Here is a 53885-nt window from a genome sequence, read left to right as displayed (position 1 = left end):
CCGTGGCTTGCTGGTCACCGAGTTGATGGGCCATGGCCTGAATATGGTCACGGGTGATTACTCCCGTGGTGCGGCGGGTTTCTGGGTGGAAAACGGCGAAATCCAGTTCGCCGTGCAGGAAGTGACCATCGCGGGCAACATGCGTGACATGTTCAAGCAGATTGTCGCGGTGGGTAATGACCTGGAACTGCGCAGCAACATCCGCACCGGTTCGGTGTTGATCGAAAAGATGACCGTCGCCGGCAGCTAATCCGCCGACAGACGCCATAAAGAAGGCGCGCCACCCATTGGGTGGCGCGCCTTTTTTTGTGCCTGGAATTCCGGGTGATTCCCTCAGGCTCTTGTTTTGATTCTCAATATCATTTAATAATAAATATCATTACCGAATGAGTGTGGATCATGAGTTCTGTCCTGCATGAGGATCCCTACCTGGAAAGCTGGCGTTGGATGAGTCGTCAGATTCGTTGCGGCCTTGCTCCCGACGAGCCCCGCCTGATCGAACATTACCTGGCCGAAGGCCGGTACCTCGCCTGTTGCACTGCGACCCACCCGTGGACCATCGGCGAAACCTCATTCCGCCTGCTGCTGGACACCGCCTCCGACATCGCCTTGCCCTGGCACTGGCGGTCCATGTGCCTGGACCAGGCCTGGCGCCCGTTGCGCGACCTGGAAAAACTTTCCCACTGTGCCTGCCGCCTCAAGCGCTGGCAGACCTTTGCCTGGCAATTGGCGACCTGCGAATTGCTGCCATCGATTTCTCACTCCGACCTGGTGCAAGGATCTTCCGATGAGTAACACCCGTATCGAACGCGACAGCATGGGCGAACTGCAAGTGCCCGCCGAGGCCCTGTATGGCGCACAAACCCAGCGTGCGGTGAACAACTTTCCCATCAGCCACCAGCGCATGCCGGCGCAGTTCATTCGTGCGTTGATCCTGGCCAAGGCTGCCGCCGCTAAAGCCAACGTCGAGCTGAAACAACTGAGCGAAGCCCAGGGCAAGGCCATCGTTGATGCCGCCCAAGGCTTGCTGGAAGGCGATTTCATGCAGCATTTCCCGGTGGATATCTTCCAGACCGGTTCCGGCACCAGCTCCAACATGAACGCCAACGAAGTGATTGCGACCCTCGCCAGCCGCTTGCTGGGCGAGCCGGTCAACCCTAACGATCACGTCAACTGCGGCCAGAGCAGCAATGACATCATCCCGACCACCATTCACGTCAGCGCGGCACTGGTGCTGCACGAACAGACCCTGCCGGCGCTGCTGCACCTGGTCCAGGTGATCGAGCACAAGGCCGAGGAGGTGCACCGTTTCGTCAAGACCGGTCGGACGCATCTGATGGACGCCATGCCGGTGCGCATGAGCCAGGTGCTCAATGGCTGGGCGCAGCAGCTCAAGGCCAATATCGGCCATCTGCAAGACCTGCTGCCGAGTTTGCAGGCGCTGGCCCAGGGTGGCACTGCAGTCGGCACCGGGATCAATGCGCATCCGGAGTTTGCAGCGCGCTTCAGCCAGCAACTGAGCAGCCTGACCCACGTCCAGTTCACCCCAGGCAAGAACCTGTTCGCGCTGATCGGTTCCCAGGACACGGCCGTCGCGGTCTCCGGGCAGCTCAAGACCACCGCCGTGTCCCTGATGAAAATCGCCAACGACCTGCGCTGGATGAACTCCGGCCCATTGGCGGGCCTAGGTGAAATCGAGCTGGAAGGCCTGCAGCCGGGATCTTCGATCATGCCCGGCAAGGTCAACCCGGTGATCCCGGAAGCCACCGCCATGGTTGCCGCACAAGTCATCGGCAACGACACGGTGATTACCATCGCCGGCCAGTCCGGCAACTTCGAACTCAACGTGATGCTGCCGATCATTGCCCAGAACCTGCTCGGCAGCCTGGAGTTGCTGGCCAACTCCAGCCGACTGCTGGCCGACAAGGCCATAGCCAGCTTCAAGGTCAACGAAGCCAAGCTCAAGGAAGCGCTGTCGCGCAATCCGATCCTGGTGACCGCACTCAACCCGATCATCGGTTACCAAAAGGCCGCCGAAATCGCCAAGAAGGCCTATCAACAAGGCCGTCCGGTGATTGATGTGGCGCTCGAACATACCGACTTGCCCCGCAGCCAACTGGAAATCCTGCTGGATCCGGAAAAGCTCACGGCTGGCGGCGTGTAATCACCGACCCTGCTTTGGAGGCTCACCATGGAGCACTGGAAACGCACGATCGAACGGGCCAATCGCTGCTTTATGGCGGGCGAGCTGGTAGATGCCCGCGAGGCCTACCTGCAAGCCCTGGCCCTGGCTCAAGTGTTGTTTGAGCGCTGGGCGGATGCCGACGAAGCGGTGGCGGCTTGCGTCATTTCCCATCACAACCTGGCCGACCTGCACTTGCGCTTGAACCAGCCGGAAGAAAGCGCGGAATACCTCTGCGCCATTCACCAGCGCCTGTTGCAGACCATGCAAGACACCCGTCTTAACCCGCTATTGCGGGAAGCGGCCCTGCGTCAGAGCAGCAAGACCTACGTCGAACTGCTGAATTTCATCAGCGATCACGGTGAGTACCCACGTACCCACCGCCTGCTGGGCAGCAACGTGGCGCCATCGGATGCGTCGACCCGCAACAGCCCTTTTTATGGAGCTCATTGATATGTCCTACACCTTGCCGGCCTTGCCTTACGCCTACGATGCCCTTGAACCGCATATCGACGCGCAAACCATGGAGATCCACTACACCAAGCACCACCAGACCTACATCAACAACCTCAACGCAGCCGTCGAAGGCACCGAGTTTGCCGCTTGGCCGGTGGAGAAACTGGTGTCCAGCGTCCAGCAACTGCCGGAAAAACTCCGGGCGGCGGTGATCAACCAGGGCGGCGGCCACGCCAACCACTCGTTGTTCTGGGCTGTCATGTCGCCCAAGGGCGGCGGCAAGCCAGACGGCGCGCTGGGTGACGCCATCGACGAGCAGTTGGGCGGTTTCGACGCCTTCAAAGAGGCCTTCACCAAAGCTGCCTTGACCCGTTTCGGCAGCGGCTGGGCGTGGTTGAGCGTGACGCCGCAAAAGACCCTGGTGGTGGAAAGCAGCGGCAACCAGGACAGCCCGTTGATGAACGGCAATACGCCAATCCTCGGCCTGGACGTCTGGGAACACGCTTATTACCTGCTGTACCAGAACCGTCGTCCGGAATACATCAATGCGTTCTACAGCGTCATCAACTGGCCGGAAGTTGCCGGCCGCTACCAGGCTGCGCTGGGCTGAAACTCCTCTATAACAAGATCTAAGGCCGACTATGGGCACTGAAACACTGGCGATCAGCAGCGTGCGAATGTTTCGTTATGCGTTTGGCTCGCTGCTGCTATTGGCAGGAACTGCATTGCTGGTGGCCCAAGGGCTGGCCTGGCTTGACCTGGAACCGCGCATCCTGCGTGCCTTGCAGGGCGGGGCCATCTGCGCGCTCGGCACCGCCCTGGGTGCCGTGCCGGTACTGGTGATCCGCCGGATGCCATTGGCGGTGAGCGACACGCTGCTCGGCTTCGGTGCCGGGGTGATGTTGGCCGCTACGGCGTTTTCGCTGATCGTGCCGGGTATTGCGGCTGCCCAAAGCCTGGGGCTGACGCCATGGGCTGCCAGTGGATTGATCAGTTTCGGCATCATGCTGGGTGCGTTCGGGCTGTATCTGGTGGATCGCAAGGTCTCCGGCGCCACCCCGGAAATGCTGGTGGGCAGTCCGGAACATCCGGTGATACCGCCGCGTATCTGGCTGTTTGTGTTCGCCATCATTGCCCACAACATTCCCGAAGGCATGGCCGTGGGTGTCTCGGCAGGCGGCGGCATGCCGGATGCCGACAGCCTCGCCATGGGTATTGCCTTGCAGGATGTGCCGGAGGGACTGGTGATTGCGTTGGTGCTGGCCGGGGCAGGGATGTCGCGGGTCAAGGCGTTCCTGATCGGCGCAGCGTCAGGGTTGGTGGAGCCGGTGTTTGCGGTGCTGTGTGCCTGGCTGGTGAGCCTGGCTCAGGTGCTGTTGCCGCTGGGGCTGGCGCTGGCGGCCGGGGCCATGCTGCTGGTGGTGACTCACGAAGTCATTCCCGAGTCGCGGCGCAATGGCCATGACAAGCTCGCCAGCCTGGGGCTGTGTATCGGGTTTTGCTTGATGATGGTGATGGATACGGCGTTGGGCTGAGGCTGTCGCGCTTCTACAAGAAGCGCTTGCGGTAGTCGCTGGGGGTAACGCCCAGGCGGCGAACGAAGGCGCGCCGGAACCCATCAACATTGGCATAGCCGACCTGATCGGCCAGGCGTTTGAGCGAGACATTCGACCCTTCGATCAGCCGCCGTGCCTGGTCGATACGTGCCAGCTCCACGAACTCGGCAGGGGTGAATCCACCCTCGGCCTTGAATACCCGGGCAAAGTTGCGTTCGCTCATGTCAGCGCGCTGGGCCAGCAATGCCACGCTCAGGTCTGCGGCCAGGTTGTCGACGATATAGGTCTGTATCTGGCGAATGTTCGTGCGCTCTGCGGTCTGTGCCGCCAGTTGGGCGCTGAACTGTGACTGGCCGCCCGGCCGTTTGAAGTACATCACCATTTCCCTGGCCACACTGAGCGCCAAATCCCGGCCGTGGTCCTCCTCGACTAACGCGAGCGCCAGATCCATACCGGCCGTCACACCGGCGGAGGTGTACAGGTTACCGTCGCGGATAAAAATGCTGTCCGGTTCGACCACGGCATCGGGGTATTGCCTGGCCAGCAATGCACTGGAATTCCAGTGCGTGGTGACGCGTCGCCCGACCAGCAAGCCAGCAGCCCCCAGCACAAAAGCGCCACTGCAAACCGAGCCTATCCGCCGCACGCGCGTGGCCTGGTAGCGCACCCAGTCCCGCAGGTGGGCGTCGTGTGCCACGTCATTCACGCTGGGGCTTCCAGCGATCAGCAGCGTATCGATAGCCCCCTTGAACGTCTCGATGGAGTCATCCGTGGCCAGGCGAAGCCCATTGGTTCCCTTGATCTGCCCGGCGACGGTACCGATGACCGAGATCCTGTATGCACGGGAATTACCCAATTGCCTGGCCGCTTCAGCGAACACATCGGCAGGGCCGACGACATCCAGCATTTGCACGCGGGGAAATGCCAGGAGGGCAATTCGCATGGTGTCGGTCTCCGTAGTGGAAATGGCTGAAATCGTCGTTAAGCGACACTATAGGACAGAGGGGAGGTAGGCGACACTGTCCGTCACGTGCTTTATCGTCAACCGGAGACCCGCATGAGCATCTGTAACGCGCCACTTCCCCCTTTCGCTGTCGAATCGAGCGAGCGGTCGGGGTCCATCAAGAATCTTCCCATCAATTTGTTTGGCGCCGTGATGGGGTTGGCCGGCCTGAGCCTGGCCTGGCAGTCCGCCAGTGAATATGTGGCTTACGCGCAAATGATCGGAGCGGTCATTGGTGGGTTTGCCATTCTGGTGTTTATCGCACTGGTGGCGGGGTATCTCACCAAATGGGTTAAATACCCTGCGGCGGTCAAAGCCGAGTTCAATCACCCGATATCAGGAAATTTCTTTGGCACGGTGACGATCGCGTTGCTGCTGCTGTCGGCAGTCGTAGGTTCAGCTAGCACCCTGATCAGCCAGGGGCTTTGGATGTTGGGTAGCCTGCTGACCATGATCCTGGCGGCAATTGTGCTCTCGCGACTGTTGTCCGGTAATCAGGAGTCGCAATATGCGGTGCCTGCCTGGCTGATCCCGGGGGTGGCGGCGCTCGACATCGCGGTGACAGGTGCCCACATGCCCATGGCGTGGGCATACGAGTTCAATCTGTTCGCGATGGCGGTAGGGAGTGTGATTGCGCTGGTGTTCTTCACGCGAATTTTTTCACGTCTGGTTCACGAGCCGGTGATGGCCAAAGGTATGACACCTTCGCTGATGATACTTATCGCCCCCTTTGAAGTCGGCTTTCTGGCTTACACCAACTTCTTTGGCAGCGTCGACTACTTTGCCAGCGTGCTCTTCTACTTTGGCCTGTTCCTGTTTGGGGTGCTGGCATTCAAAGTATTCCGTCAGGCCGCGCCTTTTTCTCCTGCCTGGTGGGCAATCAGCTTTCCGATTGCGGCATTGAGCAACGCTGCGTTGAAATATGCCGATGCCAAAGGAAGCGTGATCCTGGAAGCGATTGCCTATCTGATCCTGGCTTTCCTGACGATCGCCCTGGCCGTACTGACGGTCAAGACGTTGAAGATTCTGTTCAACGGCAAACTGCTGTCCAACTGACGCAGGGGAGGGCGATTACCTACTCGCCCTCATCAAAGAAATTATTGATCAACGCTACCAGGGCATCCATCGCTTCCTGCTCTTGCTCGCCTTCGGTCTTCAAATGAATCTTCGTGCCCTTGCCCGCAGCCAGCATCATCATGGCCATGATGCTTTTGCCGTCGACCATGGATTCCGGGGTGCGCCCGGCGCGGATCTGGCAAGGGAACTGCCCGGCGACGCCGACGAACTTGGCCGAGGCCCGGGCGTGCAGGCCCAGCTTGTTGATGATTTCAATTTCCAGAGCGGGCATCGCGGGGGTGTTCCTTTCAGCTGAGGTCGCGGTGGCGAACCTGGACGTTCTTGAGGGTTTGTTGCAGCACCTTGCCCAGGCGTTCGGTCAGGTAGACGGATCGGTGGTGGCCGCCGGTGCAGCCAATGGCGATGGTGACATAAGCCCGATTGCTGGCCGCAAAACGCGGCAGCCATTTGAGCAGATAGCTGGAGATGTCCTGGTACATTTCCTCGACATCCGGTTGCGCCGCCAGGTACTCGGCCACAGGTTGGTCCAGCCCCGACTGATCGCGCAGTTCCGGCTTCCAGTATGGGTTGGGCAGGCAGCGCACATCGAACACCAGGTCGGCATCTACCGGCATGCCGCGCTTGAAACCGAACGACTCGACAAGGAACGCCGTGCCTGGCTCCGGCTGGTTCAGCAGACGCAGCTTGATCGCATCCCGCAGTTGATACAGGTTCAGGCTGGTGGTGTTGATCTTGAGGTCGGCCAGGTCAATGATCGGCCCCAGCAGTTTGGTCTCGTCCTCGATGGCTTCGGCCAGGGAGCGATGAGGGCTGCTCAACGGGTGGCGGCGACGGGTTTCGGAGAAGCGCTTGAGCAGGGTCTCTTCGTCGGCGTCCAGGTACAGCACATCGCAATGGATATGCTTGGCCCGCACTTCTTCGAGCAGTTCAGGAAAGCGTGTGAGGTGGCTGGGCAGGTTGCGGGCGTCGATCGACACGGCGACCAGCGGTTGCGCCAGCTCGGTATGAATCAACGCGCGTTCCGCCAGTTCCGGTAGCAGGCCGGCGGGCAGGTTGTCGATGCAATAGAAGCCGTTGTCCTCAAGAACATTGAGGGCCGTGCTTTTACCTGAGCCGGAACGGCCGCTGACGATGATCAAACGCATGATTAATGCCCGTTTTGTTCATCCAGGACAACCTGGTAGAGCGCCTCATTGCTTGAGGCACTACGCAGTTTGTCGCGTACGTCCTTGCGGTCGAGCATGCTGGCGATCTGCCGAAGCAGTTCCAGGTGCGCATCGGTGGCAGCTTGCGGGACCAGCAGCACGAACAGCAGGTCGACCGGCGCGCCGTCGATGGCGTCGAAATCGATAGGGGCGTCCAGGTGCAGCAGGGCGCTGACTGGAGACTCACAGCCTTGCAGGCGGCAGTGAGGAATGGCGATGCCGTTGCCAAAGCCGGTGGAGCCGAGCTTTTCACGGGCGATCAGGGCCTCGTACACAGCTTGCGTATCCAGTTCGGGCACTTCGCGGCCGATCAGGTTGGCAATTTGTTCGAGGGCGCGCTTTTTACTGCCGCCCGGCACGTTCACGAGGGAACGGCCGGGGGTCAGGATGGTTTCAAGTCGGATCATGGGTGGGGAGTGTTAGCGGCCAGTGCCTTGAAGAAGGCTCTGCTGCTTTTCCTTATGCTTTTTAAGTTGGCGGTCAAGCTTGTCTGTGAGCAAGTCGATTGATGCATACATGTCTTCATGTTCGGCATTGGCGACCACTTCGCCACCGGGTATCTGAAGTGTCGCTTCGATTTTCTGCTGAAGCTTGTCGACCTTCATGATGACCTGCACGTTGGTGATCTTGTCGAAATGGCCCTCAAGCTTCTTCAGCTTCAGCTCGACGTATTCGCGCAATGGAGGGGTGACTTCTACATGGTGTCCACTGATGTTGACTTGCATACAGCTTCTCCTTCGTTGCCAGTGCATAAAGCGGCGGGTAGGAATACCCGCCACTGGAACGCTATGGCCCGCCCGTCACATCAAACGCTTACGCTCGCTGGAAGGCGCGATCCCAAGGGACTCGCGGTACTTGGCGACGGTTCGACGGGCGACCTGAATGCCTTGTGCCTCCAGTAAACCAGCGATCTTGCTGTCACTCAACGGCTTTTTCTGATTTTCCGCGGCAACCAGTTTTTTGATGATCGCGCGGATCGCCGTGGACGAGCATTCGCCGCCTTCGGAGGTGCTGACGTGGCTGGAGAAAAAGTATTTCAGCTCATATATACCCCGTGGGGTATGCATGAATTTTTGCGTGGTCACCCGGGAAATCGTTGATTCGTGCATGCCCACCGCCTCGGCGATGTCGTGCAGTACCAGCGGCTTCATCGCTTCATCGCCGTATTCCAGGAAGCCGCGCTGGTGCTCGACGATCTGGGTGGCGACTTTCATCAGGGTTTCGTTGCGGCTTTGCAGGCTCTTGATGAACCAGCGGGCTTCCTGCAGTTGGTTACGCATGAAGGTGTTATCGGCGCTGGTGTCGGCGCGGCGCACAAAACCTGCGTATTGCGGATTGACCCGCAGGCGCGGCACCGATTCCTGGTTCAGCTCCACCAGCCACCGCTCATTGTCCTTGCGCACAATCACGTCGGGCACGACATATTCGGCTTCGCTGGACTCGATCTGCGAGCCCGGGCGTGGGTTGAGGCTCTGCACCAGCTCGATGATCTGGCGCAGGTCATCTTCCTTGAGCTTCATGCGGCGCATCAGCTGGCTGTAGTCGCGGCTGCCCAGCAGGTCGATGTAGTCGGTGACCAGGCGCTGCGCTTCGCTCAGCCAAGGCGTCTTGGCCGGCAATTGGCGCAGTTGCAGCAGCAGGCACTCGCTGAGGTTGCGGGCGCCGATGCCGGCCGGCTCGAATTGCTGGATGCGGTGCAGGACGGCTTCGATTTCGTCCAGTTCGATGTCCAGTTCCGGGTCGAACGCCTCGAGGATCTCCTCAAGGGTCTCGTCCAGGTAGCCCTGGTTGTTGATGCAATCGATCAGGGTCACGGCGATCAGGCGATCGGTATCGGACATCGGTGCCAGGTTCAGCTGCCAGAGCAAATGGCTTTGCAGGCTCTCGCCGGCTGATGTGCGGGTGGTGAAGTCCCACTCGTCGTCATCGTTGCTGGGCAGGCTGCTGGCGCTGGTCTGGTAGACGTCTTCCCAGGCGGTATCCACGGGAAGTTCGTTGGGAATGCGTTCGTTCCATTCGCCTTCCTCAAGGTTATCCACCGTGGGGGCGGTTTCCTGGTAGGAGGGTTCCTGTACGTCGGGGTTGGGCTTTTGCTCGATGTTGTCGGCCAGCGGGTCTGCATTATCGAAGTCGTCGCCTTCTTCCTGGCGTTCGAGCATCGGATTGGACTCCAGGGCCTCCTGGATTTCCTGTTGCAGGTCCAGGGTCGACAATTGGAGCAGGCGGATGGCCTGTTGCAGCTGCGGTGTCATCGTCAGCTGCTGGCCCATTCTCAGGACTAGCGATGGTTTCATGGCAGGGGCTTAACACCTTATTCGCCGGCGCAATGCGCCATCCACGACAGGGCGCGTGAGCGCCAAACATAAGCAAATTATATGCCTGATATCGGGGGCTTTGCCTAGAGCGCGGTAACAATAAAAATACTGAGGTTTTTATTGACTACCGCGCTCCATGGCGAATGGCCTGATACCACCGTGTTTACAGGCGGAACTCGTGACCCAGATACACTTCCTTGACCAGTTCGTTGGCCAGGATAGTGGCAGAGTCACCTTCGGCAATCAGCTGTCCATCGTTGACGATGTAGGCGGTTTCGCAGATATCGAGTGTCTCACGGACGTTGTGGTCGGTGATCAACACACCGATGCCCTTGGCCTTGAGATGATGGATGATCTGCTTGATGTCGCCGACCGAGATCGGGTCGACACCGGCGAAAGGTTCGTCCAGCAGGATGAACTTGGGCGCCGTGGCCAGCGCACGGGCGATTTCCACACGACGACGCTCGCCGCCGGAAAGGCTCATGCCGAGGTTGTCGCGAATGTGGTTGATGTGGAATTCCTGCAGCAGGCTTTCCAGCTCTTTCTTGCGCCCGGCGCGGTCGAGTTCCTTGCGGGTCTCGAGGATGGCCATGATGTTGTCGGAAACCGACAGTTTGCGGAAGATCGATGCTTCCTGGGGAAGATAGCCGATACCCGCCTGCGCACGGCCGTGCATAGGCTGGTGGCTTACGTCCAGGTCGTCGATCAGGACGCGGCCTTGATCGGCCTGCACCAGGCCGACGATCATGTAGAAGCAGGTGGTCTTGCCGGCACCGTTGGGACCGAGCAAACCGACGATCTGGCCGCTGTCGATCGACAGGCTGACGTCACGCACGACCTGACGGCTTTTATAAGCCTTGGCCAGATGCTGGGCTTTCAGGGTTGCCATTAATTCGCCTTCTTCGCGTCGGGTTTCGGCGCCGGCTGGGCTGCGCCCGGTTTCTGCTTCGGCTGGATAACCATGTCGATACGCGGCTTCGGCGTGCTGATTTTCGAACCGGTAGCACGGCCGGCCTGGGCAACCTGCTTCACCGTGTCGTAGACGATTTTTTCGCCGTCGGTGGTGTTGCCGTCATTGATGACCCGGGCCTGGTCGATCAGCACGATGCGGTTTTGCTGGGCGTGGTACTGGATCGTCTTGCCATAGCCTTTGACCGGCGTAGGGTCGCCCACTTTCTGCAGTTGTTCGAAATACGCCAGGTTGCCCACCGAAGTGACCACGTCGATATCGCCTGCCGGGGTACGAGTCAGTGTCACGGTGTTACCCGTCACTTTCATCGAGCCCTGGGTGATGATCACGCTGCCCGTGTAGGTCGCGATACCTTGCTTGTCATCCAGCTGCGCATCGTCAGCCTGAATGTGGATCGGTTGCTGGCTATCGTTCGGCAGAGCCCAGGCGCTCACGCTTCCCAGTGCTGCGCCCAGGCCGAGCAAAATAGGGAGGGTTTTAACGAGCCTCATACTGTCCTCTTACGTTCGATAGCAGGTGTATCCTGCTTTCTTTCAAATACGCTTTCATTCCCTTGCCAGTCGATACACCGCCAGCGCCGTCAATTCTAACGTCTTGCTCGGTCTGCGCATATTGCTTCTGTGGGAATACGGTCATGCGACTGCTGGTAATAATGGTGTCGCGGTTCTTGGCGTCAGTGCGGGCTACCCGCACCGAGTCAATCAGTTCCACTTGGGTGCCGTCCGGGTTGACCTCGCCACGCTCGCTGGTGACGTGCCATGGAAATTCGGCGCCGCGGTACAGGTTCATGTCCGGCTTGGTCAGCAAAGTGACCTCGGATGCCTTCAAGTGTTCGACCTTGTCGGAGGTCATTTCATACTGGACCTTGCCATCGGGCAGGTACTGGATGCTGTGGGCGTTGATGGCGTAATAGTCGATAGCACTCTCGTCAACCTGTGCAACCGGCTTGTCGAGGAAGCGCTCCGGGCTGATATTCCAGTAGCCGACCGCGAGGAAAACCGCGGCGATGACTGCAAGTATCAGGAAATTGCGAATCTTTTTACTCAGCATAAAACGCTCTATAGGTAGGCGGCGTGGGCCGCTTCAAGGCTGCCTTGGGCGCGCAGAATCAACTCGCAGAACTCGCGGGCGGCGCCTTCGCCGCCGCGGGCGGTGGTTACACCATGGGCGTGTTCGCGAACGAACGCCGCCGCATTGGCCACGGCCATGCCCAGGCCGACCCGGCGAATCACCGGCAGGTCGGGTAAATCGTCACCCAGGTACGCAACCTGCTCATAGCTTAGGTTGAGTTGGCCAAGAAGCTCGTCCAGAACCACCAGTTTATCCTCGCGGCCCTGATACAGGTGAGGAATCCCCAGGTTTTGTGCGCGGCGTTCCACAACTGGCGTCTTGCGACCGCTGATGATGCCGGTTTGCACGCCGGCCGCCATCAGCATCTTGATGCCCTGGCCGTCGAGGGTGTTGAACGTCTTGAATTCGCTGCCGTCTTCCAGAAAGTACAGGCGGCCATCCGTCAGCACACCGTCGACGTCGAAAATCGCCAGCTTGATGTGCTTGCCCCGTTGCAACAGGTCGGTGGTCATTTACATCACTCCCGCACGCAGCAAGTCGTGCATGTTCAGGGCGCCAACCGGACGGTCGTCGCTGTCGACCACCACCAGCGCCAGGATCTTGTGGTCTTCCATGATCTTCAGTGCTTCGGCCGCGAGCATGTCAGGGCGTGCGGTCTTGCCGTGAGGCGTCATGACTTCGTCGATGGTGGCGGTCTGGATGTCGAGGTTGCGGTCCAGGGTGCGGCGCAGGTCGCCGTCGGTGAAGACCCCGGCCAGCCGCCCGTCGGACTCCAGGATTACGGTCATGCCCAGGCGCTTGAGGGTCATTTCCATCAAGGCATCTTTCAGCAAGGTGCCGCGTGGCACTTGTGGCAGCTCGTCGCCGGCGTGCATGACGTTTTCCACTTTCAGCAGCAGGCGACGGCCAAGGGCGCCGCCCGGGTGGGAAAACGCGAAGTCTTCGGCGGTAAACCCGCGGGCTTCCAGCAATGCCACGGCCAGCGCATCGCCCATGACCAGGGCGGCGGTGGTGGAGGAGGTCGGTGCCAGGTTCAGCGGGCAGGCCTCGTGGGCAACGTGCACGTTCAAATTCACTTCGGCGGCTTTTGCCAGCGTCGAGTCCGGGTTGCCGGTCACGCTGATCAGCTGGATACCCAGGCGCTTGATCAGCGGCAGCAGGGTCACGATTTCGTTGGTGGTGCCGGAGTTGGACAGTGCCAGGATGATGTCGTCCCGGGTGATCATGCCCATGTCGCCGTGGCTGGCTTCGGCCGGATGCACGAAGAACGCGGTGGTCCCGGTGCTCGCCAGGGTGGCGGCGATCTTGTTGCCGACATGCCCGGATTTGCCCATGCCGACCACCACTACGCGGCCCTTGCTGGCCAGAATCATCTCGCAGGCGCGTACGAAATCCGCGTCGATATGGGCCAGCAAGCCTTCTACGGCTTCAAGCTCGAGGCGGATGGTGCGTTGTGCGGATTGAATAAGGTCGCTGGATTGGCTCATGTCTGAAATCGTATAGCCTGACGAAAAGTCGGCGATTATAACGGTAATGATCAATTCCCTCACACAAGTTCGTCAGGCTTTATTCAATCCACCTGTGGTTGAGATTGAACCTCAGCCAGGATTTTTTAGCTGTCCTGTTTCTGAACAAGCTCTGTTCCGGCCTTGGGGGCGCTGTACCAGCAGTGATATAGTTCGCGGCCAGTTCGGTCCGCACGGCCTTTTTGTCTATTCGGCGCAAGCATTTGTCGAAAACAAAGTGTCTGAGTGAAAGGCTGCATCCCAAGGAGTTTAGATGAGTGCCGATAACGCCTACGCGGTCGAGCTGAAGGGCCTTTCCTTCAAGCGCGGTACGCGCAGCATCTTCAATAATGTGGATATTCGCATTCCCCGCGGCAAAGTCACGGGCATCATGGGGCCTTCCGGCTGCGGCAAGACTACGCTGCTGCGCCTGATGGGCATGCAATTGCGCCCCTCCGCCGGTGAAGTCTGGGTCAATGGCCAGAACTTGCCGACCCTTTCGCGCAGTGACCTGTTCGATGCCCGCAAACACATGGGCGTCCTGTTCCAGAGCGGCGCGTTGTTTACCGATCTCGATGTTTTCGAAAACGTGGCGTTCCCGCTGCGGGTGCATACACAGCTGTCCGATGAAATGATTCGTGACATTGTGTTGCTGAAATTGCAGGCCGTCGGGCTGCGCGGTGCTATCGATTTGATGCCCGACGAGTTGTCCGGAGGCATGAAGCGTCGTGTCGCCCTGGCGCGTGCCATCGCCCTCGACCCGCAGATTCTCATGTACGACGAGCCTTTCGTTGGCCAGGACCCGATTGCCATGGGGGTGCTGGTACGCCTGATCCGCCTGCTCAATGATGCGTTGGGTATCACCAGTATCGTGGTTTCCCACGACCTGGCCGAGACCGCGAGCATTGCCGACTACCTATATGTAGTGGGCGATGGCCAGGTGCTGGGGCAGGGCACGCCTGAAGAATTGATGAACGCAGACAACCCGCGCATTCGCCAATTCATGACCGGCGATCCCGATGGCCCGGTGCCTTTTCACTTTCCGGCAGCGGACTACCGCTCAGATCTTCTGGGGAAGCGCTGATGCGCAAGACATCATTACTCGAAAAGGTTCGCCTTTTCGGTCGCTCCGGCATCGATATCATCGGTGTGCTGGGGCGTTCGACGATTTTCCTGTTTCATGCCTTGCTCGGCCGCGGCGGTATTGGCGGCGGTTTCGGCCTGCTGATCAAGCAACTGCACTCCGTGGGCGTGATGTCCCTGGTGATCATCGTGGTCTCCGGGGTGTTCATCGGCATGGTGCTGGCGCTGCAAGGCTTCAATATCCTCTCCAGCTATGGGTCCGAGCAGGCTGTTGGGCAGATGGTTGCCCTGACGCTGTTGCGTGAGTTGGGCCCGGTGGTGACCGCTCTCCTGTTTGCCGGGCGTGCCGGTTCGGCACTGACGGCCGAAATCGGCAACATGAAGGCCACCGAACAGCTGTCCAGCCTGGAAATGATCGGTGTCGATCCGCTCAAGTACATTGTTGCCCCGCGTCTGTGGGCCGGCTTCATTTCCCTGCCACTGCTGGCGATGGTGTTCAGCGTGGTGGGAATCTGGGGCGGTTCCTGGGTCGCGGTTGACTGGCTGGGGGTCTACGACGGCTCCTACTGGGGCAACATGCAAAACAGCGTGACCTTCAGCGGCGACGTGCTCAATGGCATCATTAAAAGCATCGTCTTCGCCTTTGTAGTGACCTGGATCGCCGTATTCCAAGGCTATGACTGTGAGCCCACCTCAGAAGGGATCAGTCGCGCCACCACCAAGACCGTTGTGTACGCCTCGCTGGCGGTACTGGGCCTTGACTTCATTTTGACCGCCTTGATGTTTGGAGATTTCTGATGCAAAACCGCACTGTGGAAATCGGTGTCGGCCTTTTCTTGCTGGCTGGCATCCTGGCTTTACTGTTGCTCGCCCTGCGAGTCAGCGGCCTATCGGCCAGCCCCACCGCCGATACTTATAAACTTTACGCCTACTTCGACAATATCGCCGGTTTGACTGTCAGAGCTAAAGTGACCATGGCGGGTGTAACCATCGGCAAGGTCACGGCAATCGATCTGGACCGCGACAGCTTCACCGGCCGTGTGACCATGCAGGTGGACAAGAAGGTAGATAACCTGCCGACTGACTCCACTGCGTCTATCCTCACCGCTGGCCTGCTGGGCGAGAAGTACATCGGCATCAGCGTCGGGGGGGAATCTGCCCTGCTCAAGGATGGTTCGACCATTCATGACACACAGTCGTCGTTGGTGCTGGAGGACTTGATCGGTAAATTCCTGCTCAATACCGTCAATAAAGACGCCAAATGAGGAATGTGTTCATGATCTCTACTTTGCGACGTGGCCTGTTGGTACTGCTCGCGGCACTGCCGTTGATGGCTAACGCCGCTGCCGGCGGTTCTGCGCATGACCTGGTGCAGGACACCACCAACAAGATGTTGGCTGACCTGAGTGCCAACAAGGAAAAGTACAAGCAGGACCCGAGTCAGTTCTATAACGCGCTGAACACGATTGTCGGGCCTGTTGTTGATGCTGAAGGTATTTCCAAAAGCATCATGACCGTCAAATACTCGCGCAAGGCTACGCCTGCGCAGATGCAGACATTCCAGGAAAACTTCAAGAAGGGCTTGTTCCAGTTCTACGGCAACGCCCTGCTGGAGTACAACAACCAGGGGATTACCGTCGCCCCTGCCGGGGATGAGTCGGGTGACCGCACCAGCGTCAACATGAGCGTCAAGGGCAACAACGGCGCGGTCTACCCTGTGCAGTACACGCTCGAGAAGGTCAATGGCGAGTGGAAACTGCGTAACGTGATCATCAACGGCATCAACATTGGCAAGCTGTTCCGTGACCAGTTCGCGGATGCCATGCAGCGCAATGGCAACGACCTGGACAAAACCATCAACGGTTGGGCCGGTGAAGTGGCCAAGGCCAAGGAAGAAACCGACAAAGCTGCCGGGAAGCCTGCCCAATGACCGAGTCGGCCATTCGCCTTGGCGAGTCCGGTGAGCTGTTGCTCAGCGGCGTGCTGGATTACAGCACTGGACCCGCCCTGCGCAAGCAGGGCCAGGCGCTGATCAATGCCAGTACCGCTCCTGCGCTGGTGCTGGATTGCTCGGCGGTGGTGAAGTCCAGCAGCGTCGGCTTGTCGTTGCTGCTGTGTTTCATGCGCGATGCGCAGGCCGTCAAAAAGCCGGTGAGCATTCGTGCATTGCCCGAAGACATGCGTGAAATCGCTGAGGTTTCCGGTCTGACCGAGCTGTTGGCGCATCCTTAATACACATTATTAAAGAAGCCCCCCGTCAGAGTCCTGCTATGCGGGGTTCGCAGGCGCGGGGCTTTTTTGTATGATGTGCGACCCGCGCGCACTGGGCGCCCATAGAGGTTGATCATGCAGGCCCTAGAAGTTAAAAGCTTCCTTGAAGGAAAGCTGCCCGAAACTAATGTTGAAGTTGAGGGCGAAGGCTGCAATTTCCAGCTGAACGTGATTAGCGATGAACTGGCGGCATTGAGCCCGGTCAAGCGTCAGCAGCAGATCTATGCCCATTTGAACCCGTGGATCACCGATGGCAGCATCCATGCGGTCACTATGAAATTTTTCAGCCGCGCGGCCTGGGCCGAGCGCACCTGAGCCCCCAAGGCGTCGAGATTCTTATGGATAAATTGATTATTACCGGCGGTGCTCGTCTTGATGGCGAGATCCGTATTTCCGGGGCGAAGAACTCCGCCCTGCCGATCCTGGCAGCGACCTTGCTGTGCGATGGCCCGGTTACCGTGGCCAACCTGCCGCACCTGCATGACATCACCACCATGATCGAGTTGTTCGGTCGCATGGGCATCGAGCCGGTGATCGACGAGAAACTCAGCGTCGAAATCGACCCGCGCACCATCAAGACCCTGATCGCACCGTACGAGCTGGTGAAAACCATGCGCGCCTCGATCCTGGTACTGGGCCCGATGGTTGCCCGGTTCGGCGAAGCCGAAGTCGCACTGCCTGGCGGTTGCGCCATCGGTTCGCGTCCGGTGGACCTGCACATCCGTGGCCTCGAAGCCATGGGTGCAACCATTGACGTCGAAGGCGGCTACATCAAGGCCAAGGCGCCGGAAGGCGGCCTGCGTGGCGCAAACTTCTTCTTTGATACCGTCAGTGTGACCGGTACCGAGAACATCATGATGGCCGCTGCCCTGGCCAATGGCCGCAGCGTGCTGCAAAACGCCGCGCGCGAGCCGGAAGTGGTCGACCTGGCCAACTTCCTGATCGCCATGGGTGCCAACATCACCGGCGCCGGCACCGACACCATCACCATTGATGGCGTGAAACGCCTGCATTCGGCTACCTACAAGGTGATGCCGGACCGCATCGAGACCGGTACCTATCTGGTCGCGGCTGCCGTCACCGGTGGCCGTGTCAAGGTCAAGGACACTGATCCGACCATCCTCGAAGCCGTCCTGGAAAAACTCAAGGAAGCCGGCGCCGAGATCACCACCGGTGAAGACTGGATCGAGCTGAACATGCATGGCAAGCGGCCAAAAGCCGTTAACGTGCGTACCGCTCCGTACCCGGCGTTCCCGACCGACATGCAGGCGCAGTTCATTTCCCTGAACGCGATTGCCGAAGGCACCGGTGCCGTGATCGAGACCATCTTCGAAAACCGCTTCATGCACGTGTACGAGCTGCACCGCATGGGCGCCAAGATCCAGGTCGAAGGCAACACCGCCATCGTGACCGGCATCGAGAAGCTCAAGGGCGCGCCAGTGATGGCTACCGACCTGCGTGCCTCCGCCAGCCTGGTGATCTCGGCGTTGTGCGCTGACGGCGACACCCTCATCGACCGCATCTACCACATAGACCGTGGTTACGAGTGCATCGAAGAGAAGCTGCAGATGCTCGGCGCGAAAATCCGCCGCGTACCGGGCTAGTTCCAGGAACTGCAAACACGTTCATTGTGGCGAGGGAGCTTGCTCCCGCTGGACTGCGCAGCAGTCCCAGTCTTTTTAAACAAAGATCAGGGCCGCTTCGCGCCCCAGCGGGAGCAAGCTCCCTCGCCACACGACGATGTATGCTGTTAGCTGATTTGTTTCAAGTCGAGGCTGTAATGGCCTCGATCTGTGTCTGGCGCCGATTGCGACCGGACAGCAATAGCCTGATGAAGGACTGACGTTTCCCATGTTGACCATCGCACTGTCCAAGGGCCGCATCCTTGACGACACTTTGCCGCTTCTGGCTGAAGCGGGCATCGTGCCGACCGAGAATCCGGACAAGAGCCGCAAGCTGATCATCCCCACGACCCAGGACGACGTTCGCCTGCTGATCGTGCGTGCCACCGATGTGCCAACTTACGTTGAACATGGCGCGGCCGACCTCGGCGTCGCTGGCAAAGACGTGTTGATGGAATATGGCGGCCAGGGCCTGTACGAGCCGCTGGACCTGCGTATTGCCCTGTGCAAGCTGATGACCGCCGGCCGTGTCGGTGACGTCGAGCCTAAAGGCCGCCTGCGGGTGGCGACCAAGTTCGTCAACGTTGCCAAGCGTTACTACGCCGAGCAAGGCCGCCAGGTCGATATCATCAAGCTTTACGGCTCGATGGAGCTGGCACCGCTGATCGGCCTGGCCGACAAGATCATCGACGTGGTCGACACCGGTAACACCCTGCGCGCCAACGGCCTGGAGCCCCAGGACTTTATCGCCGACATCAGCTCCCGGCTGATCGTCAACAAAGCTTCGATGAAAATGCAGCACGCCCGTATCCAGGCGTTGATCGACACCCTGCGCAAGGCAGTGGAGTCTCGACACCGCGGTTGACTCACCCGCGCGGCCCCAAGCCGCGCCCGTCTATCCGCCTCATAGCCAGAATTCTCAGGTGCCCAAGCGGATCGACTGCTAACTTTCGGCGCCTGAGCATTTTTGCCATTCCTATGAGGCCCTCGCTATGACCACGTCCACTGCAATTGCCCGACTCAACGCTGCCGACCCGGATTTCGCCCATCATCTGGATCATCTGCTGAGCTGGGAAAGCGTGTCCGACGATTCGGTCAACCAGCGGGTGCTCGACATCATCAAGGCCGTGCGCGAGCGCGGTGACGCGGCGCTGGTTGATTTTACCCGGCAGTTCGATGGCCTGGATGTCGCCTCCATGGCCGACCTGATCCTGCCCCGCGAACGCCTGGAGCTGGCGCTGACCCGCATCACCGCGCCCCAGCGCGAAGCCCTGGAAGTGGCGGCCGCGCGGGTGCGCAGCTACCACGAGAAACAGAAACAGGATTCCTGGAGCTACACCGAGGCCGACGGCACCGTACTGGGCCAGAAGGTCACGCCGCTGGACCGTGCTGGCCTGTACGTGCCGGGCGGCAAAGCGTCGTACCCGTCCTCGGTACTGATGAACGCGATTCCGGCCAAGGTGGCCGGCGTGACCGAAGTGGTCATGGTGGTGCCTACCCCGCGCGGCGAAATCAACGAACTGGTGCTGGCAGCGGCCTGCATCGCGGGCGTTGATCGCGTGTTCACCATCGGTGGCGCCCAAGCGGTAGCGGCCCTGGCCTACGGCACCGAAAGCGTGCCGAAGGTCGACAAGGTGGTTGGCCCGGGCAACATCTACGTGGCCACGGCCAAGCGCCATGTATTTGGCCAGGTCGGCATCGACATGATCGCCGGCCCTTCGGAAATCCTCGTGGTGTGTGACGGCCAGACCGACCCGGACTGGATCGCCATGGACCTGTTCTCCCAGGCCGAGCACGACGAAGACGCCCAGGCGATCCTCGTCAGCCCGGACGCCGAATTCCTGGACAAGGTCGCCGCCAGCATCGCCAAGCTGCTGCCGACCATGGAGCGCGCCGAGATCATCGAGAAGTCGATCAATGGCCGTGGCGCCCTGATCCTGGTCCGCGACATGGAGCAAGCCATCGAAGTGGCCAACCGCATCGCCCCGGAACACCTGGAGTTGTCCGTCGCCGACCCACAAGCCTGGCTGCCGCTGATTCGCCACGCCGGCGCGATCTTCATGGGCCGCCACACCAGCGAAGCCCTGGGCGACTACTGCGCAGGTCCCAACCACGTGCTGCCCACGTCGGGCACTGCGCGGTTCTCCTCGCCGCTGGGCGTATATGACTTCCAGAAGCGCTCGTCGATCATCTTCTGCTCGCCAGAGGGCGCGTCGGAGTTGGGCAAGACCGCTTCCGTGCTGGCCCGTGGCGAGTCGCTGACCGCCCACGCCCGCAGCGCCGAATACCGCATCGTTGACGATAAGCAGGGGAACTGAAACATGAGCAAATTCTGGAGCCCGCTCGTCAAGGATCTCGTGCCTTACGTGCCCGGTGAGCAACCGAAGCTGACCAAGCTGGTAAAACTCAACACCAATGAAAACCCCTACGGCCCATCGCCCAAGGCGCTGGCTGCCATGCAGGCCGAGCTGAACGACAATCTGCGTTTGTACCCGGACCCCAACAGCGACCTGCTCAAGCAGGCGGTGGCCAAGTACTACGGGATCGACGCGGGCAAGGTGTTCCTCGGCAACGGCTCCGATGAAGTCCTGGCGCACATCTTCCACGGTTTGTTCCAGCACGACCTGCCGCTGCTGTTCCCGGACATCAGCTACAGCTTCTACCCGGTGTACTGCGGCCTGTACCGCATTGCCTTCGACGCAGTGCCGCTGGATGAACAGTTCCAGATCCGCGTGTCGGACTACGCCAGGCCCAACGGCGGGATCATCTTCCCGAACCCGAACGCGCCGACCGGTTGCGTGATGGCGCTGGACGCCGTCGAGCAAATCCTCAAGGCCAGCCCGGACTCGGTGGTGGTGGTCGATGAAGCCTATATCGACTTCGGCGGCGAGACCGCCATCAGCCTGGTGGACCGTTACCCGAACCTGCTGGTGACCCAGACCCTCTCCAAGTCGCGCTCCCTGGCCGGTTTGCGGGTGGGCCTGGCCGTGGGCCACCCGGATCTGATCGAGGCGCTGGAGCGGGTCAAGAACAGCTTCAACTCCTACCCGCTGGACCGTCTGGCGATTGTCGGCGCGGCCGCCGCTTTTGAAGACCGCGAATACTTCCGGAACACCTGCAAGTTGGTGATCGATAGCCGTGAAAAGCTGGTGGCGCAACTGCAGGCCAAGGGGTTTGAAGTACTGCCGTCGGCGGCCAACTTCATCTTTGCCCGGCATCCAGGGCACGACGCTGCCGGGCTGGCGGCCAAGGTGCGGGAGCAGGGGGTGATTGTGCGGCACTTCAAGCAGGAGCGGATTGCCCAGTTCCTGCGGATCAGTATTGGCACGCCGGAGCAGAACCAGGCGCTGATCGATGCGTTGGGTGAGCTGTAAGCCACACTGAAACTCAAAAAATGTGGGAGCGGGCTTGCTCGCGAATGCGGTGGTTCAGTCACTGATGTGCTGAATGACACACTGCATTCGCGAGCAAGCCCGCTCCCACATTGGTTTTGCGTTGGCAGTTAGATCAGCGGCTCATCCGGCTTCCTGTTCTTCCAGCCGTCATTGCCCGGCAGCAGCAGATTCAACGCAATCGCTACCACCGCACACAGGGCGATGCCCTTCAGGCCAAAGTCATCCGGGCCAGTGCCGGTGCCTACCAGCACACCGCCAATTCCGAACACCAGGGTCACCGACACAATCACCAGGTTGCGCGCTTCGCCAAGGTCGATCTTGTGGCGGATCAGGGTGTTCATCCCCACTGCGGCAATCGAGCCGAACAGCAGGCACAGAATCCCGCCCATTACCGGGACTGGAATGCTCTGCAGCAGCGCGCCGAACTTGCCGATAAACGCCAGGCTGATGGCAAATACCGCCGCCCAGGTCATGATCTTCGGGTTGTAGTTCTTGGTCAGCATCACCGCGCCCGTCACTTCCGCGTAGGTCGTGTTGGGCGGGCCGCCGAACAGGCCGGCAGCGGTGGTGGCGATCCCGTCACCCAGCAGGGTGCGGTGCAGGCCGGGCTTCTTCAGGTAGTCGCGACCGGTCACGCTGCCCACCGCAATCACACCACCGATGTGTTCGATCGCCGGGGCCAGGGCCACCGGGACGATAAACAGGATCGCCTGCCAGTTGAATTCCGGCGCGGTGAAGTGGGGCAGGGCGAACCACGGTGCGGCAGCGATCTTCGCGGTGTCGACTACGCCGAAGTAGAACGACATGGCGAAACCCACCAGCACGCCGGAGATGATCGGCACCAGGCGGAAAATGCCTTTGCCGAACACCGCCACGATCAACGTGGTCAGCAGCGCCGGCATCGAGATCAGCATGGCGGTCTGGTAGTGGATCAACTCACTGCCGTCACCGGCCTTGCCCATCGCCATATTGGCCGCAATCGGCGCCATGGCCAGGCCAATGGAAATGATCACCGGCCCGATCACCACCGGCGGCAGCAGCCGGTCGATGAAACCGGTGCCCTTGATCTTCACGGCCAGGCCCAGGAAGGTGTAAACGAAGCCGGCCGCCATCACGCCGCCCATGGTCGCAGCGAGGCCGAACTGGCCCTTGGCGAGAATGATCGGGGTGATAAACGCAAAGCTCGACGCCAGGAACACCGGTACCTGGCGCCCGGTAACCACCTGGAACAACAAGGTGCCCAAGCCTGCGGTAAACAGGGCGACGTTTGGATCGAGACCGGTGATCAGCGGCATCAACACCAGCGCGCCAAATGCTACGAAGAGCATCTGTGCGCCAGACAGGATCTGGCGCCAAAGCGGGTCGTTGAACTCATCCTGCATGGTCACGCGTCCTTCTGCTTGGTACCGAAGATCTTGTCGCCGGCATCGCCCAGGCCCGGGATGATGTAGCCATGTTCATTCAGGCGTTCATCGATGGATGCGGTGTAGATCAACACGTCCGGGTGGGCTTTCTCGACGGCGGCGATGCCTTCGGGAGCGGCCACCAGCACCATGGCGCGGATGTCCTTGCAACCGGCTTTTTTCAGCAGGTCGATGGTGGCAACCATGGAGCTGCCGGTGGCGAGCATCGGGTCGATGATCATCGCCAGGCGCTCGTCGATTTCCGGTACCAGTTTTTCCAGGTAGGTGTGGGCCTGCAGCGTCTCTTCGTTGCGGGCCACGCCTACGGCGCTGACCTTGGCACCCGGGATCAGGCTGAGCACGCCTTCGAGCATGCCGATACCGGCACGCAGGATCGGCACCACGGTAATCTTCTTGCCGGCGATTTTCTCGACCTGGACGGGACCACACCAACCGGCGATCTCGTAGTTTTCCAGGGGCAGGTCTTTGGTCGCCTCGTAGGTGAGCAGCGCTCCGACTTCCTGAGCAAGCTCACGGAAGTTCTTCGTGCTAATGTCGGCGCGGCGCATAAGGCCGAGTTTATGTCGGATCAGCGGATGGCGGATCTCACGGATGGGCATGGGGAAAGGCTCCGGCGGCGGGCAAAAAAACCGGCCTAGATTAATCTATCCGAGGGTGTTGTCCTATAGACATCTAGTACGTTAGTCCATTAAGGCTTGAACGTTGGGCCTCACATGCGTACCTTTGCCCGCTTTTCTTGCCACAGCACCCCCTTGGAGAGCGCCATGTCCGCTGATCTCGAGCATATCCGTCAAATCATGCGCGAGGCTGACTGCCTGTACACCGAAGCGCAAGTCGAAGAGGCCATCGCCAAGGTCGGCGCGCACATCTCCCGTGAAATGGCCGACACCAACCCGGTGGTCTTTTGCGTGATGAACGGTGGCCTGATTTTCGCCGGTAAATTGCTCACCCACCTGCAATTCCCGCTGGAAGCGTCCTACCTGCACGCCACTCGCTATCGCAATGAAACCAGTGGCGGCGACCTGTTCTGGAAAGCCAAGCCGGAAGTCTCGTTCATCGACCGCGACGTGCTGATCATCGACGACATCCTCGACGAAGGTCACACCCTGGGCGCGATCATCGACTTCTGCAAACACGCCGGCGCGCGCAAGGTGCACACTGCCGTGCTGATCGACAAGGACCACGACCGCAAGGCCCGTCCGGACCTGAAAGCCGATTACGTGGGCCTGCCGTGCATTGACCGTTACATCTTCGGTTACGGCATGGACTACAAAGGCTACTGGCGCAACGCCAATGGGATCTACGCCGTCAAAGGGATGTAAGCGGGATTCAGGCGCAGGGTTGTCATGCTATCGTGCTTGGCCCCTGCGTCTGGAGCTGTTCATGAGCCTGTTGATTCGCACCTGCGCCGCCCTGGCGCTGACCCTCAGTTTGCCCCTGGCGGCTGCTCCGGCGCCGCTGCACAGCCAATTCCTGCCGCCCGACGACCTGACTCTGCGCGCCGAAACCCCGGACCAGCAGCAATTGCTGCAAGTCACCGAGTATTCGGTGGTGGTGGGTAACCAGCGCCAATCCACCCAGCAGCCGATCCCGGTGACCTCGCCGTTGATGATCCGCCTCAAGGGCAAGTCCCTGAATAAAGGCGCGTCCATCGCCCAGGTGATTCTCAATTTCGATGCTGAAAGCAAAAGCCTGAAAAAGCCGGTGTTCGACGACAAAAGCAAAACCCTGACCTTGTCGTATCCGGTGACCCAGTATCGGGTGATCGTCGACTTGTTGCGCAATGACACGGTCTATGTGCAATTCCTCACTTACGCCAACGGCCATATCTGGGCCGATTTGCACACCGGGGCGGTGCGCGCCAAATAATCCAGCCGACGCGCATTCGGCGGTGTAAATACAGTCAATGTGGGAGCTGGCTTGCCTGCGATAGCGGTGGGTCCGTTGGCCCATCTGTTACTGATGCACCGCTATCGCAGGCAAGCCGGCTCCCACATTGGTTCGCGTAGCTTTCGAAGCCGCTGTGCCGCAGGTAAACTGCTTTTCCCGTGTAAATGTCTGCAGGCTGGAGTCGGTAATGCGTAAAGATAAGAAACAGGTGATTGGTGATGAAATCGGCGACGAGCAAATCAAGCTGTTCCTGGATTTCGAGCCGGTAGACGCCACTTCGCCGTCCCTGCACAAACTGATCAAGGCCTACCGCGGCCTGCGTATCGACGACTTCGAACGCTTCCTGGTTTTCTTCAAGGAAGCCGGCCTGGACCTCGATGGCAAGGACGAGCATGGCCTGACCTTCGTTGAAGTGATCAAGGACCAGCGCAACGCCGCCGAGTACATTGAGCTGATCGAACAAGCCCGCGGCTGATTGTTGCGGACGAAAAAAAACGCCCCATTGGGGCGTTTTTCGTTCCCACGCTCTGCGTGGGGATGCATCCACTGACACTCTGCGTCACGACGCTCAAGCGTAGCTTTCGGTCTCGCTGCTCTGCTCAACCAGTTCCAGGCTGATGTTGTTCTGCGTGTTGATCTTGCGATACAGCTCGGCATCGGTCTCCAGGACCTTTTCCCGAGCCGGGAAGATCTCGTGCAGCTTGGCGGCCCACTCACCGGCGGCTTTCGTCGGGAAGCAGCGTTCGATCAGTTCCAGCATGATCGACACGGTCACCGAAGCACCTGGGGACGCGCCCAGCAGGGCGGCCAGCGAACCGTCCTTGGCCGCAACCAGTTCGGTACCGAATTGCAGCACGCCGCCTTTCTTCGGGTCTTTCTTGATGATCTGCACCCGTTGGCCGGCCACTTCCAGGCGCCAGTCTTCGGCTTTTGCCTCAGGGTAGAAGCGACGCAGGGATTCCAGGCGCTGCTCCATGGACTGGCGCACCTCGCTGACCAGGTACTTGGTCAGGTCCATGTTGTCCCGGGCCACGGCCAGCATCGGGCCGATGTTGCCGGCACGAATCGACATGGGCAGGTCAAGGAACGAGCCGTGTTTGAGGAACTTGGTGGTGAAACCGGCGTATGGCCCGAACAGCAGGGATTTCTTGCCGTCGACCACACGGGTGTCGAGGTGCGGCACCGACATCGGTGGCGAACCCACGGCTGCCTGGCTGTAGACCTTGGCCTGGTGGTGCTTGACCACTTCCGGGTTGTCGCAACGCAGCCACTGGCCGCTGACCGGGAAGCCGCCGAAGCCCTTGCTTTCCTCGATGCCCGAGGCTTGCAACAGCGGCAGGGCCGCGCCACCGGCGCCGAGGAACACGAACTTGGCGTCCACATCACGGGAGTTGCCGCTGTTGACGTCCTTGATGCTCACTGTCCAGCCGGCGCCGTTGCGCTTGAGGCCGGTGACGCGCTTGCTGTACTTGACCTGGGCGTCCGGGGCGCTGGTCAGGTGCGAGAGCAACTGGTTGGTCAGGGCACCGAAGTTGACGTCGGTGCCGTTCATCACGCGGGTGGCGGCGATTTTTTCGTCCAGCGGGCGGCCGGGCATCATCAGCGGCATCCACTCGGCCATCTCGCTGCGGTCTTCGGTGTAGTGCATGTCCGAGAACGCGTGGTGCTGGCTGAGGGTTTCAAAGCGCTTCTTGAGGAACGACACGCCTTTCTCGCCCTGTACGAAGCTCAGGTGCGGCACGGGGCTGATAAAGGATTTGGACGAGCCAAAGGTGCCTTTCTTGGTCAGGTAGGCCCAGAACTGCTTCGACACCTCGAATTGGGTGTTGATGTGCACGGCTTTCTTGATGTCGATGGAGCCGTCGGCGGCCTGCGGTGTGTAGTTCAGCTCACACAGCCCGGCGTGGCCGGTACCGGCGTTGTTCCACGGGTTGGAACTTTCCGCGGCACCCGAATCCATCAGCTCAACGACTTCCAGCTTGAGGCCGGGGTCGAGCTCTTTGAGCAGTACGGCGAGGGTGGCACTCATGATGCCCGCACCTACCAGTACTACGTCGACTGCTTCGTTATGCGCCATTTAACGCGTCTCCAAAATCTGCAGCACCAAATTGACGGCATGGCTGCCAGGAGTGACGGGGCGGTTCACGTGATGCCCCAGGTTACCCATGGCCAGGATCGCCATGTCCGATTCTTCGCAATTTATCGCAAGCGGACGCTGCCGACCGGGCCTGATCTGCGTATGAACGCATTTAAGGGCGCCTGTGGCAATTCGACTTATGGTCAAGCTCGTCCGATCGTGCAACCAAATCCGTAGCGGACAGGCTTCAAGCTCCGGTTCTTGAGGAGTGCTCGGTCCTGTGTGGTGGGGCTGTTCCAGACGCTGATGGTGCTTGTACAAACGCAAAACTATTCATTTGCTCGCCACACTCTTGTGAAGTTGTGAAAACCCGTTTTTTTCACGCTCTTTTGAAGACGTGAACCTCAAAAAAGGGCTGCCCCAGCCTGGCACCTGGCCCGAAATCACTGCCGGCAAGCGGCAAAACGGGCAAACAACTCAAGTGGCCGAGCGCATGGCAGCTCTGGCAGATTCGGGTAAAGACGATGGTTTGCAGAGAAAACAGCAAGCTCGCCAGCTTCACACGATCTGTGTGGGCGGCTCTCTGTGGGCGGTGCGGGGGAGCTAATACAAGTGCATTAGCGATGCTGCGAGGCCCGATCAGGAGACGTCCTTATAATCGGGGGGAGATTGTAGCGAAGAAATGCGCGCAAATGGACGTGTTTAATGACTTTTATTAGCAGTCTGGTCAGGAGGCCAACGCGTGCCGTGCCTGTGGCTGCGAAACCCGGGGGCTGACGCGCGCGCTGGCGGGCAGCGGACGGTGCATCCAGCTCAGGCGGGTCTCTTCGACTTCGACCCAGCCTTCACCGACGGGCGGCAGGCCGCACTGCTTGAAAGCCTGGCAGCAGCCTTGGGCGTCGAGCAGGGCAAAGTGGCGATGGCTGGCGTGGGAAAAGAACAAAGATTTGAGAAGGCGCATGGCTGTGTACCCGGTTCGTTACATGCTGCGAAGGTTGGCAGTCTGGCATGACATTGAGGTGACGGTTCTGTGTGAAAATTGTAATTTCGCCGACAGTTCAGGCGCCGTTCAGGAATTCTGGTGAGTGGCGCGCGCTCACCGTTATACTGGCGCCCTGTTTGCATCTAGTCCTGGAGAAATGAGTATGTTGCAACGCCTGTTGTTCGGTTTGATCACTGTGACCAGTTTGACCCTGGTTGGCTGCGCCCACAGCCCGCAACAACTCAGCCCGCAACCGAAAATCACCACCCAGCTGGCGCCTGTCGGCCATGGCCAGCCGGTGTCGGTGCGTGTGGTTGACGGTCGTCCGTCGCCGACCCTCGGCACCCGTGGCGGCCTGTACCCGGAAACCAGCGCCATTACGGTGACCGGTGCGGACGTGCTGCCCAAGCTGCAAGCCCAGGCCGAAGCGGCCGTGCGCCTGCTGGGCTTCACCCCTTCCAACTCGCCAGGTGCGCCACAACTGACCATCACCCTGGCCGAGCTGAAGTATCAGTCGCCCAAGGAAGGCCTGTACGTGACTGAAGCCACCATCGGCGCGACCTTCAAATCCGACGTGACTGCCGGTACCCGTCGCTACAGCGGCCGTTACGGCGCATCCCTGGACCAGCGCTTCGGCATGGCGCCGAACCAGGAAACCAACACCAAGCTGGTCAGCGACGTGTTGAGCGATGCCCTGACGCGCCTGTTCAAGGACCCGAGCATCGGTTCGCTGCTCAGCTCGCAGTAACCGTGCATAAAAAAACCGGGCTCAGCGATGAGCCCGGTTTTTTTACGCCTGCAGTTTTCATGCAGCCGTTTCGACATAAAAGTCCAGCACACTCACTCCAGTCAGCAAATCCAGCTCCGGGAGGTCGGCGTGCTGGTGCCCGCCGAGGGCGCAGTACACCAGCCAGTGGCGGTCCTGCACATTGAACGCGAGGCCGCCCACCAGGGCCTCTTGCTCATCGCTTGGGGCAATCAGATACAGCCGATCCTGGTTCTGCGCGTGCAACATGACAAGCTCCCGGGCTTTCGAAGGGCAACAGAGTGGCTTGTTAAGGTGACGTTCAGGTGACGCTGTAAATTACTGGATACATTAGCCGTCAATGGGGAAGGAGTAATGACGCGCAGGCGGCGCATATCATTCAGGTTTGTATCTGGATTGATACCAAGACACTGATACATCGAGGTTTGCGATGTCGCTGACCGCACTACTGCTCAATTCCCTTGCCCTGTTACTGGCCTGCCCGGCGGCATGGCTGCTGTTTGTCACGCGCCTGCATGAACAGCGCGCGATGGCCCGCCTTGCCGCGCAAAGCGAACTGCGTGCCATTGATCAGCCGATGCTGTATCTGGACGTGTTGACGCAGCGTACCTATCGCCTGTTCTACCGGTTGGGGTTTGCCTGTCTGGGGCTGGCGTTGCTGGTGTCCTTTCTTAGTACCCGATTGTAGGAACACCCTAAAAACAACTGTGGGAGCGGGCTTGCTCGCGAAAGCGCGGTGTCAGTCAATACATGATTGGCTGATCCACCGCCTTCGCGAGCAAGCCCGCTCCCACATTGGGTTTGCGCTGTTGCTGGTACCGGGTTATAGGGCAATCCCGGCCTTGACCCGGTACTGATTCCTCACCGGCGTCGCGTATTGCAACACCAGATACGGCCGATGCTCGGCCGGGCACGCATTCAAGCGCCGCTCCCACTCTGCCTTTGCCTTGGCCAACTCGTCCGCCGGGAATACCTCGGCTGCGGTCGGTACCTGCAATTGCGGATCGGCATCGCTCCATTGGGCGTACGCCAGGTAATGCACCGGGAACAACCGATACCCACCCAGGATCTGCCGGTCCATTTCGATCGCCAACAGCTTGGTGTCTTCGAACGCCTCGGTGATCGGCGGCGCGAAGTTGACGTGTACCCGGCCCTTGTAGCCGGTGATGCCCAGGGCAATGCTCACGTCATCTTCCCCCGGCGCCTTGCTGTAGGTGCCGGTGGTGGCGCGGATGTACAGCTCGCGGGCCTTGGCTGCGTCGCACGGGTCGTATTCGTAGCTGATGGACACCGGCGTCAGGTTCAGTGACTGGATGACCTCGGCGAACGGCTCGTCCTTGCGGCTCATGTGGAACATCTTGAGGATCGCCGACTCGGTGCGATCATCCCCATCCTTGGCGCGGCCTTCGGCCTGGGCGATCCAGATCGACTGGCAGTCGTTGCGAATCGAATGGTTGATGTAGGCCGACAGCAACTGGTAGGCCGCCATCTTCTCTTTGCGCCCGGTGATCGAGCGGTGCACGATGAAACTCTTGTTCAGGCGCATCAGGTCGCTGACAAACGGCTTTTGCAGCAGGTTGTCGCCGATGGCGATGCGTGGCGTCGGCAGGCCGGCGTGATACACGGCGTAGTTGACGAAGGCCGGGTCCATCACGATGTCGCGGTGGTTGGCCAGGAACAGGTAGGCGCTGCCGGACTTGAACTGCTCCACGCCGGTATAGGTCACGCCGTCGGTTGCCCGCTCGATGGTGTGGTCGACGTAAAACTCGACTTTGTCCTGCAGCGTGGCCACGGTGGTGACGCCGGCGAACTCACGGCGCAGTTTATGAGCGATCATCGGCTTGAGCAGCCAGCCGAAAGCGCCGGCAAAGCGCGGGAAGCGAAAGTGGGTCAGGATGTCCAGAAAGGCCTTGTCACTGAACAGTCGGGCCAGCACTGCCGGGACTTCGCTGTCGTTGTAAGGTCGGATGGTATCGAATTCGCCCATCATGCTCTCTTGTTAGAAACGGCTAGGGTAAGTAAAGGTTTGGAACAATAAATATCAGGGCGTGGTCCGGGCAATTGGCCGGGACGAAAAATAGCCCTGTAAATAGACCGGCGATTATACGCACAAGTCACCTTGGAGACCGCGATGGAAGAGGAGTCGTACGAATGTCCTTATTGTGGAGAGGTAGTCACGGCGTTACTGGACCTGTCCGGGGGTGATCAGGAATATATAGAAGACTGCCCGGTGTGCTGCCGGCCCATTGTTTTCGAGCTGCAGGTTCATGACGACGAATGGATGCTCAACGTGCGCAGCGAGAACGAATAAAGGTACGCCCATGCAGCGAATCTACGAGCCGGAAAACCTGATGGAAGGTGAGCTGCTGCAAGGCATGCTCGAAAGCGAGGGCATCACCGCGCACCTGGTGGGGCGCGATTTGCTCGGGGGTACCGGCGAACTGCCGATCTATGGCCTGCTGGCGCTGGCGGTGGAGAACGACCAGGCCGCCTACGCCCGCGAGCTGATCACCGCCTACAACGGTGCGCAACCACTGCCCGGTGATGAACCCGACAGCTTTCCCGACGTGCTGGTCTGTTAGGCTGTCGGCCAGTTTCTCCAAGAGTCGTGTTGCCCCATGTGTGGACGTTATGCCCTGTTTCGCTGGAACCCCGCGTTTGCTGCCTTGCCGGGCTTCCCGGCCGACCAGCAGGCCCAGTGGAACATCTCTCCCAATGACTCGGTGCTGATCCAGCGCCTGAGCGACGGCCAGCACACCCTGGCGCGGGCGCGCTGGGGCCTGACGCCGCCCTGGCTGACCGATCTCTCTCGTACACCGGCCCATGCCCGGGCGGAAACCCTTGCCGAACAGCCGATGTTTCGCGAAGCGTTTCGCCAGCGCCGCTGCCTGCTGCCGGCCAATGGTTTCTACGAATGGCGCGGCACCCAGCGCAAGCGCCCGTACTGGCTGACGCCGGGGGAGGGCAGCACGCTGTTCTTTGCGGCGATCTGGGAGGCGTATCCGGTGCAGGAGCAGGTTTGGTTGAGTACGGCGGTGGTGACCCAGGCGGCGCAGAGTCAGCGCCGACCGTTGATTCTGGATGCTGCGGGGCAGGCAGCCTGGCTGAACCCCGAGACCCCGCTGCACACCTTGCAGGCCTTGTTGGCCAGTGAACCCACCGCGTTGCGCGAGCGGGTGCTGGCCAATATGGTCAACGATCCGAAGCTGAATGGACCGGAGTGCCTGACGCCGGGTTGAGCGTTGTGTTGAATCGGCCGGCCTCTTCGCGAGCAAGCCCGCTCCCACATTTGATTGCATTTCAACTGAAGGAATGCGGTCGAATGTGGGAGCGGGCTTGCTCGCGAAGGCGCCCAAAAGGGCGCCGCTTGACTCAAACCTTGAACTGATTGATCAACCGCCGCTGCTGCTCCGCCAGCTTGGTCAGGTCTGCGCTGGCCGCGCTCGACTCATCCGCTCCGCCGGCCACTTCATTGGCCACCTGTCCGATATTGATCACGTTACGGTTAATGTCCTCGGCCACCGCGCTCTGTTCCTCGGCGGCGCTGGCGATCTGGGTGTTCATGTCGTTGATCACCGACACCGCCCGGGTAATGGTCTCCAGCGCCTGAGCCGCCTTGGCCGCGTGCTGCACGCTTTCATCGGTGCGGTTCTGGCTGTCTTCCATCACTCGCACCACGTCGCGGGTGCCCTGCTGCAGTTGCTGGATCATGGCCTGGATTTCTTCGGTAGCCTTCTGGGTCTTCTGCGCCAGGTTGCGCACCTCGTCGGCCACCACCGCAAACCCGCGCCCTTGCTCACCGGCCCGTGCGGCTTCGATTGCCGCGTTGAGCGCCAGCAGGTTGGTCTGCTCGGCAATCCCGCGAATCGCCGTGAGGATGGCATTGATGTTCTCGCTGTCCTTGGCCAGCGCCTGCACCACACCGACCGCCTTGCCGATTTCCTCGGCGAGGGCGCCGATGGAGGTGGAGGTGTCGCGCACAATCTGCATGCCCTGGCTCGCCGCTTGATCAGCGTGGCTGGCGGCCTGTGCGGCCTGGGTGGCGTTGCGCGCCACGTCCTGTGCGGTCGCGGTCATCTCGTGCACGGCGGTAGCCACCTGGTCGATCTCGACCATTTGCTTGTGCACGCCCTGGTTGGTGCGAATCGCGATGTCGGCGGTGTGCTCCGACGAGTCGCTGACCTTCTGCACCGAACTCACCACCTGGGTAATCATCCCCTGCAACTTGGCCAGGAATGTATTGAAGCCGCTGGCAATCGCCCCCAGTTCGTCGGCGCGATCACTGGTCAGGCGCCGGGTCAGGTCGCCTTCGCCCTGGGCGATGTCATTGAGCATCGCCACCATTTGCTTGAGCGGCCGGGCAATGCCGTGGCCCACCAGCCAGATCACCAGCAAGCCGATGCCGGCGATCAGCAGCCCGGCCACGGCCATGCCGAAAATATCGGTTTTGCGCTGGGCGTCGAGGTCGTGCTGCATCGCCTGCAGGTCGGCCATTACCGCACTCAGGGGCAGTTGCAGGAGCAGGGTCCAGCGGGCGTCGGTCTGGCCGATGTTGAACGGCAGGAACAGCTCGATATGCCCGTGTTGCTTGTCCACGTCATAGCGCACCTCGCCGATCTTCAGTTGGCCGAGGTTGGCCAGTTCGTTGCTGTCCAGCAGGTCGCTGGCCTTTTCCCCGAGCTTGCTGGCGTCCTTGGTGTAGGCCACCAGGCGGCCGTTGCTGGAAATCAGCGCCAGTTCGCCAGCACCGTTGTACAAATTCTGATCAGCCTTGGTGAGCATTTCCTGGATGAAGTTCACCGACAGGTCGGCGCCGACGATGCCCTGGAAGGTGCCGTCGATCATGATTGGTTCGATAAACGAGGCGAGCATCACCATCGCATTCCCGACTTTATAAGGGGCCGGATCGATGGCGCAGGGCTTTTTGCTTTCCTTGGAACACAGGTAGTACTCACTGGCGCGCACGCCGGTGGACAGGATGGTCTGGTCGGCCACGTCAGCCAGTTTATCCAGGCCCAGGCTGCCGTCGGCATTGCGGAACCACCACGGCAGGAAGCGGCCGTTGGTTTCGATGCCGACCACCGGGCTGTTCACGTAGGCAGCATCGTTGTGGTCGATGGCGTTGGCTTCCCAGCCTATATAGGCGCCAAGAATCTTCGGGTTACGCACCACGGTTTCGTGGATCAGGTTGATCAGCTGTTCGCGGGAGACCGCCAGTTGCGGGTTGCCGTTGGCGTCTTTCATGCCCATCAGGGCGTTGGCGGTGGCCAGGCCCTTGGCCGTCACCAGCGGCGCTTCGAGTTCGCGCTGGATCAGCGTCGCCTGGGTTTGCGCCAGGGCGGTCAGGCGCTGCTCGATGATTTGTTCGAATTGGCCCTGGGTGCGTTCCTGCACCATCTCCTGGGTGCGCGCCCCGGCGAACAAGGCATACAGCACCAACACCGCCACCACGCTCAGGACAATGGCCCCGGCCAGTGCCGCGACAGAAAATTGAATCGACTTGAACTTCATGACGGCTCCGAACGCAGGGGGAGATTGGCTGCTTGTGTATATCGGCCGCGGGCGGGGGAGACATGAGGGCCATTACCTCAAAATGGCTGTGCCGGATGGGCGAATGTCGTAAATGGAATGGTTGCCAGCGTTTGTGAATTTTTTGCGGCAGTGTGGGATGTATCTGAAATCAGGTGGCTATACGTCTGTTGTATCTGGCGTCGATACAATTGGCCGACTACGATACGCGCCATGTTTTCAGGGAGCAGGTTGATGAAAAAGACAGTGGCGGTATGTGCGTTGGGCGCGGCTTTGTTGCTCGCCGGTTGTCAGTCGGTCAACACCACCAGCGGCGGCGCCGTGGGGGTTGAGCGCAAGCAGTACATGTTCAGCATGTTGTCGAGCCAGGAAGTCGACCAGATGTATGCGCAGTCCTACCAGCAGACCCTGGGTGAAGCCAGCGGCAAGGGCCTGGTGGACAAGACCAGCGCCAACGCCAAGCGCGTGCAGGCGATCGCCAACCGCTTGATCGCCCAGGCGCCCACCTTCCGTCCGGATGCGGCGCAGTGGAAGTGGGAAGTGAACCTGATCAAAAGTGACGAGATGAACGCCAACTGCGGGCCTGGCGGCAAGATCTTTGTCTACAGCGCGCTGATCGACAATCTCAAGTTGACCGACGACGAACTCGCCGCCGTGATGGGCCATGAAATTGCCCACGCCTTGCGTGAACACGGCCGCGAAGCCATGTCCAAGGCCTACGGTATCGAGATGGCGAAGCAGGGGGCCGGTGCGTTGTTCGGCCTCGGTCAGGACAGCCTGGCGCTGGCCGATACCGTGGCCAACTACGGCATGACCTTGCCCAACAGCCGCAGCAATGAAAACGAAGCGGACCTGATCGGCCTGGAGTTGTCGGCGCGTGCCGGTTACAACCCGAACGCGGCGATTACCCTGTGGAACAAAATGGCCAAGGCTTCGGAAGGCTCGCCACCTGAATTCATGAGCACCCACCCTGCCTCCGACAGCCGGATCGCCTCGTTGCAGGCGGCGATTCCGAAGGTGATGCCGTTGTATCAGCAGGCGAAAAAATCCTGATTTATAAGGCTGAAATGCAAATCTGAATGTGGGGGCCCGGCTTGTGTGGGAGTCGGGCTTGCCCGCGATGCAGGCACCTCGGTGTGTCAGTTGCACCGAGGTGATGCTATCGCAGGCAAGCCAGCTCCCACAAAAGCCCAGCTCCCATATGGGGTTACGTTTAGATCCAGCCACTGCTCTGCATGGCCTTGTACACCGCAACAATGGCCAGGATGAAGAATGCCGTAGCCGCCAGTCGACGAATCAGCGTCAGCGGCAATTTGTCCGCGGCAAAATTACCCGCCAGCACCACCGGCACGTTGGCAATCAACATGCCCAGGGTGGTGCCGATAATCACCAGCCACAGTTCCGGGTATTGCGCCGCGAGCATCACGGTAGCGATCTGGGTCTTGTCGCCGATTTCCGCGAGGAAGAACGCGATCAGCGTGGTCAGGAAGGGCCCGAACTTGCGGGAAGTGCTGGCTTCGTCATCGTCGAGCTTGTCGGGCACCAGGGTCCACAGCGCCGTGGCGCAGAAGCTCGCCGCGAGGATCCAGTGCAGCACCGCATCCGAGAAGAAACTCCCGAACCAGGCCCCCACGGCACCGGCGGCCGCATGGTTGGCCAGAGTCGCGGCGACGATGCCGGCGATGATCGGCCAGGGTTTGCGAAAGCGTGCAGCGAGAATGAGCGCGAGCAGTTGCGTCTTGTCGCCAATTTCGGCCAAGGCAACGATTGCGGTAGGGACGAGCAGAGAATCCAGCATCAGGTAAGTTCCAGGGGCGGGTCGACACGGCTATGACACGTACAGCCTTCCCGCCCCGGGTAAGGTGTTCGTGTCATAGGTCTTGTCAAACCCCGGTCCGTCTGTGCGGACTCCTGGGTCGCATACGCCATGGCCTGTTGACCAAGTATGTTGACGTATGCCGGACGAGCGTGGCGCTCGTGGGAGACTACTCCCCTAGGACGGAGCGGATTCTGCCTAGGCAAAATCCATTCGGCAAGCCTTCTTTTGGAAAAAGACCTCAGCCGCGCTTGGCACGGTAAATGCGAAAACCCTGGCCTTCTGCCTTGATTGCGCACACCCCAAGATGCTCTTCGATCAGCGGCTGATACTTCAGGAAGCTGTTGGCGACCAAGCGAAGTTCGCCGCCTTTTGTCAGATGTTTGGCCGCTTTTCGCAGCAGGTTCTCGGTGGCGAAATAATCGGTGTGCACCCCGACGTGGAACGGCGGGTTGCTCAGAATCGCGTTCAGATTCATCGGAGCAGCGTCGATGCCATCACCGGTCAACACCTCGGCTTCCAGGCCATTGGCCGCCAGTGTCAGGCGACTGCTGGCAGCGGCAAAGGCATCCACGTCGAGCATTGTCACCGTGTTATGCGGGTAGCGACGCTTGACCGCTGCCCCGAGCACACCCGCGCCACAACCGAAATCCAGCAAGTGACCGCTCGGCAACTTGTCCAGATGCTCCAGCAGCAGTGCGGTACCGCGATCCAGCCGACCGTGGCTGAACACGCCCGGCAGGCTCACCACCTTGAGCGGGCCCTCAGCCAGCGGCACCTCGAACACCTGCGCCAGGCTCTCCAGTTCTACCGGCTCGGGGGCGTTGGCCACCGTCACCAGCCACAACTGGCAGTGCCGCGCGTTGTCGAGCTTGCGCGGCTTGCCGAACGGATTCAGTTGCTTGGCCGCGCTTTCGATGCCGCCTTTCTTCTCCCCCACCAGGTACAACTCCTTGCCGGGCAAACGCGCCGCCACGGCATTGAGCAGGTAGTCGGTGAGGTCCTTGGACTTGGGCAGGAACACCACCGCGGTCTCGAACGAACGCTCGGGCACGTTCACACCGAACTGGCTGCGCTCGGCAAAACGTGCGTCCAGTGCGGCCTGGTCGCCGGCGTGCCAGCTCCAGCCATGGGCATTGGGCAGGCGGCCCAGCAGGTCGTCGGCGGGCAAGCCCACCAGCAGCACGTCGCCTTGAAAAAGTTCGGCCTGGCGAAGCAGTACTTCACTGCGCGGATCCATGGTCTGCTCCTTGAAAAGGGGCGCAGTTTATCAACTGACGACACGCAGCGGGGCGCCGCTGAAAAAGCCCTGAGTGTTTTCGATCAATTGGCCGACGATCCGCTGCCGGGCTTCGCGGCTGCCCCAGGCGTTGTGCGGGGTGACGATCAAGCGCGGGATGTCGCCGGCCAGCAATGGGTTGCCGTTCACCGGCGGTTCCACGCTCAATACATCGGTCGCCGCGCCGCCCAGGTGCCCACTGCGCAAGGCATCGGCCAGGGCCTGTTCGTTGATCAAGCCACCACGGGCCGTGTTGACGATAAACGCGCCGGGCTTGAGCAGCGCCAGTTCGCGGGCACCGATAAAGTCGCGGGTGTGTTCGTTGAGCGGGCAGTGCAGGGTCAGTGCGTCGACCTGCGCCAGCAACTCATCCAGCGGCACGCGATCGGCGCGGGCCGGGCGGCCTGGAATCGCACCCAGGATCACGCGCATGCCAAAGGCTTCAGCCAGGCGCGCAACGGCACCGCCCAATTCACCATGGCCCAGCAGGCCGAGGGTTTTGCCTTCCAGCTCGACGATCGGATAGTCCAGCAGGCAGAACTGCTTGGCTTGTTGCCAGTGCCCCGCCTGCACATCCCGTTGATAGTCGTTCAGGCGCGTCGCCAGGTTCAGCAGCAGCATGATCGTATGCTGCGCCACCGATGGCGTGCCGTAACCCTGGCAATTGCTCACGGTAACGCCGTGGGCGCGGGCGGCAGCGAGGTCGACGTTGTTGGTGCCGGTGGCGGTCACCAGGATCAGCTTCAGCTCGGGGCAGGCCGCCAGGGTCTCGGCATTCAGCGCGATCTTGTTGCTGATGGCCACCTGCGCGCCTTGCAGGCGTTCGATAATGTTTTCGGGTGTGGTCTGCTGGTGCAGGCTCAGTTCGCTGAAGAGTGCCTGCAACCCGCTGAGGTCCAGGTCCCCGAGGTCCAGGGAAGGGTGATCAAGGAAGACGGCGCGGCGATTGTTCGTCATCAACTGTACCTTTTGCGGCGGGATTCGAAGGCGTAATCTGCCGAGCCTATCAGATGAAATAATCAGTTACTTCCTGGAGTGTGCATGTACCTCACCGAGTTCTTGACCGTGGCACTGATTCACCTGTTGGCGGTGGCCAGCCCTGGCCCGGATTTCGCCGTGGTGGTACGTGAAAGCGTGACCCATGGCCGACGGGCCGGCACCTGGACGGCGTTGGGCGTCGGTTCGGCGATTTTCCTGCACGTGGGGTATTCGCTGCTGGGCATCGGCTTGATCGTGTCCCAGTCCATCGTGCTGTTCAATGCGCTGAAATGGGCGGCGGCGGCCTACCTGCTGTACATCGGCTTCAAGGCCCTGCGCGCCCAGCCGGCCAAGCCTGCCAGTGAAGAAGACCTGCACCTGGAAGCGGGCGAGCGCACCGCCCGTGGTGCGTTTACCTCAGGTTTTGTCACCAATGGCTTGAACCCCAAGGCCACGCTGTTCTTCCTGTCGCTGTTCACCGTGGTGATCAATCCCCACACGCCGTTGGCGGTCCAGGCCGGTTATGGCGTGTACCTGGCCGTGGCGACCGCGATCTGGTTTTGCCTGGTGGCCATGCTGTTCAGCCAGCAACGCGTACGCGCCGGTTTTGCACGCATGGGCCACTGGTTCGACCGCACCATGGGCGCGGTGCTGATTGCCATCGGCGTGAAGCTGGCGTTTACCAGCATGAAATAAGCCGGATGCTGGCGCAAAGCTAGCATTCATGGGGTTCTGCAAATCATTCCTTTGGGTGATTTGGCTGAAACATAAGCGCTCTACAGTGCAGATGTTTCAGCCAAGACCGTGCAGTCAGATAAGGGATTCGTATGTTGCAGACTCGTGTTATCCCGCCCGCCGAAGGCGCCTACCAATACCCGCTGTTGATCAAACGCCTGTTGATGTCCGGGACACGCTACGAGAAGACCCGGGAAATCGTCTACCGCGACCAGTTGCGTTATACCTATCCGACCCTGATCGAGCGCGTCGCCCGCCTGGCCAATGTGCTGACCGAGGCCGGGGTCAAGGCCGGTGACACCGTGGCCGTGATGGACTGGGACAGCCACCGCTACCTGGAATGCATGTTTGCCATTCCGATGATTGGTGCGGTAATCCACACCATCAACGTGCGCCTGTCCCCGGAACAGATTCTGTACACCATGAACCACGCCGAGGACCGCTTTGTGCTGGTCAACAGCGAGTTCGTGGGGCTCTACCAGGCCATCGCCGGCCACCTCACCACCGTCGACAAAACCCTGCTGCTCACCGACGGCGCGGACAAAACCGCCGAGCTGCCGAACCTGGTGGGTGAGTACGAAACATTGCTCGCGGCGGCGAGCCCCCGCTATGACTTCGAGGATTTCGACGAAAACTCCGTCGCCACCACCTTCTACACCACCGGCACCACGGGCAATCCCAAGGGCGTGTACTTCACCCACCGCCAACTGGTGCTGCACACCATGGGCGTGGCGACCATCATGGGCAGCGTCGACAGCGTGCGTCTGTTGGGCACCAACGACGTCTACATGCCGATCACTCCGATGTTCCACGTCCACGCCTGGGGCCTGCCGTATGTGGCGACCATGCTCGGCCTGAAGCAGGTTTATCCAGGCCGCTACGACCCCGAATACCTGGTGGAGCTGTGGCGCAAGGAGAAGGTCACCTTCTCCCATTGTGTGCCGACCATCCTGCAAATGGTGCTCAACGCCAAGGCCGGCCAGGGCGTGGATTTCGGCGGATGGAAAATCGTCATCGGTGGCAGCGCCCTCAATCGTTCGCTGTATGAAGCCTCCAAGGCCCGCGGGATTCAGCTGACGGCGGCGTACGGCATGTCCGAGACCGGGCCGCTGGTGTCCTGCGCCCATCTCAATGAAGAACTGATGGCCGGCACCGAAGACGAACGCACCACCTACCGCATCAAGGCCGGCGTGCCCGGCCCATTGGTGGAAGCGGCGATCATCGATGGTGAGGGCAACTTCCTGCCCGCCGACGGTGAATCCCAGGGCGAGCTGGTGCTGCGCGCGCCATGGCTCAGCGAAGGCTATTTCAACGAGCCGCAGAAGGGCGCCGAGTTGTGGGCCGGCGGCTGGATGCACACCGGCGATGTGGCCACCCTCGATGCCTTCGGCGTGATCGATATTCGCGACCGCATCAAGGACGTGATCAAGACCGGCGGCGAGTGGATCTCCTCGCTGGCCCTTGAGGACCTGGTCAGCCGCCACCCGGCGGTACGCGAAGTAGCGGTGGTGGGGATTGCCGACCCGCAGTGGGGTGAGCGCCCGTTTGCGTTGCTGGTGGTGCGTGATGGCCATGTGATAGGGGCCAAGGAGCTCAAGGAACATCTCAAGCCATTCGTGGAATTGGGCCACCTGAGCAAGTGGGCGATTCCAAGCCAGATCGCCGTTGTTACGGAAATTCCCAAGACCAGCGTCGGCAAGCTCGACAAAAAACGTATCCGTATCGACATCATCGAATGGCAGGCCAACAACAGCACCTTCCTGTCTACCCTCTGACGCTGCTTGCCGTGCCCTCGCGGGCACGGCAGCGCTCTAGTCCAAGCCTTCACTTGTGATTTGCCAATTTTCAGCCATCCTTCCGTCGCTGACCTTCGTCAGCATGGCGAAAAGGACTGTGGCAGACGGGTTGGTGATGCAAATCACACTTTAGAGGGATCAAGCGGTACCCCCTGCTGGCTATAGTTCATCCCAGAGTTTTTCAAGGTGCGGTGCTGTGAGCCCGGCGGGTTCATGTGTTCGCCCGGCATTGGAATCGTTGTATTCCGGCCGTTACAAGCCCTTGGAAACGACTCACTGCCATAACAATAATGCACATGGAGTAGCGTCGATGATCTCAGCACACCAGTTCTGGCGCCGGGCAAAACTGCCCTTGGCCGTCAGCCTCGCCTCTACGCTCGCCGGGCCTGCATTCGGCGTCAGTTTCAACATCGGTGAAATCGAAGGCAGCTTTGACTCGTCCCTGTCGGTCGGGGCCAGTTGGTCGACGGCGGGTCGCAATAAAGACCTGATCGGTGCCAACAACGGTGGCAGGGGGTTGTCGCAAACCTCGGATGACGGTCACCTGAACTTCGACAAAGGTGATTCCTTCTCGAAGATCTTCAAAGGCATTCATGACCTAGAGTTGAAATACGGCGACACCGGCGTGTTTGTCCGGGGCAAGTACTGGTATGACTTCGCGCTGCAAAACGAAGACCTGGACTTCAAGAATGTCAGCAACAACAACCGCAAAGAGGGCGCCAAGTCTTCTGGCGGGCAGATTCTCGATGCATTCATCTATCACAACTACACCATTGCTGATCTGCCAGGTAACGTGCGGTTCGGCAAGCAGGTGGTGAGTTGGGGTGAAAGTACCTTTATTGGTGGCGGTATCAACTCCATCAACCCGATCGACGTGTCCGCATTCCGTCGTCCCGGGGCCGAGATCAAGGAAGGCCTGATCCCGGTCAACATGTTCTATGTGTCCCAGACGCTGACCGATAACTTGTCGGCAGAAGCGTTCTATCAGTTGGAGTGGGACCAGACGGTGACCGACAACTGCGGGACGTTCTTCTCGCAGCCGGATGTGGTTTCCGATGGTTGTAACAACAACCTGCGGGTGTTGAACAAGCGCTCCACCATTCCTGGCGCTGCACTGCCTACCCTTGGCGCCCTGGGCGTGGACGTGAACGAAGAAGGCGTGCTGGTGCGCCGTGGTCCGGACCGTGACGCCCGCGACAGCGGCCAGTTCGGCGTGGCCATGCACTACAACTTCGAGCCGCTGGATACCGAGTTCGGCGCCTACTTCATGAACTACCACAGCCGTGCGCCGATCTTCAGCGCCCAAGGCGCTCCAGCTTCGGCCTACACGCGGCCTCTGGGGCCTTTGGGAGCACTGCGGCCGCTGATTGTTGCGGGCAGTTCCAATTACTTCATCGAATACCCTGAAGACATTCGTCTTTACGGCTTGAGCTTCTCCACCACGCTGCCTACCGGTACTGCCTGGAGCGGTGAGTTGAGCTATCGGCCAAATGCGCCAGTACAGTTAAGCACCACCGACATTCTTTATGCGGGTGTCACGCCGATTCCGGGCTACGGGAATGCCTCGGTGCTGAAGGGCACGCCAGGCCAGGATCTGCATGGCTACAATCGCAAGGAAGTGACGCAGTTCCAGACCACCTTTACGCACTTCTTTGATCAGGTCATGGGCGCCAGTCGTTTGACCACGGTCGGTGAAATTGGCGTGACCCACGTCGGTGGCCTGGAAAGCAAATCCGACGCACGTTATGGCCGAGATCCGGTCTTCGGTCCTGGCACGCTGCCAGGCGGGTTCTGTAACGCCCTTAACAACTCGACGGCCAACGGCGCCGGCCTGCCGAACGCCGCTGGCCTGAACACCAACTGCAACAACGACGGCTACACCACGGCCACCTCCTGGGGCTATCGCGCTCGTGCCATCTGGGAGTACCCGGACGTCTTCGCCGGTGTAAACCTCAAGCCCAACGTGGCGTGGTCCCATGACGTCAAAGGCTACTCGCCAGGTCCTGGCGGCAACTTTGAAGAGGGGCGCAAGGCCGTCAGCCTGGGTGTCGATGCCGAGTACCAGAACACCTACACCGTCAGCCTCAACTACACCAACTTCTTTGGCGGCAAATTCACCACGGTGGATGACCGTGACTTTATCGCCTTGAGCGCTGGCGTGAACTTCTAAGCACACTCTCTTTAAGCAGTATGTTTTAAGGAAGAACCAGAACATGAAAATAACTAAAAATCTGTTGCAGGTGGGTGTGCTGGGGCTGTCGATCATGGCGGGTAGCGTCATGGCGGCGGTCTCGGCGGATGAAGCCGCCAAGCTCGGCACGACCCTGACCCCGATGGGCGCCGAAATGGCCGGTAACGCGGCCGGCACCATCCCTAAATGGTCGCCACTGCCCACCAACGCCGGTGCCGTGGATGCCCGTGGCTTCCTGGCCAACCCGTACGCCAGCGAACAGCCGCAATTCACCATCACCGCGCAGAACGTCGAGCAGTACAAGGACAAGCTGGCGCCGGGGCAGTACGCGATGTTCAAGCGCTACCCCGACACCTTCAAGATGCCGGTCTACCCGACCCATCGCGGCGCCACGGTGCCAGCTGATGTGTTCGCCGCCATCAAGAAAAACGCCACCAGCACCAACCTGGTGTCCGGCGGCAACGGCCTGGAAAACTTTGAAACCGCCGTACCGTTCCCGATTCCGAAAAGCGGCGTTGAAGTGATCTGGAACCACATCACCCGCTATCGCGGCGGCAGCGTGACCCGCCTGGTGACCCAGGCCACGCCGCAAACCAACGGCTCGTTCAGCCTGGTGTACTTCCGCGATCAGTTCGTGTTCCGCGACAAGATGAAGGACTACGACCCGAAAAACCCGGGCAACATCCTGTTCTACTTCAAGCAGCAAGTGACTGCGCCGGCACGTCTGGCCGGTGGTGTGCTGCTGGTGCACGAAACCCTCGACCAGGTGAAAGAGCCCCGTTCGGCGTGGGTCTACAACGCCGGCCAGCGCCGTGTGCGCCGGGCACCGCAAGTGTCGTATGACGGCCCGGGTACCGCCGCCGACGGCCTGCGGACTTCCGACAACCTCGACATGTTCAACGGTGCACCGGATCGCTACGACTGGAAACTGGAAGGCAAGAAGGAACTGTACATCGCCGAAAACAGCTACAAGCTTGACGATCCGAAGCTCAAGTATGTCGACATCATCAAGGCCGGCCACATCAATCAGGACCTGGCTCGCTACGAGCTGCGTCGTGTGTGGCATGTGGTTGCAACCCTGAAGGAAGGCCAGCGCCACATTTACGCCAAGCGTGACTTCTTCATCGACGAAGACACCTGGCAAGCCGCGGTCATCGACCACTACGACGGTCGTGGCCAGCTGTGGCGCGTGGCTGAAGCCCATGCCGAGAACTACTACGACAAGCAAGTGCCGTGGTACGCCCTCGAAACCCTCTACGACCTGCAGTCCGGCCGCTACCTGGCCCTGGGCATGAAGAACGAAGAGAAACAGGCCTATGACTTCGGCTTCACCGCCACCACCAGCGACTTCACCCCGGCAGCCCTGCGCCAGGATGGTGTTCGCTAACTTGCTGTAAACGAGGCCGCATCCTCGAAGAAGCCCCGACTGGTTCGGGGCTTTTTTTTGCCGGACCACTGTGGCGAGGGAGCTTGCTCCCGCAGGGATGCGTAGCAGCCCCAAAAACGGGAGCGCTGCGCACTCCAGCGGGAGCAAGCTCCCTCGCCACAGAGTGTCGGTCGTTACAGATGAAGTCCGGATATTTTTTGTTGTAGTCTTTTTCAGACAAATGTTGCAAAGATCTACAAAGCTGCCGCTTTTACCGCTAGTCTGCGGACATCTGCAATGCCGACAACAGCCTTCTACAAGAGCCCGGCGATGACTGATCTGTCCCGAATTCAAGGGCCTGCCAGCGCGGTGATTCCGACCCTGGAAGGGCGCTTCTATCGACCCCCACTGCCTGACGGCTACGTGTTGCGACCACGCCTGTGCGAACGGCTGAGTGAAGGGTTGGCCGGGCGTCTGTTGCTGGTCAGCGCCCCGGCCGGGTTCGGCAAGAGTTCGCTGGCGGTGGAGTTCTGCCAGAGCCTGCCGGCCCACTGGCAAAGCCTGTGGTTGGGGCTAAGTCCCCGGGACAACGACCCGGGACGTTTTCTTGAACGCCTGCTCGACGGCTTGCAGCAATACTTCCCGCAGTTGGGCGCCCAATCCCTGGGCCTGCTGAAAATGCGCCAGCGTCACCAACCCTTCGCCTTTGAAGAATGGCTCGACGGCCTGCTGGATGAACTGACGGTGCACCTGTCGACCCAGGCGCCGCTGTTGCTGGTGCTGGATGACTACCATCTGGCCCAGGGCCCGGTACTCGACCGCTGCCTGCAATTTTTCCTCAATCATCTGCCCGACGGCCTGCTGGTGCTGGTCACCAGCCGCCAGCGTCCCGACTGGCACCTGGCCCGCCTGCGCCTGTCCCGGCATTTGCTGGAACTGCACGAGCAGGACCTGCGCCTGACTCACGGCGAATCCCTAGCGCTGCTGGATCGCCACAGCAGTTCATTGCGTGGTGAAGCCCTGGATAACCTGATCCGGCGAAGCGAAGGCTGGGTGGCCGGCCTGCGTTTCTGGCTGCTGGCGGCTTCCGAGGCCGGCAGCGAAGGTACGCTGCCCCAGGGTTTGCACGGCGGGGAAGGGCTGATCCGCGATTACCTGCTCGAAGAAGTCATCGACTGCCTGCCCTCGGAAGTCCAGGCGTTCCTCTACGACACCGCGTCCCAGGAGCGCTTTTGCAGCGAGCTGTGCGACGCCGTGCGCGAGGCCCACGACAGCACGGAAATCCTGCGCTACCTGCAAGCCCACCAGGTATTCCTGGTGCCGCTGGACGAGCAGGGCCATTGGTACCGTTATCACCATCTGTTTTCCGACCTGCTGCGCACCCGGCGCGCGAGCAATGCCGTGTTGCCGGCAGCCAGCCTGCACCTGCGGGCCTGCCGCTGGTTCAATGCCCAGGGCTTGATCGACGAGGCAGTGGAGCAGGCGCTGCGTGCGGGTCACCTGGATGTGGCGGCAAACCTGGTGCAGAACCTGTCCGAAGAGCAACTGCTGGCGGAGCAGAATGTCGGCATGCTGCTGCGCTGGAAAATGGACTTGCCCGACAGTTTGCTGATGAGTACGCCACGCCTGATCGTGCTCTACAGCTGGGCGTTGGGCCTGGCCTGCCAGCTGGATGCGGCGCAGGAACTGGCCAGCCACCTCAGCCGTTTTTTACCGGCCCCGTCGGCCACCGCGCAAAAGTCGATGCTGGCGCAATGGCTGGCCCTCAGCGGGATTATTGCCCGGGGCCGTGGTGATCGTGAGCTGACCCAGTCGTATTGCAGCGAGGCCCTGGAAAGCCTGCCGCACAAACGCTATGGCCAGCGGTTGATGTGCCTGTCGACCCTGTCCAACCTGGCCATTGTCGACGCCGACCTGTGGCGCGCCCGCGGCCTGAACCGCGAATCCCTGGAGTTGGCGCAGCGGGTCGGCAATCCATTGTTTGAAGCGCTGGCCCATTACGACCGAGCGCGCGTACTGCAGGCCCGTGGCGAGATCCTGCGGTCGCTGGATGAAGTGCGCCAGGGCCTGCAACGTTTGCAAGGCCTGGCGCCGCAACGCCTGTACGCAGTGCGCGCGCGCCTGGCGTTGTACGAAGGCTATTTGCTGCTGATGCGCTGCCAGCCTGAAGCCGGGCTCGCTCGGCTGCGTGCCGGATTGACGGAGGCGCGAGCCTGTCGGGATATCAGCGTGTTGATCGGCCACTGTGTGATCGCCAGCTTCGAAGGTCGCCGTGGCGACTTCTCCGTGGCCTTTGCCGAATTGGCCGAGGCCGAGCGCTTGATGCATATCTGGGACGTGCCGCCGATTTTCTATCTGGCGATGATCACCCTGGTCAAATGCGAGCTATGGCTGGCTCAGGGGCGCACCGACCTGGCCGATGCCTGGCTGACGCGGCTGGGGCAAACCTACAACGGTGAACAGGCCGCTGCCGCACCGGAGTTCCACCCGCACCTGCCGCAACATATCGAGTTGCAACAGGCGGCACTCGACGCCATCCGTCATCAGCCGGCGGCTTCACTGCAACGGCTCGATGAACTGGCACGCCAGGCCCATAACAGCGGCCGGCAGATGATCAGCCTGATGGCGCTGACCCAGCAGGCACTGTTACTGCTGGACGGTGGCCAGGAAGCCCAGGCCCGCCCGGTGTTTGCCCGCGCGCTTGAAGCGGCTGCCGGTGGCGCGATGCAACCTTTCCAGCGCCTGTTGGAACGCTATCCCGAGTGGACGCGGGAGCAGCTGTCTCGGGATCCCCATGGACTGATGAACCAGGGCCTGCTGGCACTCTTGCCGGATGTTGCAGTAGTTGAAACCCCACACACACTGGAGACCCTGAGCACCCGTGAACTGGCGGTGCTGCACCTGATCGCACAGGGTTGTTCAAACCAGGAGATCAGCAATCAGCTGTTTATCTCCCTGCACACCGTGAAAACCCACGCCAGCCATATCAACAGCAAGCTCGGGGTTGAGCGGCGCACACAGGCGGTGGCGCGGGCGCAGGAGATGGGATTGCTGGGGTAGAAACCTGGATCAATGGGATCGAAAGCCCCAGACGATTTCCACCACGCGGGCTGCCACCAGCACATAGATCAGGATAAGCAGCAGCTGAAGGACCAGGTGATAACGCAGTTTGGCGAGCCGGCGGATGCCATCGCTCACATTCAGCACCATCAGCAAGCTTGAGACCACGATCAAGCCCCACCCGGCCACGCTTGACGCCAGGATGCCGAGGAACAGCTCATGTTTCCCGGCCAGTGCGTTGGTGCCCGCAGCAAACAACAGCGCGCATACCAGCAGGTTCTTCACATTGTCGAAGACCTGGGTGCTGAAGTCATTCTCCAGCAGTTGCTGATACCACTTCCAGAATGTGCGCATGGCTCGATCCCCCGGATCAATGTTTACCGCACGGCGGGGCACTCACTCGATGACTTGTCGGCGGCCTGGCTGAGCAGTGCGGCAAACCGCTTGACGTTGTTTTGCTGCGCGATCACCAGGTCGTCAATGGTCGGGCCGGATGGCGACTGCACCACCGTCCGGCATGTCAGCGGCGTGCGTTCGTCCGTGCCCGTCTGGCGAAGCCGCCATTTGACGTCGAGCAGGGCGTACTGCCCGGGGATCGAGTCAAAGCGCTGGACCTCAATGCGCACCGCCAGGTTTTTCCGGCTGCTGGCGAGTTGATCCACCAGCGCGCTGCGCAACTCATCCACCAGGCTGGCAGCCCACCATTGCGTCTCGAGAATGGCCACGCCGCTGTCACCCTGGCGGATGACAATCTGTGGCCTGTCGACCTGTGGCGGGACCGTGATGCTTTCAATCCGGATCTCGCCCCCCGCGGCCAATGACGCATTGCTGCGCTGCACCGGCGTCAGGGTATGAAATTGAATGGGCTCACTGCGGCACGCCGTCAGCAGCAGCAACCCGGTGAGCAGCGTGATCTTCAGCGGCAAAGCCATGGTGGTTGCTCCTGTGGTCATTTGCGCGGTGGCCCTTGCAGGTCGGAGGGCGCGGCGTTGTCGGGGCGACCGCGAATCAGCGATTCGGGATGGCGTGCCAGGTAGTCCGACAGCTCTCGCAGGGAGCGCGACATGCGGCTCAGTTCGTCCAGGGTCTGGGTCAACTGTTCCCGTTGCGGCGAATCCTCGGCCAGGGTCGAACTGGCGGATTGCAGGGTTTTACTCACGTCGGCCAGCGTGTTTTGCACCCCCGGCAGTGTCTTGGCGTTGAACTGGCCGAGACCCTTGCGCAGTTCCACCAGGCTGCCGTCGAGGTTGCCGGCAATTCGCTCGATCGGCAGCTGGTTGATCTTGTTGACGATGCCTTCGAGTTTTTCCTGCAGTTGTTCCAGGTTGCCGGGGATGGTCGGAATACTGACGGGGCGCAGGTTCGGGTCAAACGCGACTTTGTCGGCCTTGGGGAAGAAGTCCAGGGCGATATAGAGCTGGCCAGTGAGCAGGTTGCCGCTGCGGGCCTGGGCGCGCAGGCCGTGTTCGATGAAGCTGCCTATCAGGCGCACACCGCCGGCTTCGTCGTTGGGGTCATGCTTCAAGACCGTGAGCATTTTGGTGTTGGCTTCGCCGAGGCGCTGCGGGTAGATCACGATGCCGACGTTGACCGGGAAGCTGCGTTTTTTCTCGTCGAAATCCAGGTTGATCGACACCACTTTGCCGAATTCGATACCCAGGAACTCCACTGGCGCACCCACCGTAAGCCCGCGCAAGGCCTGGTCGAACCGCAGGTTCAGGTATTGCGCCTTGCCATTGGGCGGGGCCAGCGCGGTTTGCTGGTCGGCGAACAGTTCATAGGAGTGTTCTTCGTCGGCCGGCTTGTCGTTGGGGCTGTAGGGCGGGGCGAGGAAGGCGATGCCGCCCACCAGCATGGACGACAAGGATTCGGTTTTCAGCGCAAACCCGTTGGCGCCGACACTCACATCAATCCCGCTGGCGTTCCAGAACCGGGTGTTCTCGGTGACGTAGGCGTCATTGGGTGCATGCACGAACACGTCGATGTTCACGCCCTTGCCGTCAGCGTCCAGGGCATAGGCCACCACCTGGCCAACGGGAATCTTGCGGTAGTACACGGGGGAGCCGATATCCAGCGAACCCAGATCCTGGGTGTGCAGCGTGAAGCGCTTGCCCGGTTCGCCATAGGTAATGGGCGGCGGGTTTTCCAGGCCGGTGAACCGGTTGGCGCGGGTATCGGACTGGCCGATATCGGCGCCGATGTAATCCCCGGAGAGCAGCGTGTCGATACCGGAAACGCCACCGGCGCCGATACGTGGGCGCACCACCCAGAACTGCGAGTCTTCACGGGTGAAGCTTTCAGCCTGCTTGGACAGTTTGATCGTGGCGTTGACGCTTTTCTGATCGTCGCTCAACTCCACATCAGTCACCTGGCCGATCACCACGTTGCGGTATTTCACGTCGGTCTTGTTGGCGGTCAGGCCGCTGCCGGTCTTGAAGGTAATGGTAATGCTCGGCCCTTGCTGAAGGATGCTGTGCACCACCAGCGAAATGCCCACCAGCACCGCGACAATCGGCACGATCCACACCAGCGAGACGCTGAAGCGCCGCGTCTTGATCGCAGGCGAGCCCGCAGGCTGCGGTTTGTCAGTGGTTTGCGACGCCATCCGGCATCTCCTCGTTGTGTGGGTTTTCCCAGATCAGGCGCGGGTCGAAACTCATTGCCGAGAGCATGGTGAAAACCACCACCAGGCCAAAGAACAGAATGCCCAGGCGTGGCTCGATGGTGCCCAGGGCCTGGAACCGCACCAGGGCGGCCACCAAGGCCACCACGATCACATCCAGCATCGACCAGTAGCCAATCACTTCGACGAAGCGAAACAGCTTCGAGCGCTCCTTGCGCGCCCACTGGTTATTGCGCTGCACGGTGACCAGCAGCAACGTCAATGCGACGAACTTGATACCCGGCACCGCGATGCTGGCGATGAAAATGATCAGGGCGATGTCCCAGGCGCCGTGCTGCCAGAACTCCAGCACGCCGCTCATGATGGTGCTGTCGGCGCCCGAGCCGAGCATCGAGGTGTTCATCACCGGCAGTAAGTTGGCGGGCACGTAAAACGCCAGCGCCGTCAGCATATAGGCCCAGGTACGGGTCAGCGAATGGACCTTGCGCCGGTGCAGCGGCGCGCCGCAACGCTCGCATTCGTCGGGCGCGGTGCTGACGTCGCAAGCCTGGCCGCAGCTGTGGCACAGGCACAGGTTCAGCTCGCTGGCGGTCGGTGGACGGCTCATAAAATGTCCCACAGGTCGCGAATATCACGCCCGGCAATGCGGATCAGCAACAGGCTGAGGGCGGCCAGGGCAAACAGGCCGGTGCCGGGCAAAACATCCAGCATGCCGGCGAGTTTGAACACCGCCACCATGGCGCCCAGCAGGCAGACTTCGAGCATGCTCCAGGGCCGAAGCGCTTCGAGCCAGCGCATGCACAGCTTGAACGCCGGCGAGCGTTGGCCCTTCATCGCAAAGCCCAGCACCCAGATCAACAGCAGCAACTGGAACACCGGCGCGATGATGATGGAAATCGCCGCCACCAGCGCGATGAAGGTGATCGGGCCCTGGGCCAGTGCGACCACCGAATCCCATAACGTGGCGCTGCTTTTCAGGCCTTGCAGGCTGATGCTCATCACCGGGTAGAAGTTGGCGAAAATCCACAGCACGGTGGCGGTCAGGGTCAGGGCCAGGCGTTGTTCCACCGACAGCCCGTTATAGCGCTGGAGTACGCCTGCGCAGCGGGTGCAAAGGGTCTTCTGATGTTTGGCGAGCGCGACTTTTTCGTACACGCAATCGCAGTGTTCGCAGATGATCAATGGGCTGAGGGTCGCCATAAGTCCCACTCCATGCGCTATACGTTGCGCGTTGTATGACTGGCGCCAGAGTAGCTTAGCAGTTGCCGGGTTTGACAGCCGTGCGCTCGCGAGCGCTTTCGGATCGGGTGCAGGGTCGAACATACTGTGCGCCGGAATGCAGTACAAAAGAGTGTGCCTTTGAATTTGCAGGAATACCCATGAATATTCAGTCTCCCGCGCTGATCCGCGAAACGTTCCCGGTAGGCCCGTTGCAGTGCAACTGCACGATCATCGGCGACCCCGTCACCAAAAAAGCCATCGTCGTCGACCCGGGCGGCAACCATGAGCTGATCCTGGCGCGCCTCGATGCGCTGGGCCTGAAAGTGGTCAGCATTATTCACACCCACGCCCATCTCGATCACTTCCTGGCCTCCGGGCAGTTGAAGGAAAAAACCGGCGCTACCCTGCACTTGCACAAGGACGACCAGTTTCTGTGGGACAACCTGGAAATGCAGTGCCAGATGTTCCGCGTGCCTTATACGCCAGTGCCGTCGCCGGATCGTTGGCTGGAGGATGAAGAAGAGCTGGCCTGTGGTTGCGGGGTTGCCTTGCATACACCTGGACACACACCCGGCTCGATGAGTTTCTGGTTCGCCGATGCGAAGTTGCTGATTGCCGGCGACACCCTGTTTCGGCGCGGCGTGGGCCGTACGGATTTGTGGGGCGGTGACCAGGCGACCATCGTGCGCTCGATCAAGCTACGGCTCTACACCCTGGATGAAGCGGCGGTGGTGGTGACAGGGCACGGTCCGGATACGCGCCTGGGAGATGAAATGCGTGAGAATCCGTTTGTCCGCGCGTGAAGCAAAATGTGGGTAGTTTTTCGGATACCAAGTGGCAACTATCAGACGAAACATATAGAGAAAATGACAATTACCGTTCAGGAAGTCTCTGCTAGGGTTTGAGTGTGGCCGGGCTTGTGTGGAGATGGAATTTTTACCGTTTGTCGTGTTCCAAGCTCGGCACAGGTCCAATGCCAATGTCCTCTGCATCACCGAATGCAAAAGTAGGAGCTTCCTTCATGTTCACTTCTCGTCGTCTGCTTGTTGTTGCTACTGCCGTAGCCCTGTTGTCGGGCTGCGCTTCACCTAATCCTTATGACGGCAGCCAGGCACAGGGTGGTGGCTCTTCTGGTGTGAGCAACACCGCCAAGTATGGTGGCCTGGGCGCCCTGGCCGGTGCGTTGGCGGGTGCAGCCATCGACCACAACAACCGCGGCAAGGGTGCGCTGATCGGCGCTGCCGTCGCCGGTATCGGTGGTGCGGGCTACGGCTACTACGCCGACCAGCAGGAAAAGAAACTGCGCGCCAGCATGGCCAACACCGGTGTCGAAGTGCAGCGCCAGGGCGACCAGATCAAGCTGATCATGCCGGGTAACATCACCTTCGCCACCAACTCGGATGCGATCTCCAGCAGCTTCTACACGCCGCTGAACAACCTGGCGAACTCGCTGAAGCAGTTCAACCAGAACACCATCCAGATCGTTGGCTACACCGACAGCACCGGCAGCCGTCAGCTCAACATGGACCTGTCCCAGCGTCGTGCGCAGAGCGTGGCCAATTACCTGACCTCCCAAGGTGTCAGCCCGACCAACCTGAGTGCCCGCGGTGCCGGCCCGGATAACCCGATCGCCAGCAACGCCGACGTCAATGGCCGTGCCCAGAACCGTCGTGTAGAGGTCAACCTGGGCCCGATCCCGGGCCAGCAGTACGGTCAGCCTGCCGCCCAGCAGCAACAGGCGCCACAGCAGAACAACCAGTTCCAGGGCAACCCGTACCAGCAGTACCAGTAACCTGTAGTCAATAAAAAGGGCGCCGTGCAATCCATGCACGGCGCCCTTTTTTGTGGCTGACGGTAAATCAGTCGATGTATTCGAACAGCTTCACGATCTTCTGTACGCCGGACACACTTTGTACCAGGTTGGCGGCGCGGGTGGCTTCTGCCTGGGTCAGCAGGCCCATCATGTAGACGATGCCGTTGTCGGTGACGATCTTGATCCGAGAGCCGGGAATGGCGCTGTCGGTCAGCATCTGGGTCTTGATCTTGGTGGTCAGCAGGGCGTCGTTGCTGATTGCCAGCAGGGTGATCGGGTCCATCACCTGCAGTTCGTTGTGAACTTTCTTGACCCGCTGCACAGTGGCGGCAGCTTGTTCAGCCTGGGCCTTCAAGTCGGCACGCGGGGTTTGGCCGGTGAGCAGCACCACGCCGTTGAAGCTGACGACCACGATGCGCGACGCGCCGTTGCCCAGGTCTGGAGCGGCCTTGGACACGTTGACGGAAACCTTGGTCTCGATCAGTGAGTCATCGATTTTGCTGCCGAAAGTGCGGGTGCCTTTATCGTCCTGGATGGGCGTGTCGCGGCTCGCTTCGATTACCGAGCTGCAGCCGCTGATGCCTAGGCACAGCGTGATTGCCAATAGGCTAAGGCGTTTAACGGTCAT

At 60.6% G+C, this 53885-nt stretch carries 61 protein-coding genes, 1 pseudogene and 1 riboswitch (2 of these 63 only partly in view); of the genes and pseudogenes, 33 read left to right on the top strand and 29 right to left on the bottom strand.

The window, feature by feature from the left end; all coding sequences use genetic code 11:
* The 6 genes from pmbA to QF039_RS23750 all read left to right on the top strand — a co-directional run.
* Window positions 1-250, top strand: the 3' end of a protein-coding gene (pmbA, locus tag QF039_RS23775) for a metalloprotease PmbA (RefSeq protein WP_003216094.1). It extends 1097 nt beyond the left edge of the window; only the last 250 of its 1347 coding nucleotides appear in the window; its start codon lies beyond the left edge, outside the window; its stop codon occupies window positions 248-250.
* Window positions 251-399: 149 nt separating this feature from the next.
* Entirely contained in the window at window positions 400-795 is a 396-nt protein-coding gene (locus QF039_RS23770) for a hypothetical protein (RefSeq protein ID WP_008434319.1), read from the top strand.
* Complete coding sequence (locus QF039_RS23765) at window positions 788-2164, top strand: aspartate ammonia-lyase (protein ID WP_008434316.1); 1377 nt, start codon at window positions 788-790, stop codon at window positions 2162-2164. Before QF039_RS23770 ends, QF039_RS23765 begins: the two co-directional genes overlap by 8 nt.
* 27 nt (window positions 2165-2191) lie before the next feature.
* Window positions 2192-2635 carry a hypothetical protein gene (locus QF039_RS23760; protein ID WP_003216099.1) on the top strand — a complete coding sequence of 148 codons (444 nt, stop codon included), beginning with the start codon at window positions 2192-2194 and terminating at the stop codon, window positions 2633-2635.
* A 1-nt stretch (window position 2636) separates the two neighbouring features.
* Window positions 2637-3248: a superoxide dismutase gene (locus QF039_RS23755; RefSeq protein WP_008434313.1), complete on the top strand. Its 612-nt coding sequence runs from the start codon at window positions 2637-2639 to the stop codon at window positions 3246-3248.
* 31 nt (window positions 3249-3279) lie between these two features.
* Window positions 3280-4173, top strand: coding sequence for a ZIP family metal transporter (locus QF039_RS23750; protein WP_003216102.1), 894 nt, complete (start codon window positions 3280-3282; stop codon window positions 4171-4173).
* 13 nt (window positions 4174-4186) lie between these two features.
* On the opposite strand, the gene QF039_RS23745 is transcribed toward QF039_RS23750, so the two are convergent.
* Window positions 4187-5137, bottom strand: coding sequence for a GlxA family transcriptional regulator (locus tag QF039_RS23745; RefSeq protein WP_087692865.1), 951 nt, complete (start codon window positions 5135-5137; stop codon window positions 4187-4189).
* A gap of 114 nt (window positions 5138-5251) precedes the next feature.
* Between QF039_RS23745 and QF039_RS23740 the strand changes: the two genes are divergently transcribed.
* Window positions 5252-6253 (top strand): SLAC1 anion channel family protein, encoded by a 1002-nt coding sequence (locus QF039_RS23740; RefSeq protein WP_008434304.1) that lies wholly within the window; start codon window positions 5252-5254, stop codon window positions 6251-6253.
* 19 nt (window positions 6254-6272) lie between these two features.
* Here the strand turns inward: QF039_RS23740 and QF039_RS23735 are convergent, their stop codons facing one another.
* The 10 genes from QF039_RS23735 to QF039_RS23690 form a co-directional block, all read right to left on the bottom strand.
* Window positions 6273-6545, bottom strand: coding sequence for an HPr family phosphocarrier protein (locus QF039_RS23735; RefSeq protein WP_003216108.1), 273 nt, complete (start codon window positions 6543-6545; stop codon window positions 6273-6275).
* A 16-nt stretch (window positions 6546-6561) separates the two neighbouring features.
* On the bottom strand, window positions 6562-7419 hold the full coding sequence (gene rapZ, locus QF039_RS23730) for an RNase adapter RapZ (protein ID WP_003216111.1): 858 nt from the start codon (window positions 7417-7419) through the stop codon (window positions 6562-6564).
* A 2-nt stretch (window positions 7420-7421) separates the two neighbouring features.
* Window positions 7422-7886: a PTS IIA-like nitrogen regulatory protein PtsN gene (gene ptsN, locus QF039_RS23725; RefSeq protein WP_003216114.1), complete on the bottom strand. Its 465-nt coding sequence runs from the start codon at window positions 7884-7886 to the stop codon at window positions 7422-7424.
* Between the two features lie 12 nt (window positions 7887-7898).
* Window positions 7899-8204, bottom strand: a complete 306-nt coding sequence (gene hpf, locus QF039_RS23720) for a ribosome hibernation-promoting factor, HPF/YfiA family (RefSeq protein WP_003216115.1) — start codon at window positions 8202-8204, stop codon at window positions 7899-7901.
* Window positions 8205-8279: 75 nt separating this feature from the next.
* Window positions 8280-9773: an RNA polymerase factor sigma-54 gene (locus QF039_RS23715; protein WP_003216117.1), complete on the bottom strand. Its 1494-nt coding sequence runs from the start codon at window positions 9771-9773 to the stop codon at window positions 8280-8282.
* 184 nt (window positions 9774-9957) lie between these two features.
* A complete protein-coding gene (lptB, locus tag QF039_RS23710) occupies window positions 9958-10683 on the bottom strand; it encodes an LPS export ABC transporter ATP-binding protein (RefSeq protein WP_003216119.1) in 726 nt (241 codons plus the stop codon).
* Window positions 10683-11255, bottom strand: coding sequence for a lipopolysaccharide transport periplasmic protein LptA (lptA, locus tag QF039_RS23705; RefSeq protein ID WP_307521013.1), 573 nt, complete (start codon window positions 11253-11255; stop codon window positions 10683-10685). Before lptA ends, lptB begins: the two co-directional genes overlap by 1 nt.
* Window positions 11242-11814 carry an LPS export ABC transporter periplasmic protein LptC gene (gene lptC / locus QF039_RS23700; protein ID WP_003216122.1) on the bottom strand — a complete coding sequence of 191 codons (573 nt, stop codon included), beginning with the start codon at window positions 11812-11814 and terminating at the stop codon, window positions 11242-11244. The genes lptA and lptC overlap by 14 nt, the downstream gene beginning before the upstream one ends.
* An 8-nt stretch (window positions 11815-11822) precedes the next feature.
* Window positions 11823-12347, bottom strand: coding sequence for an HAD family hydrolase (locus QF039_RS23695; RefSeq protein ID WP_087692862.1), 525 nt, complete (start codon window positions 12345-12347; stop codon window positions 11823-11825).
* Entirely contained in the window at window positions 12348-13322 is a 975-nt protein-coding gene (locus tag QF039_RS23690; RefSeq protein WP_003216126.1) for a KpsF/GutQ family sugar-phosphate isomerase, read from the bottom strand.
* Window positions 13323-13614: 292 nt separating this feature from the next.
* On the opposite strand from QF039_RS23690, the gene QF039_RS23685 reads away from it, so the two are divergent.
* The 10 genes from QF039_RS23685 (at window position 13615) to hisC (ending at window position 21690) form a co-directional block, all read left to right on the top strand.
* Window positions 13615-14424: an ATP-binding cassette domain-containing protein gene (locus QF039_RS23685; RefSeq protein ID WP_003216128.1), complete on the top strand. Its 810-nt coding sequence runs from the start codon at window positions 13615-13617 to the stop codon at window positions 14422-14424.
* Window positions 14424-15221, top strand: coding sequence for a lipid asymmetry maintenance ABC transporter permease subunit MlaE (gene mlaE, locus QF039_RS23680; protein WP_003216131.1), 798 nt, complete (start codon window positions 14424-14426; stop codon window positions 15219-15221). Before QF039_RS23685 ends, mlaE begins: the two co-directional genes overlap by 1 nt.
* Entirely contained in the window at window positions 15221-15688 is a 468-nt protein-coding gene (gene mlaD / locus QF039_RS23675) for an outer membrane lipid asymmetry maintenance protein MlaD (RefSeq protein ID WP_003216133.1), read from the top strand. Before mlaE ends, mlaD begins: the two co-directional genes overlap by 1 nt.
* Before the next feature lie 11 nt (window positions 15689-15699).
* Complete coding sequence (locus tag QF039_RS23670; RefSeq protein ID WP_003216135.1) at window positions 15700-16353, top strand: phospholipid-binding protein MlaC; 654 nt, start codon at window positions 15700-15702, stop codon at window positions 16351-16353.
* Window positions 16350-16655 (top strand): lipid asymmetry maintenance protein MlaB, encoded by a 306-nt coding sequence (locus QF039_RS23665; protein ID WP_003216137.1) that lies wholly within the window; start codon window positions 16350-16352, stop codon window positions 16653-16655. The genes QF039_RS23670 and QF039_RS23665 overlap by 4 nt, the downstream gene beginning before the upstream one ends.
* Before the next feature lie 114 nt (window positions 16656-16769).
* On the top strand, window positions 16770-17009 hold the full coding sequence (locus QF039_RS23660; RefSeq protein ID WP_008434291.1) for a BolA family protein: 240 nt from the start codon (window positions 16770-16772) through the stop codon (window positions 17007-17009).
* Window positions 17010-17032: 23 nt separating this feature from the next.
* Window positions 17033-18298, top strand: a complete 1266-nt coding sequence (gene murA / locus QF039_RS23655; RefSeq protein WP_003216140.1) for a UDP-N-acetylglucosamine 1-carboxyvinyltransferase — start codon at window positions 17033-17035, stop codon at window positions 18296-18298.
* Between the two features lie 247 nt (window positions 18299-18545).
* Window positions 18546-19181: an ATP phosphoribosyltransferase gene (gene hisG, locus QF039_RS23650; protein ID WP_003188599.1), complete on the top strand. Its 636-nt coding sequence runs from the start codon at window positions 18546-18548 to the stop codon at window positions 19179-19181.
* 127 nt (window positions 19182-19308) lie between these two features.
* Window positions 19309-20634, top strand: coding sequence for a histidinol dehydrogenase (gene hisD, locus QF039_RS23645; RefSeq protein WP_008434283.1), 1326 nt, complete (start codon window positions 19309-19311; stop codon window positions 20632-20634).
* Window positions 20635-20637: 3 nt separating this feature from the next.
* On the top strand, window positions 20638-21690 hold the full coding sequence (gene hisC, locus QF039_RS23640) for a histidinol-phosphate transaminase (protein WP_003216145.1): 1053 nt from the start codon (window positions 20638-20640) through the stop codon (window positions 21688-21690).
* Window positions 21691-21818: 128 nt separating this feature from the next.
* Here the strand turns inward: hisC and QF039_RS23635 are convergent, their stop codons facing one another.
* Both QF039_RS23635 and upp read right to left on the bottom strand, forming a co-directional pair.
* Entirely contained in the window at window positions 21819-23093 is a 1275-nt protein-coding gene (locus QF039_RS23635; protein WP_087692860.1) for a uracil-xanthine permease family protein, read from the bottom strand.
* A 2-nt stretch (window positions 23094-23095) separates the two neighbouring features.
* A complete protein-coding gene (gene upp / locus QF039_RS23630; protein WP_003216149.1) occupies window positions 23096-23734 on the bottom strand; it encodes a uracil phosphoribosyltransferase in 639 nt (212 codons plus the stop codon).
* 165 nt (window positions 23735-23899) lie between these two features.
* Here upp and QF039_RS23625 point away from each other — a divergent pair, with 165 nt between their 5' ends.
* From QF039_RS23625 to QF039_RS23615, 3 genes are all read left to right on the top strand, one after another.
* Window positions 23900-24457 carry a hypoxanthine-guanine phosphoribosyltransferase gene (locus QF039_RS23625; protein ID WP_003216150.1) on the top strand — a complete coding sequence of 186 codons (558 nt, stop codon included), beginning with the start codon at window positions 23900-23902 and terminating at the stop codon, window positions 24455-24457.
* Between the two features lie 61 nt (window positions 24458-24518).
* The gene (locus QF039_RS23620) at window positions 24519-25004 is read left to right on the top strand and encodes a hypothetical protein (RefSeq protein ID WP_307521001.1); all 486 of its coding nucleotides are present in this window, start codon (window positions 24519-24521) and stop codon (window positions 25002-25004) included.
* A gap of 208 nt (window positions 25005-25212) precedes the next feature.
* The gene (locus tag QF039_RS23615) at window positions 25213-25500 is read left to right on the top strand and encodes a PA4642 family protein (RefSeq protein ID WP_003216153.1); all 288 of its coding nucleotides are present in this window, start codon (window positions 25213-25215) and stop codon (window positions 25498-25500) included.
* 93 nt (window positions 25501-25593) lie between these two features.
* Here the strand turns inward: QF039_RS23615 and mqo are convergent, their stop codons facing one another.
* Both mqo and QF039_RS23605 read right to left on the bottom strand, forming a co-directional pair.
* A complete protein-coding gene (gene mqo / locus QF039_RS23610) occupies window positions 25594-27102 on the bottom strand; it encodes a malate dehydrogenase (quinone) (protein WP_003216154.1) in 1509 nt (502 codons plus the stop codon).
* A gap of 727 nt (window positions 27103-27829) precedes the next feature.
* Window positions 27830-28063, bottom strand: coding sequence for a hypothetical protein (locus QF039_RS23605; RefSeq protein ID WP_307520998.1), 234 nt, complete (start codon window positions 28061-28063; stop codon window positions 27830-27832).
* A 184-nt stretch (window positions 28064-28247) separates the two neighbouring features.
* Here QF039_RS23605 and QF039_RS23600 point away from each other — a divergent pair, with 184 nt between their 5' ends.
* A complete protein-coding gene (locus tag QF039_RS23600; RefSeq protein ID WP_003216157.1) occupies window positions 28248-28832 on the top strand; it encodes a YajG family lipoprotein in 585 nt (194 codons plus the stop codon).
* Window positions 28833-28889: 57 nt separating this feature from the next.
* On the opposite strand, the gene QF039_RS23595 is transcribed toward QF039_RS23600, so the two are convergent.
* A complete protein-coding gene (locus QF039_RS23595; RefSeq protein ID WP_008434269.1) occupies window positions 28890-29099 on the bottom strand; it encodes a hypothetical protein in 210 nt (69 codons plus the stop codon).
* A 181-nt stretch (window positions 29100-29280) separates the two neighbouring features.
* On the opposite strand from QF039_RS23595, the gene QF039_RS23590 reads away from it, so the two are divergent.
* On the top strand, window positions 29281-29538 hold the full coding sequence (locus QF039_RS23590; protein WP_003216159.1) for a hypothetical protein: 258 nt from the start codon (window positions 29281-29283) through the stop codon (window positions 29536-29538).
* Window positions 29539-29673: 135 nt separating this feature from the next.
* Here the strand turns inward: QF039_RS23590 and QF039_RS23585 are convergent, their stop codons facing one another.
* Window positions 29674-30837, bottom strand: coding sequence for a 1-acyl-sn-glycerol-3-phosphate acyltransferase (locus QF039_RS23585; RefSeq protein ID WP_029615884.1), 1164 nt, complete (start codon window positions 30835-30837; stop codon window positions 29674-29676).
* Window positions 30838-30981: 144 nt separating this feature from the next.
* Here QF039_RS23585 and QF039_RS23580 point away from each other — a divergent pair, with 144 nt between their 5' ends.
* The 3 genes from QF039_RS23580 to QF039_RS23570 are packed head-to-tail and all read left to right on the top strand — an operon-like array spanning window position 30982 to window position 32089.
* Window positions 30982-31161, top strand: coding sequence for a CPXCG motif-containing cysteine-rich protein (locus QF039_RS23580; protein WP_177008734.1), 180 nt, complete (start codon window positions 30982-30984; stop codon window positions 31159-31161).
* A gap of 10 nt (window positions 31162-31171) precedes the next feature.
* Window positions 31172-31432: a putative signal transducing protein gene (locus QF039_RS23575; RefSeq protein WP_017477710.1), complete on the top strand. Its 261-nt coding sequence runs from the start codon at window positions 31172-31174 to the stop codon at window positions 31430-31432.
* Between the two features lie 36 nt (window positions 31433-31468).
* The gene (locus QF039_RS23570; protein WP_003216163.1) at window positions 31469-32089 is read left to right on the top strand and encodes an SOS response-associated peptidase; all 621 of its coding nucleotides are present in this window, start codon (window positions 31469-31471) and stop codon (window positions 32087-32089) included.
* A gap of 133 nt (window positions 32090-32222) precedes the next feature.
* Here the strand turns inward: QF039_RS23570 and QF039_RS33830 are convergent, their stop codons facing one another.
* Both QF039_RS33830 and QF039_RS33825 read right to left on the bottom strand, forming a co-directional pair.
* Window positions 32223-32966 carry a methyl-accepting chemotaxis protein gene (locus QF039_RS33830; protein ID WP_371135980.1) on the bottom strand — a complete coding sequence of 248 codons (744 nt, stop codon included), beginning with the start codon at window positions 32964-32966 and terminating at the stop codon, window positions 32223-32225.
* Window positions 32967-33080: 114 nt separating this feature from the next.
* Window positions 33081-33281: pseudogene (locus QF039_RS33825) on the bottom strand (HAMP domain-containing protein); the annotation flags it as partial.
* Window positions 33282-34613: 1332 nt separating this feature from the next.
* Between QF039_RS33825 and QF039_RS23560 the strand changes: the two are divergent.
* Window positions 34614-35432 (top strand): M48 family metallopeptidase, encoded by an 819-nt coding sequence (locus QF039_RS23560; protein WP_003216165.1) that lies wholly within the window; start codon window positions 34614-34616, stop codon window positions 35430-35432.
* Between the two features lie 160 nt (window positions 35433-35592).
* Here QF039_RS23560 and QF039_RS23555 read toward each other — a convergent pair whose 3' ends face one another.
* The 3 genes from QF039_RS23555 to QF039_RS23545 form a co-directional block, all read right to left on the bottom strand.
* Window positions 35593-36177, bottom strand: a complete 585-nt coding sequence (locus QF039_RS23555; RefSeq protein WP_003216166.1) for a TMEM165/GDT1 family protein — start codon at window positions 36175-36177, stop codon at window positions 35593-35595.
* Window positions 36178-36265: 88 nt separating this feature from the next.
* A riboswitch (yybP-ykoY riboswitch) is annotated at window positions 36266-36385 on the bottom strand.
* A 51-nt stretch (window positions 36386-36436) separates the two neighbouring features.
* Window positions 36437-37435: a class I SAM-dependent methyltransferase gene (locus QF039_RS23550; RefSeq protein ID WP_307520990.1), complete on the bottom strand. Its 999-nt coding sequence runs from the start codon at window positions 37433-37435 to the stop codon at window positions 36437-36439.
* A 30-nt stretch (window positions 37436-37465) separates the two neighbouring features.
* A complete protein-coding gene (locus tag QF039_RS23545; RefSeq protein ID WP_102604708.1) occupies window positions 37466-38431 on the bottom strand; it encodes a 2-hydroxyacid dehydrogenase in 966 nt (321 codons plus the stop codon).
* Window positions 38432-38515: 84 nt separating this feature from the next.
* On the opposite strand from QF039_RS23545, the gene QF039_RS23540 reads away from it, so the two are divergent.
* From QF039_RS23540 to QF039_RS23520, 5 genes are all read left to right on the top strand, one after another.
* Window positions 38516-39148, top strand: coding sequence for a LysE family translocator (locus QF039_RS23540; RefSeq protein WP_003216169.1), 633 nt, complete (start codon window positions 38516-38518; stop codon window positions 39146-39148).
* Between the two features lie 131 nt (window positions 39149-39279).
* Window positions 39280-40962 carry a fatty acid--CoA ligase gene (locus QF039_RS23535; RefSeq protein ID WP_134327311.1) on the top strand — a complete coding sequence of 561 codons (1683 nt, stop codon included), beginning with the start codon at window positions 39280-39282 and terminating at the stop codon, window positions 40960-40962.
* Window positions 40963-41293: 331 nt separating this feature from the next.
* The gene (locus QF039_RS23530; RefSeq protein WP_102604709.1) at window positions 41294-43153 is read left to right on the top strand and encodes a DUF1302 domain-containing protein; all 1860 of its coding nucleotides are present in this window, start codon (window positions 41294-41296) and stop codon (window positions 43151-43153) included.
* Between the two features lie 43 nt (window positions 43154-43196).
* Entirely contained in the window at window positions 43197-44561 is a 1365-nt protein-coding gene (locus tag QF039_RS23525) for a DUF1329 domain-containing protein (protein ID WP_008434250.1), read from the top strand.
* Between the two features lie 309 nt (window positions 44562-44870).
* Window positions 44871-47600 (top strand): LuxR C-terminal-related transcriptional regulator, encoded by a 2730-nt coding sequence (locus QF039_RS23520; RefSeq protein WP_102369891.1) that lies wholly within the window; start codon window positions 44871-44873, stop codon window positions 47598-47600.
* A 9-nt stretch (window positions 47601-47609) separates the two neighbouring features.
* Here QF039_RS23520 and QF039_RS23515 read toward each other — a convergent pair whose 3' ends face one another.
* Genes QF039_RS23515 through QF039_RS23495 form a run of 5 tightly spaced genes read right to left on the bottom strand, consistent with a single transcriptional unit; the run spans window position 47610 to window position 51423 of the window.
* Window positions 47610-47954, bottom strand: a complete 345-nt coding sequence (locus QF039_RS23515) for a hypothetical protein (protein WP_003216175.1) — start codon at window positions 47952-47954, stop codon at window positions 47610-47612.
* 23 nt (window positions 47955-47977) lie between these two features.
* Window positions 47978-48532: a membrane integrity-associated transporter subunit PqiC gene (locus QF039_RS23510; protein WP_008434246.1), complete on the bottom strand. Its 555-nt coding sequence runs from the start codon at window positions 48530-48532 to the stop codon at window positions 47978-47980.
* A gap of 17 nt (window positions 48533-48549) precedes the next feature.
* Window positions 48550-50205 (bottom strand): intermembrane transport protein PqiB, encoded by a 1656-nt coding sequence (locus QF039_RS23505; protein ID WP_307520981.1) that lies wholly within the window; start codon window positions 50203-50205, stop codon window positions 48550-48552.
* Window positions 50186-50830, bottom strand: a complete 645-nt coding sequence (locus tag QF039_RS23500) for a paraquat-inducible protein A (protein ID WP_003216181.1) — start codon at window positions 50828-50830, stop codon at window positions 50186-50188. The genes QF039_RS23505 and QF039_RS23500 overlap by 20 nt, the downstream gene beginning before the upstream one ends.
* On the bottom strand, window positions 50827-51423 hold the full coding sequence (locus QF039_RS23495) for a paraquat-inducible protein A (protein WP_008434242.1): 597 nt from the start codon (window positions 51421-51423) through the stop codon (window positions 50827-50829). Before QF039_RS23495 ends, QF039_RS23500 begins: the two co-directional genes overlap by 4 nt.
* A 179-nt stretch (window positions 51424-51602) precedes the next feature.
* Here QF039_RS23495 and QF039_RS23490 point away from each other — a divergent pair, with 179 nt between their 5' ends.
* Window positions 51603-52247 carry an MBL fold metallo-hydrolase gene (locus tag QF039_RS23490; protein WP_307520979.1) on the top strand — a complete coding sequence of 215 codons (645 nt, stop codon included), beginning with the start codon at window positions 51603-51605 and terminating at the stop codon, window positions 52245-52247.
* Window positions 52248-52465: 218 nt separating this feature from the next.
* The gene (locus tag QF039_RS23485) at window positions 52466-53236 is read left to right on the top strand and encodes an OmpA family protein (RefSeq protein ID WP_032899265.1); all 771 of its coding nucleotides are present in this window, start codon (window positions 52466-52468) and stop codon (window positions 53234-53236) included.
* A gap of 67 nt (window positions 53237-53303) precedes the next feature.
* Here the strand turns inward: QF039_RS23485 and QF039_RS23480 are convergent, their stop codons facing one another.
* The gene (locus QF039_RS23480; protein WP_003216188.1) at window positions 53304-53885 is read right to left on the bottom strand and encodes a BON domain-containing protein; all 582 of its coding nucleotides are present in this window, start codon (window positions 53883-53885) and stop codon (window positions 53304-53306) included.
* Window positions 53882-53885: the 3' end of a phosphoheptose isomerase gene (locus QF039_RS23475; RefSeq protein WP_003216190.1), read on the bottom strand. It continues 590 nt past the right edge of the window; the window shows 4 of its 594 coding nt (coding positions 591-594); the start codon falls outside the window, past its right edge — the gene reads right to left on this strand; the stop codon is at window positions 53882-53884. Before QF039_RS23475 ends, QF039_RS23480 begins: the two co-directional genes overlap by 4 nt.

Source organism: Pseudomonas sp. W2I6, assembly GCF_030815935.1.
GTDB lineage: Bacteria > Pseudomonadota > Gammaproteobacteria > Pseudomonadales > Pseudomonadaceae > Aquipseudomonas.
Note: the sequence above shows the minus strand (reverse complement) of the source record. Positions and strands in the feature narration are given on the sequence as shown.

What these genes read in the sequence shown, in the direction of transcription:
- QF039_RS23770 (WP_008434319.1), top strand. Translation starts at nt 400, where the DNA reads ATGAGTTCTGTCCTGCATGAGGATCCCTACCTGGAAAGCTGGCGTTGG.
- QF039_RS23765 (WP_008434316.1), top strand. Translation starts at nt 788, where the DNA reads ATGAGTAACACCCGTATCGAACGCGACAGCATGGGCGAACTGCAAGTG.
- QF039_RS23760 (WP_003216099.1), top strand. Translation starts at nt 2,192, where the DNA reads ATGGAGCACTGGAAACGCACGATCGAACGGGCCAATCGCTGCTTTATG.
- QF039_RS23755 (WP_008434313.1), top strand. Translation starts at nt 2,637, where the DNA reads ATGTCCTACACCTTGCCGGCCTTGCCTTACGCCTACGATGCCCTTGAA.
- QF039_RS23750 (WP_003216102.1), top strand. Translation starts at nt 3,280, where the DNA reads ATGGGCACTGAAACACTGGCGATCAGCAGCGTGCGAATGTTTCGTTAT.
- QF039_RS23745 (WP_087692865.1), bottom strand. Translation starts at nt 5,137, where the DNA reads ATGCGAATTGCCCTCCTGGCATTTCCCCGCGTGCAAATGCTGGATGTC.
- QF039_RS23740 (WP_008434304.1), top strand. Translation starts at nt 5,252, where the DNA reads ATGAGCATCTGTAACGCGCCACTTCCCCCTTTCGCTGTCGAATCGAGC.
- QF039_RS23735 (WP_003216108.1), bottom strand. Translation starts at nt 6,545, where the DNA reads ATGCCCGCTCTGGAAATTGAAATCATCAACAAGCTGGGCCTGCACGCC.
- rapZ (WP_003216111.1), bottom strand. Translation starts at nt 7,419, where the DNA reads ATGCGTTTGATCATCGTCAGCGGCCGTTCCGGCTCAGGTAAAAGCACG.
- ptsN (WP_003216114.1), bottom strand. Translation starts at nt 7,886, where the DNA reads ATGATCCGACTTGAAACCATCCTGACCCCCGGCCGTTCCCTCGTGAAC.
- hpf (WP_003216115.1), bottom strand. Translation starts at nt 8,204, where the DNA reads ATGCAAGTCAACATCAGTGGACACCATGTAGAAGTCACCCCTCCATTG.
- QF039_RS23715 (WP_003216117.1), bottom strand. Translation starts at nt 9,773, where the DNA reads ATGAAACCATCGCTAGTCCTGAGAATGGGCCAGCAGCTGACGATGACA.
- lptB (WP_003216119.1), bottom strand. Translation starts at nt 10,683, where the DNA reads ATGGCAACCCTGAAAGCCCAGCATCTGGCCAAGGCTTATAAAAGCCGT.
- lptA (WP_307521013.1), bottom strand. Translation starts at nt 11,255, where the DNA reads ATGAGGCTCGTTAAAACCCTCCCTATTTTGCTCGGCCTGGGCGCAGCA.
- lptC (WP_003216122.1), bottom strand. Translation starts at nt 11,814, where the DNA reads ATGCTGAGTAAAAAGATTCGCAATTTCCTGATACTTGCAGTCATCGCC.
- QF039_RS23695 (WP_087692862.1), bottom strand. Translation starts at nt 12,347, where the DNA reads ATGACCACCGACCTGTTGCAACGGGGCAAGCACATCAAGCTGGCGATT.
- QF039_RS23690 (WP_003216126.1), bottom strand. Translation starts at nt 13,322, where the DNA reads ATGAGCCAATCCAGCGACCTTATTCAATCCGCACAACGCACCATCCGC.
- QF039_RS23685 (WP_003216128.1), top strand. Translation starts at nt 13,615, where the DNA reads ATGAGTGCCGATAACGCCTACGCGGTCGAGCTGAAGGGCCTTTCCTTC.
- mlaE (WP_003216131.1), top strand. Translation starts at nt 14,424, where the DNA reads ATGCGCAAGACATCATTACTCGAAAAGGTTCGCCTTTTCGGTCGCTCC.
- mlaD (WP_003216133.1), top strand. Translation starts at nt 15,221, where the DNA reads ATGCAAAACCGCACTGTGGAAATCGGTGTCGGCCTTTTCTTGCTGGCT.
- QF039_RS23670 (WP_003216135.1), top strand. Translation starts at nt 15,700, where the DNA reads ATGATCTCTACTTTGCGACGTGGCCTGTTGGTACTGCTCGCGGCACTG.
- QF039_RS23665 (WP_003216137.1), top strand. Translation starts at nt 16,350, where the DNA reads ATGACCGAGTCGGCCATTCGCCTTGGCGAGTCCGGTGAGCTGTTGCTC.
- QF039_RS23660 (WP_008434291.1), top strand. Translation starts at nt 16,770, where the DNA reads ATGCAGGCCCTAGAAGTTAAAAGCTTCCTTGAAGGAAAGCTGCCCGAA.
- murA (WP_003216140.1), top strand. Translation starts at nt 17,033, where the DNA reads ATGGATAAATTGATTATTACCGGCGGTGCTCGTCTTGATGGCGAGATC.
- hisG (WP_003188599.1), top strand. Translation starts at nt 18,546, where the DNA reads ATGTTGACCATCGCACTGTCCAAGGGCCGCATCCTTGACGACACTTTG.
- hisD (WP_008434283.1), top strand. Translation starts at nt 19,309, where the DNA reads ATGACCACGTCCACTGCAATTGCCCGACTCAACGCTGCCGACCCGGAT.
- hisC (WP_003216145.1), top strand. Translation starts at nt 20,638, where the DNA reads ATGAGCAAATTCTGGAGCCCGCTCGTCAAGGATCTCGTGCCTTACGTG.
- QF039_RS23635 (WP_087692860.1), bottom strand. Translation starts at nt 23,093, where the DNA reads ATGCAGGATGAGTTCAACGACCCGCTTTGGCGCCAGATCCTGTCTGGC.
- upp (WP_003216149.1), bottom strand. Translation starts at nt 23,734, where the DNA reads ATGCCCATCCGTGAGATCCGCCATCCGCTGATCCGACATAAACTCGGC.
- QF039_RS23625 (WP_003216150.1), top strand. Translation starts at nt 23,900, where the DNA reads ATGTCCGCTGATCTCGAGCATATCCGTCAAATCATGCGCGAGGCTGAC.
- QF039_RS23620 (WP_307521001.1), top strand. Translation starts at nt 24,519, where the DNA reads ATGAGCCTGTTGATTCGCACCTGCGCCGCCCTGGCGCTGACCCTCAGT.
- QF039_RS23615 (WP_003216153.1), top strand. Translation starts at nt 25,213, where the DNA reads ATGCGTAAAGATAAGAAACAGGTGATTGGTGATGAAATCGGCGACGAG.
- mqo (WP_003216154.1), bottom strand. Translation starts at nt 27,102, where the DNA reads ATGGCGCATAACGAAGCAGTCGACGTAGTACTGGTAGGTGCGGGCATC.
- QF039_RS23605 (WP_307520998.1), bottom strand. Translation starts at nt 28,063, where the DNA reads ATGCGCCTTCTCAAATCTTTGTTCTTTTCCCACGCCAGCCATCGCCAC.
- QF039_RS23600 (WP_003216157.1), top strand. Translation starts at nt 28,248, where the DNA reads ATGTTGCAACGCCTGTTGTTCGGTTTGATCACTGTGACCAGTTTGACC.
- QF039_RS23595 (WP_008434269.1), bottom strand. Translation starts at nt 29,099, where the DNA reads ATGTTGCACGCGCAGAACCAGGATCGGCTGTATCTGATTGCCCCAAGC.
- QF039_RS23590 (WP_003216159.1), top strand. Translation starts at nt 29,281, where the DNA reads ATGTCGCTGACCGCACTACTGCTCAATTCCCTTGCCCTGTTACTGGCC.
- QF039_RS23585 (WP_029615884.1), bottom strand. Translation starts at nt 30,837, where the DNA reads ATGGGCGAATTCGATACCATCCGACCTTACAACGACAGCGAAGTCCCG.
- QF039_RS23580 (WP_177008734.1), top strand. Translation starts at nt 30,982, where the DNA reads ATGGAAGAGGAGTCGTACGAATGTCCTTATTGTGGAGAGGTAGTCACG.
- QF039_RS23575 (WP_017477710.1), top strand. Translation starts at nt 31,172, where the DNA reads ATGCAGCGAATCTACGAGCCGGAAAACCTGATGGAAGGTGAGCTGCTG.
- QF039_RS23570 (WP_003216163.1), top strand. Translation starts at nt 31,469, where the DNA reads ATGTGTGGACGTTATGCCCTGTTTCGCTGGAACCCCGCGTTTGCTGCC.
- QF039_RS33830 (WP_371135980.1), bottom strand. Translation starts at nt 32,966, where the DNA reads ATGGTCGAGATCGACCAGGTGGCTACCGCCGTGCACGAGATGACCGCG.
- QF039_RS23560 (WP_003216165.1), top strand. Translation starts at nt 34,614, where the DNA reads ATGAAAAAGACAGTGGCGGTATGTGCGTTGGGCGCGGCTTTGTTGCTC.
- QF039_RS23555 (WP_003216166.1), bottom strand. Translation starts at nt 36,177, where the DNA reads ATGCTGGATTCTCTGCTCGTCCCTACCGCAATCGTTGCCTTGGCCGAA.
- QF039_RS23550 (WP_307520990.1), bottom strand. Translation starts at nt 37,435, where the DNA reads ATGGATCCGCGCAGTGAAGTACTGCTTCGCCAGGCCGAACTTTTTCAA.
- QF039_RS23545 (WP_102604708.1), bottom strand. Translation starts at nt 38,431, where the DNA reads ATGACGAACAATCGCCGCGCCGTCTTCCTTGATCACCCTTCCCTGGAC.
- QF039_RS23540 (WP_003216169.1), top strand. Translation starts at nt 38,516, where the DNA reads ATGTACCTCACCGAGTTCTTGACCGTGGCACTGATTCACCTGTTGGCG.
- QF039_RS23535 (WP_134327311.1), top strand. Translation starts at nt 39,280, where the DNA reads ATGTTGCAGACTCGTGTTATCCCGCCCGCCGAAGGCGCCTACCAATAC.
- QF039_RS23530 (WP_102604709.1), top strand. Translation starts at nt 41,294, where the DNA reads ATGATCTCAGCACACCAGTTCTGGCGCCGGGCAAAACTGCCCTTGGCC.
- QF039_RS23525 (WP_008434250.1), top strand. Translation starts at nt 43,197, where the DNA reads ATGAAAATAACTAAAAATCTGTTGCAGGTGGGTGTGCTGGGGCTGTCG.
- QF039_RS23520 (WP_102369891.1), top strand. Translation starts at nt 44,871, where the DNA reads ATGACTGATCTGTCCCGAATTCAAGGGCCTGCCAGCGCGGTGATTCCG.
- QF039_RS23515 (WP_003216175.1), bottom strand. Translation starts at nt 47,954, where the DNA reads ATGCGCACATTCTGGAAGTGGTATCAGCAACTGCTGGAGAATGACTTC.
- QF039_RS23510 (WP_008434246.1), bottom strand. Translation starts at nt 48,532, where the DNA reads ATGGCTTTGCCGCTGAAGATCACGCTGCTCACCGGGTTGCTGCTGCTG.
- QF039_RS23505 (WP_307520981.1), bottom strand. Translation starts at nt 50,205, where the DNA reads ATGGCGTCGCAAACCACTGACAAACCGCAGCCTGCGGGCTCGCCTGCG.
- QF039_RS23500 (WP_003216181.1), bottom strand. Translation starts at nt 50,830, where the DNA reads ATGAGCCGTCCACCGACCGCCAGCGAGCTGAACCTGTGCCTGTGCCAC.
- QF039_RS23495 (WP_008434242.1), bottom strand. Translation starts at nt 51,423, where the DNA reads ATGGCGACCCTCAGCCCATTGATCATCTGCGAACACTGCGATTGCGTG.
- QF039_RS23490 (WP_307520979.1), top strand. Translation starts at nt 51,603, where the DNA reads ATGAATATTCAGTCTCCCGCGCTGATCCGCGAAACGTTCCCGGTAGGC.
- QF039_RS23485 (WP_032899265.1), top strand. Translation starts at nt 52,466, where the DNA reads ATGTTCACTTCTCGTCGTCTGCTTGTTGTTGCTACTGCCGTAGCCCTG.
- QF039_RS23480 (WP_003216188.1), bottom strand. Translation starts at nt 53,885, where the DNA reads ATGACCGTTAAACGCCTTAGCCTATTGGCAATCACGCTGTGCCTAGGC.